Raw genomic sequence first — 57,108 nt, 5'->3', positions numbered from 1 at the left:
GAGAAGGCGCAGAAGGTCCCGGTCAAGATCATGATGCCGCTGATCCTCTTCATCCTTCCGTGCCTGTTCATCGTGGTGATGGCGCCGGCGGTGCTCAACGCCATGGATGCCTTCAGCCAGACGGGGTAACGCAGGCCATGCCGAGTAGCCAGACCTTCGCGGTGGTCGCTGCCGCCCGGCTGTTCGCGCTGCTCGCCATCGGCGGCCCGATCCTCTGGTTGCGCCAGAGTGAGGGCGTCGTGGCGTTGCTGCTCATCGCGGCCGTCTGGGTGTACCAGGGGATCACCGCGACCCGACGCGAGCTCGAACTGTCCCTCAGCCCGACGACCGAGGCCGCGACGATCGGCATCATCTGCGCGATCAGCATGAACTACGGGCCGGCGATCCTCGCTGCACTCGTCGTACCGCCGCTGTACGCGACGGCGATCGCAGGCACCCGCACGATGATGCGCACGGTCCTCGTCGAGCTGATCGCAGTCGTCGCCCTCGCCCTGATGTGGTGGGAGCGGGTCACCTCGGAGCAGGCGGTCGCGATCTTCACCTGGGTGATGACCGGCCTGGGCCTCAGCCTGATCGCCAGCGTCACCTTCTCCTCGGACCGCCAACCGGACCCCCTGGCGCCGTACCGGGACGCGCAGGAGCACCTCAAGCAGCTGCTCGCGCTGGCCGGCAGCCTGAGCTCGGGCCTCGACGTGGGTGCACTCGGTGGCGAGCTGCTCAGCGAGGTCAGCGACCGGATCCCCAACCGGGGCCTTGTCCTCTACGTGCCGCGCGGGGAGGCGCTGACGCCCGTCGCGTCCACCAGCGACCTCGACCCCGGGGACCTCGCTGCCTGCGAGACCCTGGCCGGCGACGTGCGCCACGGGGCGAAGGACCGGCGCGCGACCGTCGAGATCGGCCACGGCTTCGCCTTCCGCGTCAGCGACCAGGCCATCGTCGCCGGACTGCGCCCGGTCGACAGCGAGCCGAGCGCGGTCTCGCTCACGGAGGTCGCCAGCAGCCTGGGCGACAACGCGGTCAAGCTCGACGCCGCCCTGCTGTTCGCCCAGTTCCGCGACGCTGCCACGGCTGACGAGCGCAACCGCCTGGCCCGCGAGATGCACGACGGCGTCGCCCAGGACATCGCCTCGCTCGGCTACCTGGTCGACGCGCTCGCCGCGCGCCCCGCGGACGAGCAGCAGGCGAAGGTCCTCGGCATGCTGCGCGAACGGGTATCGGTCGTCGTCTCCGAGGTACGGCGGTCGGTGATGAACCTTCGTACGTCCATCGGCGAGGCCGAGAGCCTGGGGGCCGCGATCAGCAATGTCGCCCGGCACCTGTCGGAGTCCTCCGGGATACCGATCCGGGTGCGCCTCGACGAGCAACCGCAGCGCCTGCGCCCCGAGGTGGAGGCCGAGCTCTTCCGGATCGCGCAGGAAGCCATGAACAACGCCGTCAAGCACGCGAGGGCGACGTCGATCGACGTCCGGTGCCAGGTGTACGCCCCCGAGGCGATCATCACGGTGACCGACGACGGCGTGGGCCTGCAGAGCGCGCGCAGCGACTCGCACGGCCTGAAGATCATGCGCGAACGTGCGAGACTGGTCGGTGCGGAACTCGTGGTTCGCGACAATGCCAGCAGGGGCCTGACGGTGTCGGTGTCCCTGAAGATCCCCCGTCACTCGGTCGGGTCACATCCGGCCGTCCCGGCTCCCTAGGAGATGCCATGAGCGACAAGATCACGGTGCTGCTGATCGACGACCACGAGCTGATCCGGAACGGTCTGGGGGCCGTCCTCGACCTCGAGCCCGACCTCCAGGTCATCGCCACGGCCGGCTCGGTGGCCGAGGGCATCCAGCGCTACCACGAGGTCAAGCCGGACGTCGTCGTCACCGACCTCCAGATGCAGGACGGGACCGGCCTCGACGTCGTACGGACCCTGCGCAAGGAGAACGACAAGGTCGGCCTGATCGTGCTGACGATGCACTCCGGCGACGAGCAGATCTTCGCCGCCATGCAGGCCGGCGCCTCGGGCTTCGTCGGCAAGGACGCTCCGTCCACCGAGGTCATCAAGGCGGCGCGGCACGCAGCGGTCTCCCCCAAGGCCTTCGTGTGCGCCGGCCTGGTGGGGGCCATGATGCGCCGCCAGTCGGCGGAGTCGACCGCCCTGACCGAGCGCGAGCACGACGTCCTGCTCCTCCTCGCGGAAGGCCTGAACGCCGCGGCGATCGGGCAGAAGCTGTACCTCTCGGAGTCGACCACCAAGTCGCACATCGCCCGGATCTACCAGAAGCTGGGGGCCGCCAATCGCGCCCAGGCACTGGTCACGGCCATGCGGATCGGGCTGCTGTCCACCGTGCAGGCCGCGGCGCGCTGAGGCTCTGTCGCGGCGCTCCGTTCACAGGGGGTCCCGTAGTCAGAACTGACTACGAGCGAGAAGACGAACTCCCGATTCGACGGGCCTCGGGTTCCGGCAGAGTTCTCGTCATCGGGGAGCACTCCCCGGGGACACAGAACACCAGTGCACTAGGAGAACCCCGATGGTCAAGTACCTCCAGATCCTGCTCAACGCCCGCCTCGCCAAGATGGACGAGCGCGGCGCCACGGCCGTCGAGTACGGCCTGCTCGTCGCCCTCATCGCCATGCTGATCATCGGCGCGGTGTTCCTGCTGGGCGGCAACCTCAGCGACCTGTTCAACGGCGCGGCCGACGAGGTCGCGAACCCCGACGGCGCCTGAGCACGAGCGCAACGAACCACTGCTGGTGGCCGCGGACCGCGAGGTCCGCGGCCACCTGCACATCCAGACCATTGCGAACCGACGACGACATGGGGGCGACGACGATGACGGGTGCTGACCGCGGCGCCTCCGCCGTCGAGTACGCCTTGCTCGTGGCGATGATCGCGCTCGCGATCGTCGCCGGCCTCCTCGCCTTCGGACCCCAGGTCGCCGCGTTGTTCGACGTGGACTTCACTCCCTGACCGGGGTCGCCCGGGCCATGCCGATCCTTTGCAGGACGGTCGGGTGGGAGCCGAACCAGAACTGCGACCATGCCGGGGGTGTGGGGTCGGCGTGGGAGCGCAGCGCCAGACGGCGCTGGAGTGCGACGAAGGCCTGCGGGTCGTTCGTCTGCTCCAGCGCCGTCTCGTCTGCCCGGGCCTCGAGCTTCCGGCTGATCCCGTTCTGAATCGGCGCCGTGGCCAGCGTCGCGAGCGCGACCACGGCGAGCAGGCAGGGCACCGCACCGGCGCTGCGCAGGTCACGGCGGCCGTCGCCGACCATCACGAGGCCCAGCAGGCCCACGCCCAGCAGCGCGCCGGCAGCCCCGAGTGCGGTTCCGGTCACCACGTCGCCGTGCTTCGCGTGGGCCAGCTCGTGCGCCACCACCGAGAGCACCTCGTCGCGTGGAGTGCCGTCGACGAGGTTGTCGTAGAGCACCACGCGCCGGGTGTGGCCGAAGCCCGACACATAGGCGTTCAGGGTCGTCGTACGGCGTGACGCGTCGGCGACCAGCACGTCGTCGACTGCGACCCCCTCACGGTTCGCCAGCGCCAGCACCTCCGTGCGCAGCGGCCCGTCCGGCAGCGACTCGAAGTGGTTGAACACCGGCTCGACCAGCACCGGGTAGACGAACGAGCCCAGCACCACCAGGACCGCGGCGACGCCCCCGGCGACGGCCGGCCAGGCGCGCGGCCAGCGACGCACGCAGCCCACGAGCGCCACCACCGCCAGCGAGGTCGTCACGACGGAGACCAGCTCGCCCTTGACGACGTCGATGGTCCAGTCCGCCCAGGAGCCGGCCGCAAGCCCCTCGTCGAGGGCCAGCGTGCGCTGGGCGATCCCGAACGGCAGGGTCACCACCCGGCCCACGACGGTCAGCGCCGCCACGACGAGGACGATCCGGACCCACCACCAGCCCGGCACCCGCTCGGCCCACTCCCGACCGCGGCGGCTGAAGCCCAGCCAGCACGCGACCGCGAGCGACACCGCGAGCGACGACCAGCTCCACGTCCGCGCCCACCGGGCGTAGTGCTCGGCCCGCTCGATCTCGGAGAAGGTGAACACCGACGTGTCGCTCACCGGCTTGGGCATGCCGCCGGGAAAGGGCTCCCACGGCACCCGCGAGGCGGCGATGAGCACGAAGGCCGCGAGCCCGATGACGACGGTGCCGAGCGCGATCCTCCGGGCCGCTGGTGCCGTGTCCACTCCCCTACTCTGGCACGCCCGCAAGGGCGGCCAGCCGGGAGCGCCATGCCGCCGTGAGGTCGGCCTCGCTCCACGCGAAGTGGCGGCGCAGCGCCGCGTCGAGGGCCGTCCCGTCGAGGACGTCGCGGTAGAACGCCACCAGGGCGTCCTCACCGCCGTGCTCGGCCAGCGTCACCGCCACCTGCCACGCCGCCTCGTAGAGCGTGCCGAGGTGGCTCGCCCCCGGGTCGAAGTCGCTGTCGGCTGGCAGCGCGTCGGGCAGGCCGTCACGCCGGACCTGGCGGATGACCTGGGCCGCCGTCCGCGCCACCGGCAGCGCGACGTCCCGCAGGGCGACGTAGTCGGCGAATCCCTCGACCAGCCACAGCGGCGCGCCCCGCACGAGCGCTGCGCCCGTCACGGCGTGGACGGCCTCGTGGGTCATGACCACCTGCGCGGCGACCGGGTCGAGGCCGTCGTACACGGACCGGTTGATGAAGACGTGCACCGGGCTGCGCGGCGCCGTCGAGCCGTCGACCGGGGCCGTCACCGCGGCGATCGCGTCGTAGGCACCGCGGTCGGCACCGAGCGCCCGGCGCAGCTGCTGGCTGTCGGCCGGCACCTCGACGACGAGGCCGTCACCACGCCCGAGCAACGGCCGGGTCGCCGCGACGGCACGACGGGTGCGGCGGGCCAGGAGCTCGATGTCGGTGGCCTCGCCGGCGACCACGACGAGCGCCCCCGGGACCCGTCGTACGACGACGGGGCCGGTCAGCCACAACGGGAGCCGCTTCGCGTCGGCACCGATGGCGGCGATCGTGCGGCCGCCGTCGGCGAAGGACACCGGGACCTCGGCACGGGCGGAGGCGCGGTCGAAGCCGGCGACACGCCAGGTGACCGCGACCAGGCCGTCCCAGGCGTCGTCGCCTGCGGTCGTGCCGGTCTCGGTGACATAGGCCAGCGTGACGTCGGTCAGCCGCATCGCCGCGACATTGCGGGCGATCGCCGTGAGCAGGTCGGCGGCGGGGCCGTCAGTGCCGAGTTCGCCCGCGGCGGTCGGGTCGTCGAGGTCGTCCTGCAGGGCCGCCACGGTCGCTGCGGCGACGGCCGGATCGGCGACGTCGCTGCGCTCCACGGGAGGCGGGGCGACGTACTCGTCGCCCGAGCACCCGCCGGCGAGCAGGGCTGCGACCAGCAGCGCGCCCGCCAGGACGGGTGAGAGGACCCGGTGGGTCACCCAGGCCGGACCGCTCCGGCGTACGGCATCTCGTCGACGCTCGACACCTTCACGCCCGCGCCGGGGTTGGCCGCGTGCACGATCATGCCGTTGCCGAGGTAGAGGGCGACGTGGCTGACCGGGCTGTAGTAGAAGACCAGGTCACCGGGCTGCAGGTCGCTGCGCGACACCGGCGTGCCGGAGCCCATCTGCGCCCGCGAGGAGTGCGGCAGGCTGACGCCGGCCTGGGCCCAGGCCATCATCGTCAGGCCCGAGCAGTCGAACGCGTTGGGGCCCGCCGCACCGTAGACGTAGGCGTCGCCGACCTGGGCCAGCGCGTAGGCGATGGCGGCCTTCGCACGGCCGGACGCGGGGATCGAGCCGGCCGCGGGGGCACGGTAGCCACCGCGGGACAGGATCTCGGCGCGCTCCTCCTCCTCGAGCTTCGAGAGGAGGGACTTGGCCTCGGCGAGCTTGTCGTCGGCGCTCTTCTTCTCCTTCGCCAGGTCCTTCTTCAGGGCCTTGACGTCGGCACGGCGCTCCTCGGTCTGGTCGCGCCGGATGCTGTAGGCCTCGAGCTCGTTGTCGTAGTCCGACAGGAGCGAGTCCTGGATGCCGTCGACGGTCGAGAGGGTCGCGAGCTCGTCGAGGAAGCCGGCGGAGTCGGAGGCGAGCAGCTCGCCGGTCGCACCGAGGCCGCCGTTCTGGTAGCGCTGGATGGTCGCGTCCCGTACGTCGGCGCGGACGCCGTCGAGGACGTCGCCCTGGCGCGACTGGTCGGCCTCGAGCGAGTCGAGGTCGCGGTTGAGCTCGGCGAGCTCGAGGCGCGCGTCGTTGTAGCGCTCCGAGGCCTGCTCGGCCTGGTGGAGCAGCCGGTCGACGCGGTCGCGCACCGTCTCGATGTCGGGCTCGGCCTGCGCCGGGTTGGTCGGGGCACTCACCGACAGGGCGATCGTCCCCGTCAGGGCCAGTGCGGCAAGCGAAGCGGTGGTGCGTTTGCGGCCGTTCAGCACGTGCTGGCGGTCCCCTCTTGGTGTCGTACGCCTACCGGGTGAGCTGACGGATTCGGACACGACTCGCCCTACCCGCACTCCCTGCTCCCCCGCAGCCCGGTCGGGCTGGCGAGGTCGCCCCTCGTGCGGGATTCACCCCAGATGTGGTTGGTTCCCCGGCTCCGGTGCCGCGAACGACCCCGGACTCAGCGCGGTGCCCGCGCGGATCGGTCGACCCACTTCCACGGACACCTGAGCGAGCAGCCTAATCGTGGCCCGCACCGAGGCCAAACCCTGCCGAGCGTGTTGGGGAGGGAAGACGGGAGACACGGCTCACACCAGCCCCAACGGCCCCACCAGCACCACGAGCCACATGGGGAGTCACGCGGACTCCACCTCCGGCGCCGACACCGGCCGGACCAGCCGCAGCGGCGGCACCAGGCCGCCCTCGGCCAGGACGTCGAGCGCGCGCAGCTCGTCGTCGTCGATCATCAGCTCCGGTGGCGGCCCCAGCAGCACGGTCACCACGCAGTCATGGCACGCGAGACCCCGCACCACGCAGGTGTCGCAGTCGATCCTCGTCGTCATGGGGCGAGCGTGGCAGGAGGGGCCGACACAACCCCGGAATCGACCCGCGACCGGGATGCCTGCGCGATTGCGTCGGTGCCACCGCCTACCGTCATCGGCATGACCTCGACGGCTGCACTCCCCGCCCCGCGGTGGGAGGAGCAGCGCTCGTTCGACGAGCTCGGGCGAGCGCTGCGCGACGTCACCTTCTGCGTCGTCGACCTGGAGACGACCGGCGGATCGGTCGGCGACGGTGACCGGATCACCGAGATCGGCGCCGTCAAGGTCCGCGGCGGCGAGGTGCTCGGCGAGTTCCAGACCCTCGTCAACCCGCACACCGCGATCCCGGCGTTCATCGCCGTGCTGACGGGCATCACCAACCGCATGGTCGCCGACGCGCCGTCGATCCGCTCGGCCCTGCCGGCGTTCCTCGAGTTCGCCGCGGGCAGCGTGCTGGTCGCGCACAACGCCCGTTTCGACGTCGGCTTCCTGCGCCACTTCGCGCAGGAGCAGGACCTGGTGTGGCCGGACTTCGAGGTCCTCGACACGGTCAAGCTCGCCCGCCACGTCGTCAGCCGCGACGAGGCGCCCAACCACAAGCTGTCGTCGCTCGCGCGCGTGTTCCGTGCGTCGACGACGCCCAACCACCGAGCGCTCGAGGACGCCCGCGCCACCGTCGACGTGCTGCACGGGCTGATGGAGCGGCTCGGTGGGCTCGGGGTGCACACCCTCGAGGAGCTGCAGGGCTACAACGCGCGCGTCGCCTCGGCGTCGCGACGCAAGCGCCACCTCGCCGACACCCTCCCCCACGCCCCGGGCGTCTACCTCTTCCGGGACGAGCGCGAGCGGGTCCTCTACGTCGGCACCTCGCGCGACCTGCGCCGCCGGGTCCGCTCCTACTTCACGGCCTCGGAGAAGCGCACCCGCATCGGGCAGATGGTCCAGCTTGCGGCCTCCGTGACCGGGATCGAGTGCGCGACCCCGCTCGAGGCTGAGGTGCGCGAGCTGCGGCTGATCGCGGAGCACAAGCCGCCGTACAACCGTCGCTCGCGGCACCCGGAGAAGGTCACCTGGCTCAAGCTCACCCGCGAGCCGTGGCCCCGGCTGTCGCTCGTCAAGCGGGTGCTCGACGACGACGCCGACTACGTGGGGCCGTTCTCCTCCCGCGCGAGCGCCGAGAGCTCGCTCGCCGCGCTGCACGAGGTCTTCCCGATCCGTCAGTGCAACGAGCGGTTCGGCAGGAAGCCCTCGCGCTCCCCCTGCGCGCTCGCCGAGATGGACCGTTGCCTGGCGCCCTGCGACGGCAGCGTCGACGAGAAGTCGTACGGCGCCGTGGTCCGCCAGCTGCAGGACACCCTCCTGCGCCGCCCCGACGACGTGGTCGACCTCGTGCAGGCCCGGATGTCGGCGCTGGCCGAGCAGGAGCGCTTCGAGGAGGCGGCCCACCACCGCGACCGGCTCGCCGACTTCATCCGCGGCTCGGCCCGGACGCAGCGACTCGCCGCGCTGACCGGCTGTCCGGAGGTCGTCGCAGCGCGACGCGAGGACGACGGCCGCTGGGCGGTGCACGTCGTGCGGCACGGCCGACTGGCAGCGGCCGGCGTCATCCCGTCCGGCGCCGACGCGCTCACCTGGGTCGACTCGCTGCGGCTCACCGCCGAGACGGTGCTCCCCGCCCTCGGACCGACGCCCGCCGCCACGGCGGAGGAGACCGAGCGGATCCTGCGTTGGCTCGAGGCGCCGGGCGTGCGCCTGGTGGACGTCGTCGGCGAGTGGACCTGCCCGGTCCAGGGTGCCGCGCGCCACGTGGCGCTCACTACGCTGGCCCCATGATCACCGCCATCGTGTTCGTCCAGGCCGAGACCGCGCGGATCCCCGAGGTGGCCGCCGCCATCGCCGCGCTGGACGGCGTGAGCGAGGTCTATTCCGTCACGGGCCAGATCGACCTGATCGCGCTCGTGCGCGTCCGCAACCACGACGACATCGCCGCGGTGGTCTCCGACCGCCTCAACAAGGTCGACGGCGTCGTCGACACCGAGACCCACATCGCCTACCGGGCCTACTCGCGCCACGACCTCGAGGCGACGTTCTCGCTGGGCCTCGACTGACCCGGCGCGACGACGCCCGGCTCAGCGCACGGCGGCGCTGACGACCGACTTGGTCACCGAGCCGTAGCCGGCCTTGCTCGCGGTCACGACCAGGGTGATGCGCTTGCCTCGGGCCCGTGCGGGCAACTTCAGGTAGGACCGGGTGCCGGCCGGGGCCGCGACGTAGGCGCTGCCGATCTTCCAGCGGTACTTGAAGCTCACCGGCGACGGACCCCAGTAGGGAGTCGACGCGCGCAGGGTGTTGCCGACGCGCAGGATCCCGGACATCCGGACGGTGCCCACCGCCAGCGCGCCCTTGGCCACGGGAGCGGTCGGCGCGCTCGGCACGGTCAGCGGCTCGTAGCCCGTCCTGGTGCCGGTCACGCGCAGCGTGACGGGTAGCCCGACGGCGCTCGCCGGCGGCGTGAAGTAGCGGCTCGTCCCGCTCTGGACCTGGGTCTCACCCACGTACCACTGGTAGGTGAGGGAGGACCCGACGGGCGACCAGCCGCTCACGGCCCCGGTCAGGCGCACGCCCACCTTCGGGGTACCGGTGATGGTCGGCACGGCTCCCGCCATGGTCGCGCCCTGGGGCGTGATGGGGGCCGAGGTCTTCGGCACCTGGGCATATCCGGTGCGCACGCCCGAGACGTCGACCGTGATCGACGCACCGGCGTCGGCAGCCTTCAGCGTGTAGTTGCCGGACACGGCCCCGCTGATCGGCAGCCCGTTGCGGCGCCACTGATAGCTGTACGACGTGGGCGTGGGCTCCCAGGCGCCGGGGTCGACGGTCACGACGTCGTTGACCTGCGGGCTGCCGTCGTCCACGATCGACGGCGTCCCGGTCGCTCCCCACGTCAGGGCCTCGATGGGGCCGTACTCGGGGCTGGTCCAGGTCTTGTCGGCGAACTGGTCGCGCTTCGCGGTTGCCCTGACCGTGAGCACCTTGCCCGCCTGGGCCTCGCCGAGCGTGATGGACTGGCCGTTCGCCCCCGAGATCGAGGACCCGAGACCGGACGCGCCCGGCGCCTTGGCGTACCACTGCCAGTCGTAGGTGTCCTGTCGCGGGACGGTGTCCCCGATCTGCGCCGTCAGCGTCTCCCCGACCGCGGCCGAGCCGTCCGCAGGTCCGCTGATGACGGGCGCCTCGCCCTCGACGAAGGTGCCGAGGTCGATCTGCAGGGTCACGTACCAGGTCGCGGCGTCGTTGGTGGACGGGAAGGTCTCCGCACGACGTCCGTCGACCAGGCCGGTGACCAGCACGATGAGGACCTTGCCCTTGTCGACCGAGGTCGGCACGTAGCTCTGCCGGTCCGCGTTCGGGATCGCGGTCCACGCGCGCATGCTTCCGTTGTTGCGATAGCCCGAGGCGGTCCGGTACCAGCGGAAGCGGAGCTCGACCGGCTTGTTGGACGGCGACCTCCACCCGTTCGCCTCGACGCCCGGGGCGTCGTACATCTCGACCGCGGGGGTCGAGGGGATCGGGTCGTAGACGAGGGCGTTGCCGACGCCGCGGACACCGCGGATCACGCCGCAGCAGGCGGTGGGCGACTCCTGGTTCTCGGGCTTCGGCTCCACGCCGATCCCGTTGCCGCAGCTCGACGCCAGACGCACGTCGTCGACGAAGGCGACCGAGTCGAGGTCGCCGTTCGCCCCGGTCGGCGCGTCCGTCACCGTGACCACGACCTCCTGGTCGCTGCTGACGTCCAGTGGCACGCGCGCCGTGTCCAGGCTCGTCACGTGGTTCAGCCCGGTGACGGCAGGGAGCCGCGGGTCCTCGGCGGTCCCGGGGATCGGGTCCAGGGGGTCGCCCGGGCGGTGCCAGTAGTCGACCTGGTTGACCTCGTACGGCGGCTTGCCGGACTCCGGCCAGTCAGGCGACGCCGTGGTGTCCGGGTCGTCCTGGCTGAAGTAGCCGTCGCCCGCGTTCAACGCGTAGTTGGTGCCGTCCTTGACGATCGAGAGCGCGTCGTCCGGGGTCGATGCCGTGTAGCCGGTCGGCTCCTCGGTGCCGAGGGCGAAGTCGACGAAGAGGCATCCCGCGCCGGGCGTGCCAGCGGCGACCTTGATCGTGATGCTCGACGCATCAGGCGCGCCGTCATCACCGAAGTCGGTGCTCAGCTGGGACGTCGGAACGCCCTCGAACACCTTCGAGGCGTCACCGGTCGACAACATCAGGTAGCTCGAGCCGCGCGACGGGAAGTCGTTGAAGTCGACGGTCTGGTCGACACCGGTGTCCGCGATCGCACGGCTGGCGGGAGCGCCGGCCAGCGAGGTCACGGTCACGCCGGCGGGCAGGTCGAGCGCGAGGGCAGCCGCCGAGGTGTCGACGTCGGCACGGGCCGGGGCGGCCGGCGGCAGCGCCACCAGTGCGGATGCTCCCACCGCCGAGATGAGCGCAGACAGGCAGGCACGACGCATCGACACGATCCCCTCCAAGGTCCCGGAACGCCGACCACGCGCCCGTCAGTCGGACGTCCTCCCGGGGCCGGCACTCGCACGCTAGCCGAGCGCGGGCGAGCGCGGGACCGGAATTGGTCGCTTCCCTCTGGTCACTTGGGACTAGGCGGCTGCCGCGGACCGGAGGCCTGGATCAGGCCGAGGCGGCGGCGATCCAGCGCTCGAGCGTCGCCTGAGCGGCTCCCGAGTCGATCGCCTCGGCCGCGCGGTGGATGCCCGCGGCCAGCGCCTCGTCGACGGCGCCGCCCGGGGCGTCGTACACGGCCAGCGCGGCGCCGGCGTTGAGCAGGACCGCCTCGCGCACCGGGCCCGGCGCCCCCTCCAGCAACCGTCGTACGACGCCGGCGTTGTGCTGTGCGTCGCCGCCCCTCAGGTCCTCGGCGGTCGCCGGGGCGAGGCCGTAGGCCGCGGGGTCGACCTTCGCGGTGGTCACGGTGCCCTCGTGGACGACCCACAGCGAGGACGTCGTGGTGGTCGTCAGCTCGTCGAGGCCGTCGTCGCCGCGGAAGACCCAGGCGTCGACGCCGCGGGCGGCGAAGACACCGGCCATGACGGGGGCGAGCCTCGGGTCGGCGCAGCCGATGGCCTGTGCGGCCGGCTTCGTCGGGTTGGCCAGGGGGCCCAGCACGTTGAAGGCGGTGCCGATGCCGAGCTCGCGGCGCGGGACGGCGGCGTGCCGCATGGCCGGGTGGAAGGCCGCCGCGAAGCAGAAGGTGATGCCGGCCTCGGTCGCGACCTCGGCCACCCGGTCGGCCGGCAGGTCGAGCCGGACACCGAGCGCCTCGAGCACGTCGGCGGTGCCGGCCTGCGAGGACGCGGACCGGTTGCCGTGCTTGACCACGCGGGCGCCGGCGCCCGCCGCGACGATCGCGGACATCGTCGAGATGTTGACGGAGAAGGACCGGTCACCGCCCGTGCCGACGACGTCGAGGAGCCGGCCCGGCACCGAGATCGGCGTCATCACGCCGTACATCGCGTCGACGAGACCGGTGAGCTCGTCGATCGTCTCGCCCTTGGCCCGCAGCGCGACGACGAAGCCGGCGATCTGCGCGGGGGTGGCCTCGCCGGCGAGGATCTCCCCCATCGCCCAGGTCGCCTGGGCAGGCGTCAGGTCCTCCCCGGCGACGAGTGTGCCGAGGACGTCGGGCCACGTCATCGCGGCGCTCAGGCAGGCACGCGGGCGCGCAGCAGCGACACGACCGCCTCGGCCAGCTGGATCGGGTCGATCGGGTGCGGCACCGCGGCGTCGGCGCGCGACCAGGTCGCCAGCCACGCGTCCTGCGGCCGGCCGGTGAGCACCAGCAGCGGCGGGCAGTCGTAGATCTCGTCCTTGAGCTGCTTGGCGATCCCCATGCCACCCGCGGGGACGGCCTCGCCGTCGAGGATCGCCAGGGCGAGGTACCCGGCGTCCATGTGCTGGATCACCACCGGCTCGGTCGCCACCTCGACGTACTCCAGCTCCGGCAGGTCCGGGTGCGGGCGACGGCCCAGCGCCAGGATGACCTGCTCGCGGGTGTGCACGTCGTCGCTGTAGACGAGCACCTTCAGAGACTTCGGAGAGCTCACCCGCGCGATGCTACTCGGCCTCGGCGCTGCCCGGTGGCCGGGTCTGCGCCGCGGCGAGCCGTTCCTGGCGTTCGAGCCGGTCCAGGCGCCGGTCCTCGCGCTCGGCCTCCTTCATCGAGGCGCGCACCCACTGCGCGAACAGCACGAAGAAGAAGGACAGGCCGACCAGGTCGCCGGCCGCCCACAGGATGCCGCCGGCGAGGTGCTGGTCCTCGAGGGGGTCCGGGAGCCAGGCGGCCATCGGCCCGTCGTGCAGGGAGGGGTACCAGTCGCCGCCGAGCAGCGTCTTCTGGCCCATGATCGTGATTCCGAGGAACGCGTGGAACGGCAGCGTCATCACGGTGAGGAGCAGCCGGAACAGGTGCGGCACCCGGCCGGGCAGCGGGTCCGCCCCGACGATCGGCCAGAAGAAGAGCGCGCCGACCACCACGAGGTGCACGTGCATCATCTCGTGCACGTAGGTCGAGCGCAGCGACGCCTCGTACCAGCCGGAGAAGTAGAGCGCCCAGGGCGAGATCACGTAGAGGCCGAAGGCCAGCGGCGGGAAGCCCAGCACCTTGGCCAGCCGCGAGTGGAGTACGGCGAGCAGCCAGCCGCGCGGCCGACGGGGCAGCGTGCGCAGGGCCAGCGTCACCGGCGCGCCGAGCGCGAGCGAGAGCGGCACGACCATCGACAGCACCATGTGCTGGACCATGTGGACGCTGATCAGGACCGTGTCGTAGGCCGCGAGGCCCGACGAGGTCGCGACGTAGAACGCCAGCATGCCGATGCCCCAGGCGATGGACCGCCCGACCGGCCACGAGTCGCCGCGGCGGTGCAGCGTGACCACCCCGAGGACGTAGAGACCGGTCGCCCAGACCGTCACCACGAGCGGCAGCGGCGCGAGCCCCCACTGGGACACGAGCGCCCCCGCGTCGAACCGCGGCAGGTCCTCGGCGGCCGCGGCGACGGTCATCACCAGTCCCACCAGCCACCTCCTCGACCTGCCACACCCGGCTCCGGGCGCGTTTTGCAACCCGATCGAGCGTAGGCGGGCGGTGGTGACCGCCCATAACGGGGGGTCGGGATGCCGTCACCGACGGTTACCGCCATAATGGCGCCCGTGGCGATCTCAGCTTCGGCATCTCTTCCTGCCTCGCGCCTGCACGGCCAGCACGACCGACCCAGCATGGTGGCGGTCGGAACCATCATCTGGCTGTCCAGCGAGCTCATGTTCTTCGCGGCGCTCTTCGCGTCGTACTTCACGATCCGGTCGGTCTCGCCGGAGATGTGGGCGGAGAACACCGACCTGCTCAACGTGCCGTTCGCGAGCATCAACACCACGATCCTCGTGCTGTCGTCCTTCACCTGCCAGTTCGGCGTCTTCGCGGCCGAGCGCGGGCAGGTCGGACGGACCGGCACGCTGCTGCAGGTCGGCAAGTGGGGCCTGCGCGAGTGGTTCATCCTGACCTACGTCATGGGCGCCATCTTCGTCGGCGGCCAGGCGCTGGAGTACGCCGAGCTGATCCACGAGGGCGTCACGATCCCGCACGACGGCTACGGCACGATGTTCTACCTCACGACCGGCTTCCACGGGATCCACGTGACCGGCGGTCTGATCGCCTTCCTCTTCGTGCTCGGCCGCACCTACGTCGCCCGCCGGTTCACCCACGAGCAGGCGGTCAGCGCGATCGTCGTCTCGTACTACTGGCACTTCGTCGACGTGGTCTGGATCGGCCTGTTCGCGACGATCTACCTGATCAAGTGAGGTTCGCGACCGCGATGACCCATCCGATCCACCCCGCCGCTCCGAACCACGCATGCCTGGACCTCAAGGACTGATTGTGCGACTCCTGAACCGATCCGCCGGACGTCTGTCACGACACCGCCGCGGCCCGCTCGCCGGCCTGGTGGTGCTGGTGCTCGGCCTGCTGCTGACCGGTGGCCTGTACGCCGCCTTCGCGCCGGCCCAGGCCGACTCGAACGCCGACCAGGAGGAGCTGGTCAAGGAGGGCCGCGAGCTCTTCCTCGTCGGCTGCGCCTTCTGCCACGGCCAGAACGGTGAGGGCGTCCTGACCCAGGGCGGCTCCCAGTACGGTCCGGCCCTGACCGACGTCGGTGCCGCCGCCGTCGACTTCCAGGTCGGCACCGGACGCATGCCGATGGCCCAGCCGGGCGCCCAGGCGCCCCGCAAGGAGGTCGTCTACAACGACGAGGAGATCGCCGCGCTGGCGGCGTACGTCGCCTCGCTCGGCACCGGTCCGGCCATCCCGGACGGTGACCTCTACGACACCGAGAACCCCGGCGACCTCAACGGCGACGGCAAGCAGGACGACGCCGACCGCGAGCTCCTCGTGGTCCGCGGCGGCCAGATCTTCCTGGCCAACTGCACCGCGTGCCACAACTTCGAGGGCTCCGGCGGCGCCATGCCGCGCGGCGGCTTCGCCCCCAAGATCCGCGGCGTCGACTCGAAGCACATCTACGAGGCGATGCTGACCGGCCCGCAGTCGATGGACACCTTCTCCGACGGCAACATCCCGCCCGAGGACAAGAAGGCCGTCATCGCCTACCTCGAGACCCTCGACGACGCCCCGAGCTACAGCGGCTTCACCCTCGGCGGCCTCGGCCCCGTGAGCGAGGGCATCATCGCGTGGCTCGGCGGCATCGGCGTCCTCGTCGGCTTCGCGGTCTGGATCGCGGCCCACACCACCCGCTCGAGCAAGAAGAAGGACGAGGCGGCAGCGTGAGCGACGCACACAACAACGACGAGCACGGCGGAGAGCTGGCGACCGTCGGCCCGATCGCCGACCCGGGCCTGCCCGAGCACCAGTGGCGACCGACCGACGTCGACCCGGCCAAGGAGAAGCGCGCCGAGCGCCAGGTCGCGGCGCTGTTCGGCCTCTCGGCCGTCTGCGTCATCCTGTTCCTTGTCTCGTACTTCACCCTCGACATCGGTGACAACTGGCACGTCGTCGCCGGTTTCGGCGCCTCGACGATGGCGCTGGGCGCGACCCTCGGCCTGGCCCTCCTGCTGATCGGCGTCGGGGTCATCCACTGGGCACGCAAGCTCATGGGCGACCACGAGATCTCCGAGCTGCGCCACCCGGCCCGCTCGAGCGACGAGGACCGCGAGGCCACCGTCAACGCGCTGACCGTCGGCATCGAGGAGTCGGGCATCGCGCGCCGGCCCCTGATCCGCAACTCGCTGCTCGGCGCGGTCGGCCTCCTCGGCCTCCCGGCCGTCGTCCTGCTGCGCGACCTCGGTCCGCTGCCGGGCAAGAAGCTGTACCACACGATCTGGGGCGAGGGCACCGCGGACAAGCCGATGCGCATCGTGCGCGACGGCATCTGGACGCCGATCCTCGCCTCCGACCTGGAGATCGGCGACCTGGTCAACTGCCAGCCCGACGCCCTCCACAACCCAGAGCGCTACGACATCGACCCGATCGAGGTCGAGGGCGTCAACCTCCAGGTCCACAAGTCCAAGGCGTCGCTGGTCCTCCTCCGGATGGATCCCAACGACATCAAGCCGGGCAAGGACGCCAAGGGCAACAGCCGCGAGAACTGGGACGTCCAGGGCATCGTGGCCTACTCCAAGATCTGCACCCACGTGGGTTGCCCGATCTCGCTGAACGAGCGGACGACGCACCACCTGCTCTGCCCCTGCCACCAGTCCACCTTCGACCTCGCCGACTCCGGCAAGGTGGTGTTCGGCCCCGCCGGCCGGCCGCTGCCGCAGCTGCCGATCGCGATCGACGACGAGGGCTACCTGGTCGCACAGAGTGACTTCGACGAGCCGGTCGGCCCGAGCTTCTGGGAGCGTGACTACTATGACCGTTGGTGACATGAGCAAGGTCGCCACGACCAACGGCACCACGCCGGCCCCCGCCGGCAAGGGCCCGAAGGCCGCGGGAGCGATCGCCACCTGGGCGGACGAGCGCCTCGGCCTCGGCACCGCGATGAAGAAGAACCTGCGCAAGGTCTTCCCGGACCACTGGTCCTTCATGCTCGGCGAGATCGCGCTGTGGAGCTTCGTCGTCCTGCTGCTGACCGGCGTCTTCCTGACGCTCTGGTTCGACCCGAGCATGACCGAGGTCCAGTACGACGGCGCCTACGACCCGCTGCGCGGCGTGCACATGTCGTCGGCGATGAACTCCGCGCTGCACATCTCGTTCGACGTCCGCGGCGGTCTGCTCATGCGGCAGATGCACCACTGGGCGGCGATGATCTTCATCGCCTCGATGATGATCCACATGCTCCGCGTCTACTTCACGGGCGCGTTCCGCAAGCCGCGCGAGCTCAACTGGGTGATCGGCTGCCTGCTGCTGCTCCTCGGCACGATCGAGGGCTTCACCGGCTACTCGCTCCCCGACGACCTGCTCTCGGGCACCGGCGTCCGGGCGGCGGACGGCTTCATGAAGGCCTCCCCCGTCGTCGGCAGCTACATGTCGTTCTTCCTCTTCGGAGGCGAGTTCCCGGGTGACTCGATCATCCCGCGGTTCTACGTCATGCACATCCTGCTGATCCCGGGCATCCTGCTCGGCCTGGTCGCCGCCCACATGCTGCTGCTCGTCTACCACAAGCACACGCAGTGGCCTGGTCCCGGCCGCACCGAGGAGAACGTCGTCGGCTACCCGATGCTCCCCGTGTACGCCGCCAAGGCCGGCGGCTTCTTCTTCATCGTGTTCGGCGTGATCACCCTGCTGGGTGGCCTGTTCTCGCTGAACCCGGTCTGGAAGTTCGGCCCCTACGACCCGTCGAAGGTGACCGCGGGCTCGCAGCCCGACTGGTACATGGGCTGGCCCGACGGCCTGCTGCGCATCATCCCCGCGTGGGAGACGCACATCTTCGGCGTGACGATCTCGTGGAACGTCATGCTGCCGATCCTCGTGATGCCGCCGCTGATGCTGATGGTCCTGATCGCGCTGCCGTTCCTGGAGTCGTGGATCACCGGCGACAAGCGGGAGCACCACCTGCTGCAGCGCCCGCGCAACGCCCCGACGCGGACCGCGATCATGGTCGCGCTGATGACCTTCTACGGCCTGTCCTGGGCCGCGGGCGGCAACGACATCATCGCGATCAAGATGCACCTGAGCATCAACCAGATCACGTACTTCATGCGCGGAGCGGTCTTCATCGGCCCGGTCATCGCCTTCATCATCACCAAGCGCTGGTGCATCTCGCTGCAGCGCCACGATGAGGAGAAGCTGCTCCACGGCTACGAGTCGGGCGTGCTGGTCCGCTCCCCCGAGGGTGCGTACGCCGAGAAGCACCTGCCGCTCCCCGCGGCCAAGGCGTACACGCTCACGGCCCGGGACGACGACCCGACGCCGGAGACGGTCGAGGAGATCGAGGCGTCGGGCCTGGCGGGCCGCCAGGTGCGCCTCCGCAAGCTGCGGGCCAGGCTGCAGGCGGCGTTCTTCGCCGACAACGTGCAGAAGCCCACGGCCGAGGAGCTGCACGACGCCCAACACCACGCCGAGCACGAGCTGCACGAGCTGGAGTCGCAGATCGCCGCCGGCCCGAACCGGCACGGTCCCACCGAGGGCCACTGATTCACCGCCAAAGGGCGCCGCTCCCCCACCGGGAGCGGCGCCCTTCGGGCATTTCCGGCACCTGTTCGGCCGCTGACGGGCCCGGGAGGGCCTCGATGCGTTCCCGTGCCGGGGAAGGGCGGAGAGGCTTGCAGAGGGCCGCTCGGCGACCCCGGAGAGCACTCAGCGCCGCTGACGTGACGTCAGCGGCGCTGTGGGGCCCTCCTGCGGCCTGAGCGGCAGGGGGATCAGCCAAGCGCGGAGTCCGCCTGGTAGCTGGCCCAGGAGATGTTCCAGTCGCCGTAGCCGTTGTCGGGCTCCATCGGGCGGTCCGTGCCGACGTACTCGACGACGTCGCCGCGGCGCGAGATGGAGTAGAGCCAGCCGGCGTTCTCGGTGCTCATGCCGGTGCACCCGTGGGAGACGTTGGCGTAGCCCTGGGACCCGACCGACCACGGGGCGGCGTGGATGAACTCGCCGGAGTTGGTCAGGCGCATCGCCCAGCGCACGTCGTCGATGTCGTAGGCCTCGGACGATCCGGCGGGGATGCCCACCGTCTCGGAGTTCATCCGGCGGGTCTCGAACTTCTCCATGATCACCTTCACGCCCGAGCGGGTGGTGAAGCCGGGCTTGCCGGTGGTGATCGGCAGCGTGCGCAGCAGCTTGCCGTTCTCGAAGACCTTCATCTGGTGGGTCCTGGCGTTGACCTTGTAGATGTGGGCGTCGCCGACCTCGAAGTCGACGTCGCGGTCCTCCTGGCCGTAGATGCCTCCGCCGGCGGAGACACCGTTGATGTCGACGTCGACGCTGACCTTGGAGCCCGCCTTCCAGTACGTCCTGGGGCGCCAGTGCGCCTCCGTCGAGCTCACCCACCGCCAGGAGCCGGCCTGCTTCGGCGTCGCCGTGACGGTCATGTGCTTCTCGAAGGCCGCCTTGTCGGTGACGGGCAGGTCGAAGGTGACGATGACCGGCATGCCGACGCCCACGGTCTCGCCCTGCAGGGGCGCGACGGACGGGTAGGTCTGCTGGTCGAGGCCGAGGGCCTGGGTCGCGAAGGGGGTGATGCTCTCGACCGTCGAGCCGTCGCTGTTCTCCGCCACCGCGCGGATGCGGTAGCGGGCGCCCGGCTCGAGCCGCTCACTGGCCACCCAGCGGGTGCCGTCGACGATCCTGCCGGTGATCTTGCCCGCCTTGGACGAGACGGTGACCGAGCTCAGCGTGCCGTCGACCGCGGAGACCCGCAGGACGGTGCTGACCGGGACGGCAGTGGCGCCGGGCTTGACGTTGGTCGTGAGCTTGGCCTCGACGACGGCCGCAGCGGTGGTCTCGGGGCTGTCGTCTCCCCCGCCCCCGGGCGTGAAGCCGGAGCCGTCGCAGCCGGACGCCGCCACCGCCAGGACCGAGAGCACAGCGAGGCCGCGCACGGGGCGGGAGCGGCGAAGGGTCGTGAACACCGCCAAATCGTAACTGGCGCTCCCTCGGAAACCGGTTTCAAAAGCACGTTGGCGGTGTCACACCTGATGTGTGACACCGCCAACAGTGCAAGGTCGGGGCCGGGCCCCGGTCGATCAGTGGGCGTAGTCGCCGCGGTAGTACTCGAAGATCCAGCCGCTGACGGCGAGGGCGCCGAGCACGAAGCCGATGATCATCAGCCACCAGGCGAGCACCGCCGTCGCGAAGACGATGATGCCCAGGGTGGCGGCGCACCACAGCGGCCACCAGGAGTACGGCGGGAAGAAGCCGAGCTCGCCGGCACCCTCCGCGATCTCGCCGTCCTTGCGGTCCTCCGGACGGGCGTCCATCCGGCCGGCGTGGAAGCCGAGGTAGAGCGTGACCATCGCGCACAGCAGCGTGGTCATGACCAGCGCCGAGGTGCCGGTCCAGTCGGCGCCGGAGTCGCCGGCGTCGGTGATGAACCAGTAGGCGGGGCTGACCAGGACCAGGAAGACCGTGGTCACGCCGAAGATCCATGCCTCGATCTTCATCAGGCGTCAGCTCCCTTCTTGTCCAGCGCGACGGCCGGCTCGTCGTCGTACATCTCGATCGCGGCGATCTCCGGGTGGTGGAGGTCGAACGCCGGGGACTCCGAGCGGATCCGCGGGATCGAGTGGAAGTTGTGGCGCGGCGGCGGGCAGCTCGTCGCCCACTCCAGCGACCGACCCCAGCCCCACGGGTCGTCGGTGTTGACCAGCGGGCCCTTGCGGGAGACGTAGACGTTGTAGAAGAACGGCAGGAGCGACGAGGCCAGCACGAAGGCGCCGATCGTCGAGACCTGGTTCATGAACTCCCAGTTGTCACCCGGCAGGTAGTCGGCGTAGCGACGCGGCATGCCCTCGATGCCCAGCCAGTGCTGGATGAGGAAGGTGGTGTGGAAGCCGATGAACAGCAGCCAGAAGTGGATCTTGCCGAGGCGCTCGTCGAGCATCCGTCCGGTGAGCTTGGGCCACCAGAAGTAGAAGCCGGCGAACATCGCGAACACGACCGTGCCGAACACCGTGTAGTGGAAGTGCGCCACCACGAAGTAGGAGTCGGAGACGTGGAAGTCGAGCGGCGGGCTGGCCAGGATGATGCCGGTCAGGCCACCGAAGAGGAAGGTGGTGAGGAAGCCGATCGACCAGAGCATGGGGGTGTCCATGCGTACTGACCCGCCCCACATCGTCCCGATCCAGTTGAAGAACTTCACGCCGGTCGGGACGGCGATGAGGAAGGTCATGCCGGAGAAGAACGCGAGGTTGACCGCTCCGGTGACGAACATGTGGTGGGCCCACACGGCGACCGACAGGATCGCGATGCCGAGGGTCGCGCCGACCAGGCCGATGTAGCCGAAGATCGGCTTGCGGCTGAAGACCGGCAGGATCTCGGAGATGATGCCGAAGAACGGCAGCGCGATGATGTAGACCTCGGGGTGCCCGAAGAACCAGAACAGGTGCTGCCACAGGATCGCGCCACCGTGCGAGGTGTCGAACACGTGGGCGCCGAGCTGGCGGTCCGCCTCGAGCGAGAGCAGCGCGCCGGCCAGGATCGGGAACGCGATCAGCACGAGGATCGCGGTGATCAGCACGGTCCAGACGAAGATCGGCATCCGGAACATGGTCATGCCGGGCGCACGCATGCAGATGATCGTGGTGATGAAGTTGACCGCGCCGAGGATGGTGCCGAGACCACCCATCCACAAGCCCATGATCCACAGGTCGCCACCCACGCCGGGGCTGTTGACCGAGTCGGACAGCGGCGTGTAGGCGAACCAGCCGAACGAGGCCGCACCCTGCGGGGTGAGGAAGCCGGCGCCGGCGATGAGCCCACCGAACAGGTACAGCCAGTAGCTGAACATGTTCAGGCGCGGGAACGCGACGTCGGGCGCACCGATCTGCAGCGGCATGATCGCGTTGCCGAAGCCGAAGAACAGCGGCGTCGCGAACAGCAGCAGCATGATCGTGCCGTGCATGGTGAAGAGCTGGTTGTACAGCTCCTCGTTGACGATCTGGCTGCCCGGGTAGGCCAGCTCGGACCGGATGAGCAGCGCCATGATGCCGCCGGCGATGAACCAGGCCATGGCGGTGCCGAAGTAGAGGTTGCCGATCAGCTTGTGATCGGTCGTCGTCATGATCCGCACGAGCTGCTTGCCGAGCGGCTTGCGCTCGGTCAGGTCAGCGTTGCGGGCGAGCGTGGCCGTCACTCGTGGCCCTCCTCGTCGTGGTTGATGAGGTTCTCGGAGTAGACGCCACCCTTGACCGGCTCGTCGGAGACGTGGTCGGGGTCGGCGGCGAGCTTCTCGAGGTACGCCTCGTACTCGGCCTCGGTCACGACCTTGACCGTGAACAGCATCCGCGAGTGGTAGGCGCCACAGAGCTCGTAGCACTTGCCGTCGAAGACGCCGGTCTCGGTCGGGGTGACCTGGTACGCGTTGTCGTTGCCCGGGACCACGTCCATGCGCATCGCGAAGGCCGGGATGCCGAAGTTGTGGATCACGTCGGGGCTGTAGAGGTCGAACTCGATCGTCTTGTCGACCGGGATCACCAGCTGCGGGATGTCCTCACCGGTGCCGGAGACGAAGACGTTCTTGCCGCCGGCGGCCTCGGTGTCGGGGTAGTTGAACGTCCACGACCACTTCTGGCCGACGACCTCCACCACGACGTCGGGGTCGTCCACCATCTCCAACGCGACGTTCTGGACCCGCACCGTGTGCGAGAAGAACGCGATCACCATGATGACCGGGAAGATCGTGTAGAAGATCTCGATCGGCAGGTTGTAGCGCGTCTGGACCGGCACCTCGTCGTCGCTGCGACGACGGAACCAGATCGGGACACCGATGATCAGCGCCCACGTGATCACACCGGTGACCAGGGCCGCGATCCACGCGCCCTGCCACAGCTGCAGGATGTGCTCACCCTGCACGGTGACGATCTCGGGCATGCCGACCCGCTCCCACTGGGAGTCGGTGGAGCAACCAGACAACGCGGTCGCGAGTACGACGAATCCGGCGATCGGGATCGCACGACGGAATCGTCGCTGCGCCCGTGAACGCTCGGGGTGCCACCAGCCCACGAACGAGCCTTCCTCTCGAGGGTCAGAACAATTGCGAACACTAGCGGAGTGCGACCCCGATCGCCGCGCCGGGTGGGTGGTTTCGGACCATCGCGGCCTCGTCCCGCGCTTGCCCGGGCGTGGTTCTATGGTCGGGTTGTGAGCAGCACACCCGAGGTCTACCTCGACAGCGCGTCCTCGACCCGGCTGCACCCCGCCGCGCGCGACACCCTGCTCGCCGCCCTCGATCGCGGGTACGCCGACCCGCGCCGCCTCCATGGGGCCGGACGCGACGCACGGCTGCTCCTCGACAACGCCCGGGCGGTCGTCGCCGAGTGCCTCGGCGTGCGCCCGGACGAGGTCGGCTTCACCGCCTCCGGGACCGACGCCGTCCACCGCGGCCTGCTGGGCCTGACGGCGGCCACGGGTCGGGACGGGATCGTCCACAGTGCGGTCGAGCACTCCGCCGTGCTGCATGCCGCCCAGTGGCGCGACTCCCCCGTCCACGCGTCGGTCCCGGTCGACGCGTACGGCGTCGTGGACCTGGCCGCCCTCGCCGCCGCCGCGGGGGCCCACGGGGTCGGCGCCGTGGCGCTGCAGGCCGCCAACCAGGAGGTCGGGACACTGCAGCCCGTCGACGAGGTCGACCTGCCGGGCGTCGTACCCCTGCTGGTGGACGCGGCGGCCGCCCTCGGGCACGTCGACCTGCCCACCCGGTGGGACGCACTGACGGCGTCCGCGCACAAGTGGGGCGGTCCGGCGGGCGTCGGGGTCCTGGCCGTGCGCAGGGGCACCCGCTGGACGAACCCCTTCCCCGGCGACGACGGGCTCGACGACATGGGCGGCTTCCCCGACGTCCCGGCCGCGCTGGCGGCCGCGGCCGCGCTCCAGGCCGTGCTGGCCGAGCGCGCGGAGGTGGCTGCGCGGCAGTTCGCCCAGGTCGAGCGGATCCGGTCCGCGGCGGCTGCCCTGCCGGACGTGGAGGTCGTCGGCCACCCGACGGCCCGGCTCCCCCACCTGGTGACCTTCTCGGTGCTCTACGCCGGCGGCGACGAGATCGTGGGCGAGCTGGCCCGTCGCGGCTACGGCGTCGCCAGCGGGTCGGCGTGCACGGCGTCCACGCTGGAGCCCAGCCACGTCCTCGCCGCGATGGGCGCGCTCACCCACGGCAACGTGCGGGTCTCGCTGGCACGCGACACGACCGACGAGCAGGTCGACGGCTTCTGCTCCGCGCTGGCGGACGCGGTGGCCACGATCCGCGAGAGGGCCGGACTGTGAGCGCCGACGTCGAGATCGACTGCCGCGACCTGCCCTGCCCGCGGCCGATCATCGAGCTGGCGAAGGCCCTGCCGGACGTGCCGGTGGGCGGCCTGCTCGCGGTCGTCGCCCGCGACCCGGCCGCCCGCCACGACGTGCCGGCGTGGTGTCGCCTGCGCGGGCAGGAGTACGTCGGCGAGGAGCTCACCGACGACGGTGCGCCGCGCTACGTGGTCAGGCGCCTGGGCTGAGCGAGCCGCTCAGACCAGGTTCTTCTGGACCTCGGCGGCGGCCTCGTCGCCGTACGACACCCGCACGCGCTCGACGAACTGCTCGACCGTGAAGTCGTACTCCTGGGTGCCCACCGTCTCGACGACGTACGCCGCCAGGACGCAGCCGACCTGCGCGGCCCGCTCGAGCGAGGTGCCCCAGGAGAGCGCGGCGAGGAAGCCGGCCCGGAAGGCGTCGCCGACGCCGGTCGGCTCGACGGCCTCGACGCCCTGCGCGGCCGGGATCTCGAACGAGGTGCCGTCCTGGGAGGTGACCCGGACGCCGTCCTTGCCGAGGGTGGTGACCTGGATCCCGACCTTGGCGAGGACCTCCTCGGCGCTCCAGCCGGTCTTCTTCTCGATGACGTGCGACTCGTACTCGTTGGAGAACAGGATCGCGGCGCCGTCGATGAGGTCGCGGATCAGGTCGCCCTCGGCGAAGGCGAGCTGCTGGGAGCAGTCGGCGATGAACGGGTAGCCGCGCTGGCGGCACTCCTCGGTGTGCCGCTTCATCGCGGCCGGGTCGTCCGCGCCGATCAGGACGTAGGTCGGCGCACCGACGCGCTCCACGATCGGGGCGAGCTCGATCAGGCTCGCCTCGCTCATCGCGCCGGGGTAGAAGGACGCGAACTGCGCCATCGTGGTGTCGGTGGTGCAGACGAAGCGGGCGGTGTGCTTGCTCTCGGAGATGTGGACCGAGTCGCAGTCGACGCCGTGGCGCTCGAGCCAGGAGCGGTAGTCGGTGAAGTCCTCGCCCGCGGCACCCACGAGCACCGGCCGGAGGCCGAGCCGGGCCAGGCCGAAGCACATGTTCGGGGCCACGCCTCCCCTGCGGATCTCGAGGTCGTTCACCAGGAAGGAGACCGAGAGCTTGTCGAGCTGGTCGACGACGAGGGAGTCGGCGAACTTGCCACCGAAGGTCATCAGGTGGTCGGTCGCGATCGAGCCGGCGATGAGGAGGGAGCCCGTGGGTGCAGTCACGACACGGAACATTAACCGAGCCGTTGCAGTCGTACTGGCCGGTACCACTGGGTCTACCCCTCGGTAACGCCTAGCGTCGAGACATGACGCCCTACGAGGAGATCGCCGCACCCCGCGACCTGCACGCCGACTGCGAGGCGGTCAGCCGTCGCCTCGAGCACGCCGCGGTGAAGGCCACCCGCCCCGCCCCCAGCCTCCACTTCGACGAGCAGCCCCGCGAGACCGGCAAGCGGGAGATCCAGATCTCCGAGGCCGCGCAGCGCCTGGCCAACGCGCTGCACCTGCACCTCGACTAGTACGCCAACAAGTACGCCAACGCGAAAGCCCCCGCCCCCGGACGAACCGGGGCGGGGGCTTTCGCGTTGGCGTGGCTCAGTGGAACGAGTCGCCGCAGGCGCACGAACCCGTGGCGTTCGGGTTGTCGATCGTGAAGCCCTGCTTCTCGATGGTGTCGACGAAGTCGATCACGGCCCCGTTGAGGTAGGGGACGCTCATCCGGTCGACGACGACGCCCACGCCGTCGAAGTCGGTGACGACGTCACCGTCGAGGGTGCGCTCGTCGAAGAAGAGCTGGTAGCGCAGACCCGAGCAGCCGCCGGGCTGCACCGAGATCCGCAGCGAGAGGTCGTCGCGACCCTCCTGCTCGAGCAGGCTCTTGACCTTGGTGGCCGCCACCGGGCTCAGGTTGATCTGGTCCTCACGGCGCTCGAAGTCGACCGGCGCCGCGACCGTCGTGGTCGCGCCGGGGGCCTCGTGGCTGTGGCCGCCTCCGCAGCAGCTGTCACTCATGCTCACTCCAGGGTGTGTCAGTTCTGGGGTCGATTGGGTGTTCGACTACCCAATGGTCGCACAGACGTGGTTATTCCCCCCAGACGAGAACGGGCTTGACCACGCTGCCGGACCTCGAGTCGGCGACGGCGTCGGCGATCTTCTCGAAGGGGTACGTCGTGACGAGGTGGTCGACGTCGAACCTGCCGGCCTCGCGCAGCCCGATCAGCTGCGGGATCGTCACCAGCGGGTCCGCCTCCCCCTCGATGGACGAGCGGACCACCTTGCCCGACTGCAGCAGGTCGATCGCGTCGATGGTGTACTCCGGCGCCCCGAGGCCCAGGGCGACGAGCAGGCCGCGCGAGCGCAGGGCCCGCTGCGCCTGCAGGACGACCGAGGCGATGGCCGTCGTGTCGATCGCGTACGCCGCACCTCCGCCGGTCAGCGCCTTGACCCGCTCCTCCACCGGGGCGGCGTCCGCCTCGGTCGGGTCGAGGGCCGTGGCGCCGTACTCCTCGGCGACGGCACGCCGGGAGGCGACCGGGTCGACGACGACGACCGTCTCCACGCCCAGCCCCCGGGCCACCGCGACGGCGGCGAGCCCGACCGCCCCGGCGCCGAAGACCACGATCGGCTCGTCCGGCTTCGGGTCGAGCACGTTGAGGACGGTGCCGGCGCCGGTCTGGAAGCCGCAGGCGAACGGGGCCAGCCGGGTCAGGTCGAGCCGCTTGTCGACGACGACGCAGTTGTCGGCGTACGCGATCGCGTGGCGGGCGAAGCTGGACTGGCCGAAGAAGTTGCCGAAGACGGTCTGGCCGTCGCCGTCGGCCGACGCGCGCCTCATGGTCGTGGAGCCGTCGGCCCGCATGCCCATGTAGTTGAGCAGCAGCGACTGCTCACAGTAGCCGACGTCGCCGGCGGTGCACGGGCCGCACGCCCGGCAGGACCGGAAGCTCATCACGACGTGGTCCCCGACCTCGATGCCGCTCACCGCGGCGCCGACCTTCTCGACGACACCGGTGCCCTCGTGGCCGACGACCGTCGGCAGCATCTCCTGGGGAAGCATGGTCGGCACGGTGAGGTCGGTGTGGCACAGGCCGGTCGCGACGACCCGCACCAGGACCTCGTCGTCACGGGGCTCCTCGAGCTCGACCTCGGCGAGCACGAAGTCGCCGCCGGGCTCCTCGACGAGATAGGCAGTGGTCCTCACGAGTCACGCTCCAGCCAGAAGTAGTAGAGGTCCTTCACGCCGAAGGCCGCCTCGAGCTTGCCGTTCATGATCCCCATCAGGGTGTCGTCGTCGACCTTCTTGAAGTGGTCGAGGACGGGCAGCCGGTCGTAGACCATGGTCGCGGTGACCTCGCCCCGGAAGCCGACCGGCCACAGCGAGGCCTCACCACCACCGCCGGCCTCCTTGTTGGAGTACAGCCGGCCGTCGTCGGCGCGGCACACGAGCGGCACGGCCGCCAGCGGGCTGTCGAACCGCTTCCCGTGCCAGCGCACCTTCTCGAGGACGGCGCTCGCGACGTGGCCGGTGGCGAAGTCGCCACCCCGCCACGGCCCGAGGATCTCCTCGACCTCCGCGGTCGCCAGGTCGGCCCAGAGGGCGTCGAGCTCGGCGGGATCGGCGGGGTCGGCCTGCCGCAGCGCGTCGAAGCGCTGCCTGATGTCGCTCACGCCGCCAATCTAGAACATGTTCCAGTCTCGGGACACGGGTCCGGGCAGAAGTGAGGCGGAAGTGAGCTCAGCCGGACCAGGTCCGGGCGACCCGCGCCGCGAGCTCGGTCAGCGCCCCCTCGGGGTCACGGAAGGCCCGCTCCTCCCCCACCGCATCGACCAGCGAGTACGCCGCATCCATGCCCAGGGCTCGCATCTCCCGCGACCCGACGAGGACCTGTCCGGCGAGCGCGACACAGGGCCGCAGCGCCTCCGCGGCGACCGCGGCGACCCCGGCCGGCACCTTGCCGGCCCGGCTGCTGAAGTCGAACGCCCCCTCGCCGGTGATCACCAGGTCCGCCTCGCGGGCCCGCGCGGCGAGACCGACGGCGTCCGCAACGAGCCCGATCCCGGAGACCCGGTGCCCGCCGAGGAGCAGCAGCGCGAAGCCGACGCCACCGGCAGCCCCCGCGCCCGGCTCGAGGGCGAGGCGCCGGTCGGTCGCCGCGGCCCACTGCTCGAGGAAGCCGTCCATCAGGACCTGCATCTCCTCGTCGAGGCCCTTCTGCGCGCCGAAGGTCTTGCTGGCACCGAACAGGCCGGTGAGCGGGTTGTCGACGTCGGTCGCGGCGATGATCTCGATCCCGTCGACCATGCCGCGCGCGATGCTCAGGTCGGCCGTGGTGACGCCGTCGAGGAAGATGCCGCCGACGTCGAGGGACACGTCGGCGTCGGCGCCGAGCGCCGCGAGCAGGCCGGCTCCCCCGTCGTTGGTGCCGGAGCCGCCGAGGCCGACGACCACCCGGGTCGCGCCGGCGTTGACGGCCTCCAGCAGCAGCCGGCCCACGCCGACCGTCGTACCGAACTCGCCCAGCTTGCCGCCGGTCAGGTGGACGCCGCAGGCCTGGGCGCTCTCGACGTACGCCGTGTCGCCGACCATGAGGATGGTCGCGGGCACCTCGTGGCCCTGCGGCGCCTCGGCGACCACGGCCAGCAGCTCGCCGCCCAGGCTCGCGTGGAGGACGTCGACGAAGCCCGGTCCACCGTCGGACATCGGCGCGAGCACGACCTCGTCGTCCGGCGCCTGACGGCGCCAGCCCGCGGCGATCGCCTCCGCGGCCTCGACCGCGGTGAGGGTGCCCGCGAACTTGTCGGGGGCCACGAGCACGCGCATGGCGCCATCATGTCGGAGAACCCGGCCCGGGTGCCGGGACCGCCACGCGGGCGCCGGCTCCGGGCCGGCCGAGCCCCGGCTCAGCCGAGCCCCGGCTCAGCCGAGCTGCGGGTCGCTGGTGCTCGGACGTCCCGACTCGAGGTGGCCGGCGAGGGTGCGCACGAAGGACGTCCCGGGGATGGTGACCGTGACGTCGTACCAGCCGCCCGAGTCGCGGGTGTCGATCTCGGCGCGGCCGCCGCGGAGCCTGAGCTCGCCGGCGTAGGCGTCCGTGGCGACCACGTCGGCATCGCCCTCGACGACCAGGCGCACCTTGCCCGGACCGACGCCCGCCCCGCGCGCCAGCGGCTCGAGGGCGACCAGCACGCGCTCGGCGGCGGTGTCACCGGCGTAGCGGCGGAAGAAGCCGTTGGGGCCGTGCAGGTGGACGTCGTAGCCGCCCGTGACCGGCAGGTCGACGTCGAGCCGCTTGCCCGCCTCCACCGTGTAGCTGTGCGGCACACCGGTGGGCTGGAGCAGCCGGGCCTGCAGGTGGACGCCGAGCGCCCCGTCGTTGACGACCTGCAGCCGCAGCGGCGCGGACCCCTTCTCGACGACGTCGAGCGAGTAGCCGATCGGCCGGGCGGGCCGGGTCCCCGGCTCCTGCGTCGGCATCGTGCCGGTCGCCGGGGTGGCCGGGAAGTAGGTCGCGTGACGCCTGCGGTCCGTCGGTGCCATCGCGGCCGTCGACGGCAGCGACGGCACGGCCGTCTGCCGGCGGGAGAAGTCGAAGGCGGACGTCAGGTCGCCGGCCACGGTACGACGCCAGGGCGTGATCTGCGGCTCGCGGACGCCGAAGCGCTCCTCGAGGAAGCGCAGCACGGACGTGTGGTCGAAGGTCTCCGAGCACACCCAGCCCCCGGTGCTCCACGGGGAGACGACGAACATCGGGACGCGGGGACCCATGCCGTAGGGGCCGGGGTTCGCCCGCGGGTCGCCGCCGGCGTAGTGCTCGTTCTCCGTCGAGACCGTCGACGCGCCGGGGACGGACGGTCCGCTCGCCAGCGGCGGGACCAGGTGGTCGAAGAAGCCGTCGTTCTCGTCGTACGTGATGAACAGGGCGGTCCTCGCCCACACCTCGGGGTTGGAGGTGAGGGTGTCGAGGACCCTCGAGATGTACCAGGCGCCGAAGTTGGTCGGCCAGTTCGAGTGCTCCGAGAACGCCTCGGGCGCCGAGATCCACGACACCTGCGGCAGCCGGTCGGCGGCGACGTCGGCGGCGAGGCGGGCGAAGTAGTCCTCGCCGTCACGGTTGCGGGTGCCGACCCGGGCCTTCTCGTGGAGGGCGTCGCCGGGCCGGGCGTTGCGGAAGCTGTTGAAGTACAGCAGCGAGGTGTCGCCGTAGTTGCCGATGAACGGGTCCGAGGTCCAGCCCCAGGAGCCGGCGGCGTCGAGGCCGGTGCCCTCGTCCTGGTAGACCTTCCACGACACCCCCGCCTCCTCGAGGCGCTCGGGGTAGGTCGTCCAGTCGTAGCCGACCTCGTCGTTGTAGAGGACCGGGCCGCCACCCCTGCCGTCGTTGCCGGTCCAGCCGGTCCACAGGTAGTAGCGGTTCGGGTCGGTGTTGCCGATGAACGAGCAGTGGTAGGCGTCGCAGACCGTGAACGCGTCGGCCAGGGCGTAGTGGAAGAGCGCGTCCTGGCGCTCGAGGTAGGCCATCGTCGCCGCGCCCTTGGCCGGCACCCACTGGTCGTAGTGCCCGGAGTTGACCGCCCGCTGGCCGTCGGGCCACGAGTGCGGCAGACCCTGCAGGTAGGCGCCGCCGAGGTCGTCGACGTCCGGGTGGAAGGGCAGCAGGTCGCCCGCGCCGCCGCCCTTCGGCTGGTGCCACACGGACTTGCCGGACGGCAGCTGGACGGGGTGCGGGTCGCCGAACCCGCGCACCCCGCGCAGGGCACCGAGGTAGTGGTCGAACGAGCGGTTCTCCTGCATGAGCACGACGACGTGCTCGATGTCGCGGATCGTGCCGGTACGACGCGCGGGCGCCACGGCCGCGGCCCGCTCGACGCTGCCCAGCAGGCTCGCAGTGAGGCCGGCGAGCGAGGACGCTCCGGTGATCTGGAGGAAGCGACGGCGGTCGAACTCTGCCATGACGGCACCTTTCCGAGGAGGGTCCGCTCCCGGGACCGGGGCGTCGGCCCACGCTGGCAGCGCCGACGGAACCCCGGAGGAGGACGAGGCGTCCGGCGCATGAATCACTAGGGTCGGGAACGTGCTGGTCCGACCGATGACGCCCGCCGACGTGCCCGCTGCCGAGGAGATCAGCGCCGACGCCTTCCACGCACTCGACGTGCGGCTGCGCGCGGCCGCCGAGCCCGAGCCGGTTCGCCGCCCGCCGAGTCGCTCGGAGGCCTGGATCGCCCGCACCGAGCGCCTCGTGGCCACGGACGGTCGCGGCTGCTGGGTCGCCGAGGACGCCGGGACGGTGGTCGGCATCGTCACCAGCATCAGGCGCGAGCGGGTCTGGTGCCTGGTGACCTTCGCCGTGCGACCCGGCCTGCAGGGCGGAGGCATCGGGGCGCGCCTGCTCGATGCCGCCCAGCGGCACGCCGACGGCTGCCCGCGGGCGATGCTGTCCGCGTCGGCCGACCCGCTGGCTGCGCGTCGCTACCACGCGGCCGGCTTCGCGCTGCACCCCCAGCTGCGCCTCACCGGGACCGTCGACCGGCGCGCCCTGCCCGTCGTCACCGGGCTGCGCGAGGGCAGCGGGGACGACCTCGGCTGGATGGACGACCTGGACCGCACGCTGCGCGGCGGACCGCACGGCCCCGACCACACCGCACTCGCCGCGGACGGCACGCTGCTGGTCGCCGACGACCACAGCGGCTACGCGTACGCCAGCGAGAGCCGCCTGGCGGTGCTGGCCGCGCGTGACGAGCAGACCGCGCGCCGGCTCCTGTGGGAGTGCCTGGCCCGCTCCGGGGAGTCGTTCCAGGCCGCCCACGTCACGGCGGCCAACGCCTGGGCGGTCGACGTGGGCCTCGCCGCCCGGCTCGAGCTCGGCACCCGCGGCTACCTCGGTGTGCGCGGCATGGCGCCCCCGGCGCCGTACCTGCACGACGGGGCGCTGCTGTAGCCGCTCGCGCGGCCGACCGCGAACGGACGGCGATCACGGGGACTCCCCCGCCCCAAACTAGGATGGGGCCATGACCACCGTTGACCTCCCGCTGCTGCCGCTCGGCCGTGGCTCCGACCCGCTCTCGGAGCGGGGTGTCGAGTGCCCCGGCGACCTGCCGCCGGCCTCCGACCCGGACCTGGTCGCCCGAGCCTGGGCCGCCAGGGAGAAGCTCGGCGACCGGCTGTTCGTGCTCGGTCACCACTACCAGCGCGACGAGGTCATCCAGTTCGCCGACGTCACCGGCGACTCCTTCAAGCTGGCCCGCGACGCCGCGGCCCGCCCGGACGCGGAGTTCATCGTGTTCTGCGGCGTGCACTTCATGGCCGAGTCCGCGGACATCCTGACCGGGCCCGACCAGAAGGTCGTCCTGCCCGACCTGGCCGCCGGCTGCTCGATGGCCGACATGGCCCGCATCGCGCAGGTCGAGAAGGCGTGGGAGGCGCTCGCGGCCGCCGGGGTCCAGGACGTCGTCGTACCCGTGACGTACATGAACTCCAGCGCCGCGATCAAGGCGTTCTGTGGCCGCAACGGCGGCGTCGTGTGCACGTCGTCCAACGCCGAGGTGGCCCTCGACTGGGCGTTCCAGCAGAAGGGCGAGGACACCAAGGTCCTGTTCCTGCCCGACCAGCACCTCGGCCGCAACACCGCCGTGCTCAAGCTCGGCTACTCCCTCGACGAGTGCGTCGTGTGGAATCCCCACAAGCCCGACGGCGGGGTCAGCCCCGAGGAGCTCGCCAAGGCCCGGATCATCCTGTGGAAGGGCCACTGCTCGGTGCACGGCCGCTTCTCCGCGGACGTCATCGACGAGCTGCGCGCGAAGGTGTCGGACCTCAACGTCCTCGTCCACCCCGAGTGCCAGCACGAGGTCGTGCTGAAGGCAGACCTGGTCGGCTCGACCGAGTTCATCATCAAGACGGTCGAGGAGGCGCCGGCCGGCTCCAGCTGGGCCATCGGCACCGAGCTCAACCTCGTGCAGCGCCTCAAGAACGCCCACCCGGATAAGAACATCATGTTCCTGGACCGCAACGTCTGCTACTGCTCGACGATGAACCGGATCGACCTGCCGCACCTCGTGTGGGCCCTGGAGAACCTCGCCGAGGGCAACCTGGTCAACCAGATCGAGGTCGACCCGCAGACCGAGGCCGAGGCCCTCGTCGCCCTGCAGCGCATGCTCGACCTGCCCGGGAAGACCCACCGTGACTGACACCCTTCCCGCCTGCCCGGAGTGCTCCAGCGAGTACACCTACGAGATGGGCGACCTGATGGTCTGCCCCGAGTGCGCCCACGAGTGGTCGCCCGCCGAGGCCGCGGCTGCGGCTGACGCCGAGGCCGCCGCCGGCGTCGTCCGCGACGCCAACGGCAACCCCCTGGCCGACGGCGACGACGTCATCGTCGTCAAGGACCTGCCAGTGAAGGGCGCGCCGAAGCCGATCAAGTCCGGCACGAAGGTCCGCAGCATCCGCCTCGTCAGCGGCGTGGGCGACCACGACATCGACTGCAAGGTCGACGGCTTCGGGCCGATGCAACTCAAGTCCAGCGTGGTCAGGAAGGCCTGAGCGTGTTCAAGCGCACCAAGTCCCCCGCCGTCGAGGAGACGGCCACCCCCGCCAAGCCGGGCGGCAAGGGCCGGCCCACGCCGACCCGCAAGGAGGCCGAGGCCGCCGCGAAGGCGCGCGCCCGCGCCCCGCGCGACAAGCGGGAGGCCTCGCGCAAGCAGCGCGAGTTCCGCGCCGAGGAGAGCCGCAAGATCCGCCAGGGCATGAAGAGCGGCGACGAGAGGTACTTCCTCCCGCGCGACAAGGGCCGGGTCCGCCGGTTCATCCGCGACTACGTCGACCGCCGCTTCTCGATCGTCGAGATGGTCATCCCGCTGATGATCGTCGGCCTGCTGCTCGGCTACACCGGCAACTCCGCGCTGATGCAGGCCAGCAGCCTGGTCCTGCTCGCCACCGTGCTCTTCGTGGTGACCGACATGTTCGTGCTGCGCTTCCGGATCCGCCGTGAGCTCCGGACGCGGTTCCCCGACGAGTCGCTCAAGGGCACCACCTACTACGCCCTGACCCGGTCGATGCAGATGAAGTTCATGCGGCTGCCCAAGGCCCGGGTCAAGATCGGGCAGGCCCTGCCCGAGGACTACGACCGGAACTAGCCAGAACCAGCCAGAACTAGAACGCGTTCTGGGTAGGTTGGGCGGCGTGAAGCTGATCGCCGCCCTCCACGATCCCGCCGCCGCTCCCCGCCTGCTGGACGCCCCGTTCCGGGACGCGCTCGCTGCCGCGGGCGCGACGCGGCTCCAGGTCAACGTCGACGACGAGGCGGTCGCCCCGGCGATGCGGTTCGGGCCGGGGACGCCGATCACCGCGGTCGTCGCCGTGTGGACCTCCGCGTCCGTGGGGGACGCGCTGGGCGTCGTACACGACCTGGACGGGACGGCCGACGCCTGGCTGGTGGAGGAGCGCGAGCCGCTCGTGCCGCCCGCGGTCGCCGACGGCGAGCGCGCCGACGCCCTGGCCAACTACGCGTTCCTGCGCCGGCCCGAGGCGATGGACCACGCGGCGTGGCGCAGCGACTGGCTCGACCGGCACACCCGGGTGGCCATCGACACCCAGGGCACCTTCGGCTACGTCCAGAACCCGGTGCTCGAGGTCCTGACGCCGGGCGGGCACGACGTCGCGGGGATCGTCGAGGAGCTCTTCCCGATGGCCGCCCTGGGCGACCAGCACGCGTTCTACGGCAGCGGCGGCGACGATGCCGAGCTGCAGCGACGGTTCACCGAGCTGATGGACAGCTGCGCGCGCTTCGGTGCCGCCGACGGGCTCGACCTGGTCCCGACCAGCCGCTACTGCTTCCTGCTCGGGACCTGATCAGCCCAGCACCTCGGAGCGCCGCGGCGACCGGGTGAGGGACGGGTCCGTCGTCACCACGCCGTCGAGGACCCGGTCGATCGCGGTCAACGTCTGGATGTCGAGCGTCACCCCGGCGGCCTTGACGTTCTCGGTGACCTGCTCGGGCCGGCTCGCGCCGATGATGGCCGCCGACACGTTGTCGTTCTGCAGCACCCAGGCGACGGCGAGCTGGGCCAGCGTGAGCCCGGCGGCGTCCGCGATCGGGCGCAGCTGCTGGACCCGCTCGAGCACGTCGTCCCTGAGCCACCGGCCGACGTTGTCGGCGCCGCCGTTGAGGTCGGTCGCACGGGAGCCGGCCGGCGGCGGCTGCCCGGGGAGGTACTTGCCCGTCAGCACGCCCTGGGCGATCGGGGACCAGACGATCTGGCCGATGCCGAGCTCACGGGACGCCGGGACCACCTCGGCCTCGATCGTCCGCCAGAGCATGGAGTACTGCGGCTGGTTGGACACGAGCGGCACCCGCAGCTCGCGGGCGAGCTCGGCGGCGGCCCGGATCTCCTCGGCCCGCCACTCCGAGACCCCGATGTACAGGGCCTTGCCGGCGCGCACGACGTCGGCGAAGGCGAGCATCGTCTCCTCGAGCGGCGTCTCGTGGTCGTAGCGGTGCGCCTGGTAGAGGTCGACGTAGTCGGTGCCGAGCCGGCGCAGCGAGCCGTTGATGGACTCGAGGATGTGCTTGCGCGAGAGCCCGTGGTCGTTGTGCCCGCCCGGACCGGTGGGCCAGAAGACCTTGGTGAAGATCTCCAGCCCCTCCCGCCGCTCGCCCGCCAGTGCCTTGCCGAGGACCGTCTCCGCGGCGGTGTTGGCGTAGACGTCGGCTGTGTCGAAGGTGGTGATCCCCTCGTCGAGGGCCTGCCGGACGCACGCCAGGGCGGCGTCCTCCTCGACCTGCGACCCGTGGGTGAGCCAGTTGCCGTAGGCGATGGCCGAGATCCTCAGGCCGCTCGCGCCGAGGTTGCGAATCTCCATGCTCCCGACCCTAGGCGGTGGGTCCACACCTGCGCACTGACAGACTGGCCGCGTGGTTGCTGCTGATGTCTCCGTCCGGGTCGGGTGGCCGGCCGACGCCCCCGGGATCGCCGGCGTCCAGCTCCGCTCCTGGCAGCAGCGGTACGACGGCAGGCTGGCCGCGCGGCTCGCGGCGCAGGGCATCGGGGTGGACGACCTGGCCGAGGCCTGGCGCGGCACGCTCGCGCGACCGCCGCAGGCCCGGCAGCGGGCGCTGGTCGCGCTCGTCCACGACCGCGTCGTCGGCTTCGCCCTCACCGGCCCGAACGCCGACCCCGACGCGGACCCGTCCGCGGACGGCGAGATCGGCGAGTTCACCGTCGACCCGGACGGGACCCGAGCCGGTCACGGCTCCCGGCTGCTGCAGGCCTGCGTCGACACGCTGGTCGCCGACCGGTTCACGCGCGCGGTGTGCTGGGTCGACGCGGCCGACGACGTCGTACGCGCCTTCCTGACGAGCGCCGGGTGGGAGCCCGACGGGGCGAGCCGGGAGCTGGCCGACGAGGACGGGACCGCGGTCAAGCAGGTCCGCCTGCACACCGCGCTGGCCTGACGACCGGCGCCTCTGACCCGCGAAGTGTGAGACCTTCTCCGCCGAAGTGGGCCACTTTCTCCATCGAGGCGTGACAGCTTCTCCGTCCTGTGACGACAGTTCCGCCACCTCGCCGGAGTAGGTCACACACCTCGAGGGAGAAACATGCACACCTCGGCGGAGAAACCCTCACACTTCGGCGGAGAGACCGTCACACTTCGCGGGCGGGACGGGTCAGCCCAGGTCGAGGAAGTGCTCCAGGCCGACGGTGAGGCCGGGGAACGCGCCGATCTTGCGTACGCCGGTCAGCACCCCGGGGGTGAAGGACACCCGGTCGAGCGAGTCGTGGCGGATGGTGAGGGTCTCCCCCAGCCCACCCAGGATGACCTCCTGGTGGGCCACGAGGCCGCGGACCCGCACGCTGTGGACGCGGACGCCGTCGACGTCGGCACCACGGGCGCCCTCGAGGCCGGTGCTGGTGGCGTCCGGGATGGGCGCGCTGCCGGCCTCGCGGCGGGCCGCGGCGATCAGCTCGGCCGTGCGGCCGGCGGTGCCGCTGGGCGCGTCCGCCTTCGTCGGGTGGTGCAGCTCGACGACCTCGACCGACTCGAAGAAGGGGGCGGCGATCGCGGAGAAGCGCATCATCAGGATCGCGCCGATGGAGAAGTTCGGGGCGATCAGGACGCCCGTGCCCGGGCTGTCGGCGAGCCAGCTACGCAGGGTCTCGAGCCGGTCCTCGTCGAAGCCGGTCGTGCCGACGACGGCGTGGATGCCGTTCTCGATGCAGAAGCGGAGGTTGTCCATGACCACGTCGGGGTGGGTGAAGTCCACGACCACCTGCGTGCCGCTGTCGACCAGCGCAGCCACGGCGTCGCCCTGGTCGACGCCCGCGCTGAAGTCCATGTCGTCGGCATTCTCGACGGCCCGGACGACCTCGGCGCCGACCTTCCCGCGTGCTCCGAGCACTCCGACACGGAGCCTCCCGGTGCTTTCAGGTCCAGCGTTCTCCGCGACACGAGTGCTCACGGGACCAAGGTAGTGCGTCACCCGGCGCGCCGTTCTGGCAGGCTGGCCCCCATGGTGAACAAGATCCCGGCCCGGATCCGGTGGGCGGTGGACTTCATGGACGTCCAGCCCAACGACCACGTGCTGGAGATCGGCTGCGGAAGTGGCGCGGCCGCCGACCTCATCTGCCGGCGCCTCGAGGGCAAGGGCAAGATGTTCGCCATCGACCGGTCGGAGGCGGGCGTCGACCGCACGAAGCAGCGCTGTGCGGCGCACATCGAGGCCGGCCGGCTGACCGTGCGCCAGATCGACCTGGCCACCCTGCGGGTGCCGGTCAAGCGGCTCACCAAGGTGTTCGCGTTCGACGTCAACCTGTTCTGGGTCCGCGACGCAACCGAGGAGATCGCCCTCCTCCACGAGCGCCTGATGCCCGGCGGCTCGGTCAACCTGTTCTTCGACACCAGCCGGCCCGAGCAGGTGCCCGACATCCTTGCGAAGACCTCCGCGCAGTTGCGCGACGGCGGCTTCCGGGTCTACATCGTCGACTCCAAGATGCCTCCCGTCATCGGCATCATCGGCCGCCGCTGACCCTTCCGCGGCCGCTCACCCGCGGTCCACCGATTCGACACGACAGGGTGAGCTCTTGTTAACGTGCTGGGGCAGCATGCCCGTCTCGGGGCTGGCCTGACTTCACCTCTCGGTCCTCTCTCACCGCCTCGGCGCGCGTGCTCGTCCTGACCGGCGACACCCTGGAGAGACGTGACCCAGACCCCGAGCAAGATCCCGCAGACCACTGCCTCCGAGCTGGCCGGCGCGCTCAGCACCCCGGCCGCGGACGTCGTACCGCACCCGGCACTGGACCACGCCGTCGACACCGAGGAGCCCTCGCGACGCGGGCTCGACCCCGTCGTGTTCGGCTGCGCGGCAGCCGTGGGCATCGCGTTCGTCGTGTGGGGGCTCGTCAGCACCTCGTCGCTCGCGACGGCCTCCGGGCGCGCGCTGGACTGGGTGATGACCAACACCGGGTGGCTGTTCGTGCTGACGTCCAGCGGGTTCGTGGTGTTCGTGGTCTGGCTGGCGATGAGCAAGTACGGCGCCATCCCGCTCGGCCGCGACGACGAGGAGCCGGAGTTCCGCACCTCGTCGTGGATCGCGATGATGTTCAGCGCGGGCATGGGCATCGGCCTGATGTTCTACGGCGTCAGCGAGCCGCTGTCGCACTTCGTCACTCCCCCGCCCGGCACGGGCGGTGAGGACACCGCTGCGCAGACCGCCATGGCGACGACCATGTTCCACTGGACCCTGCACCCGTGGGCGATCTACGCCGTCGTCGGCCTCGCCATCGCGTACGGCGTCTACCGCAAGGGGCGCGTCCAGCTGATCTCGGCCGCCTTCGCCCCGCTGCTCGGCGAGCGCGCGTCCGGCGGCGCCGGCAAGGTCATCGACATGTTCGCGATCTTCGCGACGCTGTTCGGCTCCGCGACTTCGCTCGGCCTGGGCGCGCTGCAGATCAGCAGCGGGCTCGAGATCGTCGGCGACGTCGGCCCGCTGGGCAACGGCGCGCTCGTCGTCATCATCACCGTGCTCACCGTCGCCTTCGTCCTCTCCGCCGTCTCCGGCGTCGCGAAGGGCATCCAGTGGCTCTCGAACATCAACATGGTGCTCGCGGTCGTGCTCGCGGCCTTCCTGTTCGTGGTCGGCCCGACCGTGTTCATCCTCAACCTGGTGCCGACCTCGCTCGGCAGCTACGCGCAGGACCTCGCGATGATGGCCGCCCGCACCGGCGCCGAGGGGCCCGCGACCGAGGAGTGGCTCGGCAGCTGGACCGTCTTCTACTGGGCGTGGTGGCTGTCCTGGACGCCGTTCGTGGGCATGTTCATCGCCCGCATCTCGCGCGGGCGGACGATCCGCCAGTTCGTCACCGGCGTACTGCTCGTGCCCAGCGTCGTCAGCGTCCTCTGGTTCTGCATCCTCGGTGGCACCGCCATCGACCTCCAGCGCGACGGCACCGACATCGCGAACGCCGGCGGCCTCGAGGCGCAGCTCTTCGGCACGCTCGACGCCCTGCCCCTGGCCACGGTCGCCACCGTGGTGGTCATGCTGCTCGTCGCCATCTTCTTCGTGTCCGGCGCCGACGCCGCCTCGATCGTGATGGGCAGCCTGTCGGAGCGCGGCACCACCGAGCCGCGACGGTCCGTCGTGGTCTTCTGGGGCGTGGCGACCGGCGCCGTGGCGGCGGTCATGCTGCTGGCCGGCGGCGAGGACGCCCTGACCGGCCTGCAGACCATCACGATCGTGGCCGCCCTGCCGTTCGTCGTGATCATGATCGGACTCGCCGCCGCGCTCGTCCGCGACCTGCGCCAGGACCCGCTCGTGGTCCGGCGCAGGTACGGCGAGGAGGCGGTCGAGCAGGCCGTCATCGCCGGCGTCACCGAGCACGGCGACGACTTCGTGCTGTCGATCGAGCCAACCGAGCCCGAGTCCGAGAGCTGAGGTCGCGGTTCAACTACCGAATTTGTCGCCCGATCGGCCTGATCACGACAAATTCGGTAGTTGAACCGTCCAGTCAGGCCGGGCCGACCACGGCGAGCAGCTCGGGTCGCCCGAAGACGTCGGCCGCGACGGCGCGGACGTCGTCGAGGGTGACCGCCTCGATCCGCTCGATCACCTCGTCGATGCCGAGCACCTCGCCGTGGACCAGCTCGTTCTTGCCGAGCCGCATCATCCGCGAGCCGGAGTCCTCGAGACCGAGGATCATGCCGCCGACGAGCTGGCCCTTGCCCCGGGCGAGCTCGTCGGCCGTGATGCCCTCGGCCGCGATGGTGTCGAGCTGCTCGCGTACGACGGCCAGCACCTCGTCGGTGCGGTCGGGCAGGCACCCCACGGCGACCCCGACGATGCCGGAGTCGGCGTACTGGCTGGCGAAGGAGTAGATCGAGTAGGCCAGGCCGCGGTGCTCGCGGACCTCCTGGAAGAGCCGGCTCGACGTGCCGCCGCCGAGGGCGGTGTTGAGGACGCCGAGCGCGTAGCGACGGTCGTCGTCACGGGTGACGCCCTCGCGGCCGATGACCAGGTTGACCTGCTCGAACGGGCGGCTGACCTCCGCCTCGCCGGCGCCGGCCCGCGGGCGGCGCTTCGTGGCCGCGACCCGGGACGCGGCCGGTGCGGCGTCGCCGTCGAGCCACCCGTGGCGCGAGAACGCCTTGCGGACGGCCTTCACGGCGGCGCCGTGGTCGACGGCGCCCGCGATCGAGATCACCGTGTTGGCCGGCACGTAGTGCTTCTTGTAGAAGCGTCGGATCTGTGCCGGCGTCATCGCCTCGATCGACGCGTCCGTGCCCGCGATCGGGCGTCCGAGCGGGGTGCCGGCGCCCCACGCCAGCTCCGCGAGGAGGTTCTGGACCACGTCGTCGGGGTCGTCGTCGTGCATCGCGATCTCGTCGAGGATGACGGTCCGCTCCGCCTCGACGTCGTGGTCGGTGAACGTGGAGCCGGTGACCATGTCGCCGAGCACGTCGACGGCGAGCGGGAGGTCGTCGGAGAGCACCCGCGCGTGGAAGCAGGTGTACTCCTTCGAGGTGAAGGCGTTGAACTCACCGCCGACCGCGTCGAGGGCGATCGAGATGTCCAGCGCCGAGCGCTCGTCGGTGCCCTTGAACAGCAGGTGCTCGAGGAAGTGCGACGCACCGTGGGTCGTGACGGTCTCGTCACGCGAGCCGACACCGACCCAGACGCCGATCGACGACGAGCGGGCGCCGGCCATCTGCTCGGTCACGATCCGCAGGCCCGAGGCGAGCTGCGTACGTCGTACGACGGAGGTCACCTGGCCGGCCTCGTCACGGACCGTCTCGAGCGTCTTGGTGGAGGTACGGGAAACGGCCGACGGCCGGTCAGCGTGCTGCTGACCGGCCGTCGACTTGAGAGCGTTGCTCACGCGTCCTCGGACTCCTCCGAGCCGGACTCGGCGTCGGCGCCCTCGGCGTCCTCGACGACCGGGATCAGCGACAGCTTGCCGCGGTCGTCGATCTCGGCGATCTCGACCTGGAGCTTCTGGCCGACCGAGACGACGTCCTCGACGTTCTCGACGCGCTTGCCACCGGCGAGGCCGCGCAGCTTGCTGATGTGCAGCAGGCCGTCCTTGCCCGGCATCAGCGCGATGAACGCACCGAAGTTGGTCGTCTTGACGACCGTGCCGAGGTAGCGCTCGCCGACCTCCGGCATGGTCGGGTTCGCGATCGCGTTGATCGCGGCCCGGGCGGCCTCGGCCGCCTCGCCGTTGGTCGCACCGATGTAGACCGTGCCGTCGTCCTCGATGGACACGCTCGCGCCGGTGTCGTCCTGGATCTGGTTGATCACCTTGCCCTTGGGCCCGATGACCTCACCGATCTTGTCCACGGGCACCTTGACGGTGATGATCCGCGGCGCGTGGATCGACATCTCCTCGGGAGCGTCGATGGCCTCGGCCATGACCTCGAGGATCGCCAGGCGGGCGTCGCGGGCCTGGGTCAGGGCCGCAGCCAGGACCTCGGCCGGGATGCCGTCGAGCTTGGTGTCGAGCTGGAGCGCGGTGACGAACTCCTTGGTGCCGGCGACCTTGAAGTCCATGTCGCCGAAGGCGTCCTCGGCGCCGAGGATGTCGGTCAGCGCGACGTACTCGGTCTTGCCGTCGATCTCGCCGGACACCAGGCCCATGGCGATACCGGCCACCGGGGCCTTCAGCGGCACACCGGCCTGCAGCAGCGACAGGGTCGAGGCGCAGACCGAGCCCATCGAGGTGGAGCCGTTGGAGCCCATGGCCTCGGAGAGCTGGCGGATGGCGTACGGGAACTCCTCGCGGTTCGGGAGCACCGGCAGGAGCGCGCGGCGGGCGAGCGCACCGTGACCGACCTCGCGGCGCTTCGGCGAGCCGACGCGACCGGTCTCACCGGTGGAGAACGGCGGGAAGATGTACTTGTGCATGTAGCGCCGGTGGGTCTCCGGCGACAGCGTGTCGAGCTGCTGCTCCATCTTGAGCATGTCGAGGGTGGTGACGCCCAGGATCTGGGTCTCACCGCGCTCGAACAGCGCCGAGCCGTGGACCCGCGGGATCACGTCGACCTCGGCGTGCAGCGGACGGATGTCGGCGAGGCCGCGGCCGTCGATGCGGACCTTGTCGCGCAGGATGCGCTCGCGCACGACCTGCTTGTTGACCGAGCGGAAGGCCGCGCCGATCTCCTTCTCGCGACCCTCGAAGTCGCCGGCGAGCTTGTCGAGCACCTCGGCCTTGAGCTCGTCGGTGCGCGCCTCGCGCTCCTGCTTGTCGCCGATGCTCATCGCGGAGGTGAGGTCGGCCTTCACGGCAGCCTCGACGGCGGCGTAGACGTCGTCCTCGTAGTCGAGGAAGATCGGGAACTCCTGGACCGGCTTGGCGGCCACGTTGGCGAGCTCGACCTGGGCCTCGACCAGCTGCTTGATGAACGGCTTGGCGGCCTCGAGACCGCCGGCGACGACCTCCTCGGTCGGCGCCTGGGCGCCGCCGCGGACCAGCTCGATGGTCTCCTCGGTGGCCTCGGCCTCGACCATCATGATGGCGACGTCACCGGTCTCGGTGACCCGGCCGGCGACGACCATGTCGAAGACGGCCTTCTCCAGCTGGCTGTGGGTCGGGAACGCGACCCACTGGCCCTCGATGAGGGCGACGCGGGTGGCGCCGACCGGGCCGCTGAACGGCAGGCCGGAGAGCTGGGTCGAGAGCGACGCGGCGTTGATCGCGAGCACGTCGTAGGGGGTGTCCGGGTTGAGCGCCATCACGGTGATGACGACCTGGACCTCGTTGCGCAGGCCCTTCTTGAAGGTCGGGCGCAGCGGACGGTCGATGAGGCGGCAGGCGAGGATCGCGTCCTCGCCCGGGCGGCCCTCGGAGCGGAAGAACGAGCCGGGGATGCGACCCGCGGCGTACATCCGCTCCTCGACGTCGATGGTCAGCGGGAAGAAGTCGAAGTGGTCCTTCGGGTGCTTGCCGGCGGTCGTGGCCGACAGCAGCATGGTGTCGCCGTCGAGGTAGGCGCTCACCGAACCGGCGGCCTGGCGGGCGAGGACGCCCGTCTCGAACTTGATGGTCCGGGTGCCGAACTTGCCGTTGTCGAGAACGGTCTCGACCTCGGAGATGACGGGTTCAGTCAATGTTTTCTCTTGTTCGTACGGTGCGGGACGCGCTGCCCCGCGGGAATGGATTGATTGCCACCGGCCACCTTATCGACCGGCGGTGGAAAAGCAGAACGGGCGAGCCCCGGAGGGCTCGCCCGTTCGATGTTCATTTCCGTCGCCCGGCGTGTGCGGCTCCAAGGCGCGGGCCCGAAGGCGGCCTTCAAGCGGAGCGGGCCGTCGAGGGCCCGCAACGCCGGAGACGCTCCGCCGGGCGGCGGAAATCAGCGACGCAGGCCGAGGCGCTCGACAATGGAGCGGTAGCGCTCGATCTCGGTCTTCTTCAGGTAGTTGAGGAGACGACGGCGCTGGCCGACGAGGAGCAGCAGGCCACGACGGCTGTGGTGGTCGTGCTTGTGCTGCTTCAGGTGCTCGGTCAGGTGGCTGATGCGGTGGCTCAGCAGCGCGATCTGCACCTCCGGCGAACCGGTGTCGCCCTCGGTCGTGGCGTACTCCGCGATGATCTTCTTCTTGGTCTCAGCGTCGGTACCGACTGCCATGGGTAATCTCCTGGTTCGCTCGTTGCGCGGCGCCCCAGCCTGAGTTCCTGGAGCTCTCTTTGTCCGCGGCCGTCCTGACGGCAACCGCAGAAGACTATCAACGGGCCGGGTCGGGAGCCGAATCCTTGACCGCCGGGGTCATGGCGTCGCCTGGGCAGACGTGTGACGATGCGGGCGTGGCTGAGCAACACATCGGCGTGTGCAACCTGTGCGAGGCGACCTGCGGTCTCCTCCTGACCATCGAGAGCGGCCGGGTGACCGGCGTCCGGGGCAACCCCGACGACCCGCTCTCGCGCGGGCACATCTGCCCCAAGGGCGTGGCGATCGGCGACATCCACGCCGACCCCGACCGGCTGCGCCGCCCGGTGCGGCGGATCGGTCGCGGCGCCGACGCGCGCTGGGAGGAGATCGGGTGGGGCGAGGCGCTCGACCTGGTGGCCGACGGGATCGCGCGGACCATCAACGAGCACGGCGACGACGCCTTCGCCCTCTACCTCGGCAACCCCAACGCGCACAGCCTCGGGGCACTGACGCACGGCATCGCCGTCGCCCAGTCGTTCCGCACCCGCAACAAGTACAGCGCCACGTCGGTCGACCAGCTCCCCCACCAGCTGATCGGCAACCTGCTCTACGGCCACCAGCTGCTGCTGCCGGTGCCGGACATCGACCGGACCAGCTACTTCCTCGTCTTCGGCGCCAACCCGATGGCGTCCAACGGCTCCCTGATGACCGTCCCCGACTTCCCGGGCCGCCTGCGCGAGCTGCAGGCGCGCGGGGGCCGGATGGTCGTCTTCGACCCGCGCCGCACCGAGACCGCCCGGGTCGCCGACGAGCACCACTTCGTCCGGCCCGGCACCGACGCCTGGGTGCTGCTGGCGATGCTGAACACGCTCTTCGCCGAGGGCCTGACCAGCCCGGCGTCGTACGTCGACGGGCTGGACGCCGTCGCCGAGGCGGTCGCCGACTTCACCCCTGAGGCGGCCGAGCGCGCGAGCGGCGTGCCCGCGGAGGTCATCGTGCGGATCGCGCGGGAGCTCGCGGCCGCCGACGGGGCGGCGGCGTACGGCCGGATGGGGGTCTCGACCCAGGAGTTCGGCCTGGTCTGCCAGTGGGCCGTGCAGCTGCTCAACCTGGTCACGGGCAACACCGACCGGGTCGGCGGCGCGATGCTGACGTCGCCGGCGATCGACGCCGTCGGGCGCGGCCTGCTCGGACGGGGGCACTACGACCGGTTCCGGTCGCGGGTGCGCCAGGCGCCGGAGTTCGGCGGCGAGCTGCCGGTGTCCGTGCTGCGCGAGGAGATCGAGACCCCCGGCGAGGGCCAGGTGCGGGCGCTGCTGACCATCGCCGGCAACCCGGTGCTGTCGACGCCGGACGGCGCGGCGCTCGACAAGGCGCTCGAGGGCCTCGACTTCTGCGCCGCGATCGACATCTACCTCAACGAGACGACCCGGCACGCCGACGTGATCCTGCCGCCGACGACGCTGCTGGAGCGCGACCACTACGACCTGCCGTTCCACGTGCTGGCCGTGCGCGACACCGCGCGGTTCACGCCGGCGGTGTTCCCGAAGGGACGCGACCAGCGCCACGACTGGGAGATCTTCCGCGACCTGTACACCCGCGTCGCGCGCCGGCTGGAGCGCAAGGCACCGCTCAAGCGTCGCCTGATGACGGAGGCACGCCTGCGGCTCAGCCCGACCCTGATGATCGGCATGCTGCTGCGCACCGGGAGGTCCGGGGTGACGATCAGCCAGCTCCGCAAGCACCCCGAGGGCGTCGACATCGGCCCGCTCCGCGGCGGCCAGCTGCCGGGGCGGCTGTTCACGAAGGACAAGCGGATCAAGGCGCTGCCGGACCTGGTCGCCGGTGACCTCACGCGCCTGCGGGCGCAGGAGCTGCCGACCGGCGAGGAGCTGCTGCTGATCGGGCGCCGCCACCAGCGCGACTGCAACTCGTGGATGCACAACACCGACCGGCTGACCAAGGGCAGGCCGCGCCACCACCTGCTGATGCACCCGGCCGACCTCGACGCCCGCGGCCTGGCCGACGGCGCGGTGGTGACCGTGACGTCGCGGGTCGGCAAGGTCGAGGTCGAGGTGAAGGCGACCGAGGACATGATGCCCGGCGTGGTGTCCCTCCCCCACGGCTACGGCCACCAGCGCGACGGCGTCCGGCTGGGGATCGCGACGGGGGTCGCCGGCGTGTCCATCAACGACCTGACCGACCCGGAGCGGATGGACGTCTCGGGCAACGCCGCCCTGTCCGGCGTACCGGTCACGGTCTCCTAGGGCGGTCGTGGACCTGATCGTCCCGCCCGGCCCCGGGCTGCCCGACGGCCTCGTCATCCCGGACAGCGAGCTGGTGGAGCGCTTCTCCCGCTCCCCCGGCCCCGGCGGGCAGTCGGTCAACACCACCGACTCGCGCGTCGAGCTGGCGTGGGACCCGACCGGGTCCGCCGCTCTCGACGAGCGCCAGCGGGCACGGATCCTCGGGCGCACCGACGTGCCGCTCGTCGTCGTCGCGCACGAGCACCGCTCACAGCACCGCAACCGCAGCGCGGCCCGTGAGCGGCTCGCCGGCCGGGTCCGCGAGCTGCTGGCTCCCCCACCCCCGCCGCGGCGGGCGACGAAGCCGACCCGTGGGTCGAAGGAGCGCCGGCTCGAGGCCAAGCGCCAGCGTGGCCAGACCAAGCAGCTGCGTGGGCGCGTCGACGAGTGAGGGTCAGGCGACCGTGACGGGGTGGCGGACCACCGCGTCGAAGAAGTAGCCGTTGGGGTTGAACGTCGCGACGTCGGGCTGGGTGCGGCCGTGCAGGTCCGTGGCGCGCGCCAGCAGCTCGTGCCGCCCGGGCTCGGGGGCGTGCCAGGTGTGCGCCCAGCGGGTCCAGCCGTGCCCCTCGGTCCGCGGTCCCGGGGCCGGCCGCAGCCGGGCCGGCTGCCAGGTCGCGCCACCGTCGGTGCTCACGTCGACGCGGGCGATCGGGGCGGCGCCCGACCACGAGCGGCCGGTCAGGACGGTCGTGCGGCCGGCCGGCACCTGCGCGTCGCGCGGGAGCTCCCAGGCCGAGCGCACCGGGTTGACGCCCAGCGGACCGCCGATGTTGTACCAGCGGGTGTTCCAGGGCGAGGTCAGCTCCGACGTCGAGACCTGCAGCTCGCCGAGCCACTTGATGCTGGCGATGCCCACCCAGCCGGGCAGGACCAGGCGCAGCGGGTAGCCGTGGTCGGGCAGCAGCGGCTCGCCGTTGGCGCCCCACGCCAGCAGCGCGTCGTCGAGCGCCTTGGCGATCGGGAACGGGCGTCGTACCCGACCGAGGTTCTCGCCCTTGTCGACGTACTCGTCGTCGAGCCCGGAGCCCTGGACCGAGACCGCGTCGCTGCGCAGGCCCGCCCACCGCAGCACGTCGCGCAGCCGGACGCCCTGCCAGGTGACCGTGCCGACCGCGCCGAGCGTCCACTGCGTGCCGGACGCCTTCGTGCCCTGCTGGACGTCGAAGAAGCTGCGACCGTTGCCGGTGCACTCGTGCACGGAGGTGACCTCGACCGTGCGGAACCGCCGCTGGAGCTGGGCGAGGCCGAGGGTGACCCCGGCCGGGTCGGTCAGGCCGTCGCCGAACACCCGCAGCCGGTACGACGCCGCGTCGATCTGCGGGGTGCGCGTGTGGTTGCGCACGAACAGCCGCGACTGGGGCGTGGCGTAGCGGTGCGGGCCCACGGAGTCCCAGCGGGTCTCGGCGTTGGTCCCGTAGTCGATGAACCACTCCGGCGGGAGCGGCTTCTGGATGGCCGGGGCACCTGCGTACGCCCGCGGGGCCGCGCCGAGCACCTGGGTCGTGCCGGCGACCGCGAGGCCGGCGAGCGGGAGTCCGAGGACCGAGCGACGTCGCAGCGAGGTGTCCACCATGCCAGCAGATTAACACCATCGACTTACTACATTTAAGTCACTCGTGCTGAAGGACCGAAGGTGTCGCAGAGCAGGGCGACGTACCTGTCGTGGTCCGCGCGGACCGCCACGGAGAGCCGACCTCGGCGCTCGTCCGGCTCGGCGCTGAACCGCGTGGCGCCGTACCGCTCGGGATCGGTGCGCTCGACCTCCACCGAGGCGCGCACCGTGGTGAGGATCTCCGGTGCGACCAGGGCCGCGACCGCGAGCGGGTCGTGGAGCGGCGCCGCCGGCAGCGCAGCCATCGCCCGGTCCCTCCGGTACCAGTCGATCCGCGTCTCGACGAGGTCCGCGGCGGCCCGGGCGGCGGGGGTGCCGACGGACCGGAGGCGGCCGGCGTCGGCACCCGTGAGCGGAGCCGAGAAGGTCGCGTCCATCGTCACCATCAGCACGTCGCGGAACGGCGCCGCCAGGACGTCGGCGGCGGCCTCCGGGTCGCACCAGACGTTGCGGTCGGCGTAGGGCGTCACGCCGGGCTGCCGGTGCGTCCCGCCGAGCACGACCAGCCGGCCGATCGCTCCGGTGATCGACCGGTCGGCGGCCAGAGCCGCGGCGACGTTCGTCAACGGGCCGGTCGCGACCAGCGCGACCGGGTCGGCGGCGCCACGCAGCGTCGTGACCAGCCACTCGACGGCCTCGCCACCCGCGGCCGACACGGGCGCGGGCAGGTCGAGGCTCGAGGGCAGGTCCGACCGCCCACTGGGCAGGTCCTCGATCCGCGGCCGGACCGGCTCGTTGCGCCCCGGGTGGACGCCGACCGCACCCCGGCCGACCAGGTCCAGCACCCGCAGGGTGTTGTCGGTCGTGTGCCGCACGTCGTGGTTGCCCCACACCGTGGTCACCCCGAGCAGGTCCAGGCCCGGGTGCAGCGCCGCGAGCAGGATCGCGACGGCGTCGTCGCTCCCGGTGTCGCAGTCGAGCACCACCGGGAGCCGGGTCATGCCGCGTCCGGGTCCCGCTGCGCGTCGCGCATGTAGCGGTAGGCGACCCGGGCGCTCACGGCGCGCTCGAGCTCGCGGATCACCACGGAGAAGAACTGCTTGCGGTAGAGCTCGTCGGTGACGGCGTACACGGTGAAGTAGAGGCCACTGAAGGCGGCGAGGAAGGTGGAGACCCGCAACAGCTCCAGGCTCAGGGTCTGCCCGAAGGCGTCACCGAGCGGGCCTCGCAGCGGGTGCACCGGATGCGTGAGCCAGAGCTCGAGCACGTCCGGCTTCATCGCCACGACGCCGAACACGATGAAGAACACGAAGACGGCGAGGGCGAGGAGCAGCACCTGCACGGCCTGCGCGACGAGCAGGACCAGCACCAGGTTGGCCTTCTGCAGCCCACCCACTTCGGCATCGACCGCACCGACGCGCTCGACGCGGGCCGCGATCTCCCGCGCCGCAGGCTCCAGCGGAGTCCCGGCGCAGGCCTCGATCAGCTGCTGCGCCTCGACCTCGTCGTCGACGCTGTCGAGCTCCTCGGGCAGGCGGGTCAGCAGGAAGCCGACCGCGATCGCGGCGAAGAGGAGCACGGTCACCCACAGCACTCCCCCGTCGAGGCTGGCCGCCACCTGCCACACCTCGGTGTTGATGAACAGGAAGGTGATGAAGAGCAGCAGCAACGGCAGCGCCCGGGTCACCAGCGGCAGCACGAGGCCGAAGGAGCGCAGCGTGCGCCGCACCGCCCAGCCCACGACGATCCAGGCACGCAGCGTGGCGACGGCGTAGGCCGCGAGGACCACGCCGGCGACGGTCATGCCGGCACCGATGCCGGCCGCGGCCCCCGCACCGGCCACGGCACCGACCGCGACTCCCCCTGCGGCGCCGACGAGGACCGCCAGCGCGAACACCGGCACGAGCCGGGCCCGGCCGAGGCCGCGGGCGACCGCCGCGCGCTGGTCGTCGACGAAGTAGGGCAGCCCGTGGTCGGCGAACCAGCGCTCGGCCGCCGCGACCTCGTCCTGCAGGTCCGCCATGTCCGCCGGCCCTGTCAGCCCGCGAGGATCGTGCGGGCCCGCGCCACGTCGTCGGCCATCGCCTTCAGCAGGTCGTCAACCGAGTCGAAACGCACCATGCCGCGCAGCCGCTCGACGAACTCCACCTCGACCTCGCGCCCGTAGAGGGCCAGGTCGGTGCGGTCGAGCACGTAGGACTCGACGCGGCGCTCGCGCTCCCCGGCGAAGGTCGGGTTGGTGCCCACACTGATCGCGGCCGGGTACGACGAACCGGCGTCCGGCCCGTCGAGCACGGTCAGCCGGCCGGCGTACACGCCGTCGGCGGGCGCGGCCGCGCCGGGGCGGACCGGCACGTTGGCGGTCGGGTAGCCGAGCTCGCGGCCCCGCTTGTCGCCCTCGACGACGACGCCGCGGGTCGTGAACGGGCGGCCGAGGGCCTCCGCCGCACCGGTGACGTCACCGGCGGCGAGACAGGTGCGGACGTAGGTGGACGACCAGACCTGGGGGCCGCCGTCGAGGCTGACCTCCTCGAGCACGAAGTCGTGGGCGGCGCCGGCCTCGCGGAGCAGGTTGCAGTCACCCGCGGCGCGGTTGCCGAAGCGGAAGTTGGCGCCGACGACGACGGCGCGCACGTGCAGGGTGTCGAGCAGGATCCGCTGGATGAACTCCGCGGGCGTCCACGCGGCGATGTCGCGGGAGAAGGGGATGACGAGGACGTCGTCCACCCCCGCCTCACCGAGCAGCCGCAGCCGCTCCTCGATCGTCGTGAGCGTCGGCGGGGCGTGCTCGGGCCGCAGCACCGCGATCGGGTGCGGGTCGAAGGTCACGGCCACCACGTGGTCGACGCCGACCTCGGCGGCCACCTCGCGCGCACGTCGTACGACGTGCTGGTGCCCCAGGTGCATGCCGTCGAAGTTGCCGATCGTCACCACCGTGCGGCCGAGATCGCTCGGCACCTCGGAGAAGTCGCGCCACACTCGCACGGCGGCAACTCTCCCACACCCGCCCTCGCCGGCCGCCACTACCCGACGAAGACGGCAGCAGGCCTCGCCTTGCCGCCGTTCGGCTGGTACAGCGCGAGGAACTCGCCGCCGGGCGCGAAGACCCCCGTCAGGCCGTCGATCGGGAGCGCTAGCGGACGGCCGTAGCGGACCGCCTGCGCCTGCTCGTCGTCGAGGTCGAGCGCGGGGAAGGACGCCCGCGCGGCGACCGCCAGGGGGGTGACGGCGAGGTCGTCGAGGTCGGTGTTGGCGCCGTCGAGGGTGAACGGTCCGACCGCCGTACGGCGCAGCGCGGTCAGGTGCCCGCCGACGCCGAGCGCGGCGCCCAGGTCGCGCGCGATCGCACGGATGTAGGTCCCGCTCGAGCAGCGGACCCGGATGTCCAGGTCGAGGAAGCCGTCCTCGCCCCGGAACCCGTCGGCCTCGATCTCGTGGATCGTCACCCGCCGCGCCTTCAGCTCGACCTCCTCGCCGGCGCGGGCCAGCGCGTAGGCGCGCTTGCCGTCGACCTTGATCGCCGAGACCGTCGACGGGACCTGGTCGATCTCACCGGCGAACGCGCCCAGCGCGTCGCGGACCTGGGCCTCCGTCAGGTGGGAGGCGTCGGTCGTCGCAGTGACCTCGCCCTCGGCGTCGTCGGTCGTCGTGGACGCGCCGAGCCGGACCGTCGCCGTGTAGGCCTTCTCGGTCAGCATCAGGTGGCCGAGCAGGCGGGTGGCGCGCTCGACGCCGAGGACCAGCACGCCGGTCGCCATCGGGTCGAGGGTGCCGGCGTGCCCGACCTTCCGCGTGCCGAGGGTACGACGGACGCGAGCCACGACCGCGTGGGACGTCATGCCACCGGGCTTGTCGACCACGACCAGCCCGGACGGGACCTCTGCCAACTCATCTCCTCCATGCGCGGTGGGTCCACGAGACCCGCCAGTACCTGATGTCCCACTTGTTGCCGCTGGTCGTCCGGGCCTGCACGAGGGCGAAGTAGTTGGTCCCCTCGTTGCCGGGAGGCGCGGCCACCCGGGCAGCAGTGTGCCAGCCGAGCCCGCCCGACAGCGTCCCGACGTTCTTCCACACCGGTCCGCGGCCGCCGCTGGCGTCGTACACGATGCCTCCGCGCATCCCGCGCCGCACCGGCGCGCCGTACGCGGCGACCTGGTAACTGATCAGCCGCTGCTGGTCCGGCGCCTTGCGGTGCTCCAGCAGGAACGACCGGAACGCCCAGTCGTAGCGCCCAGCGGTGTTGCGGCACCTGCTCAGCGAGAGCACGCCGACCGAGCCGGCCCAACCGTGCGGCCCCGGCTTCGGTGAGGACGAGCATCGTCCGATGATGCTGTCGGCCCAGGTCGTGCTCGCCGGGGTGTAGCGCTTCGTCGTCGTCACGGTCTCGAGGTGGTCGATGTACAGCGAGCCGACGTCGGCGACCTCGACCGTGCGCCCCCAGGCGTCCACCACGGTCATCACGGCGTGGTACTCCCCCGCCCGCAACCTGGCCCCGGCGGTCGTCGTACCGGGCCAGGAGAAGTCGTACCAGGCGGGCTCGTTCGGGTCCGGCGCCATCTGGCACGAGTCCCCGCGGCAGTCGGGGCCGGTCCTGGCGGTCCACACCTCGTTGCCGGCCGCATCAGTGACATGCAGGGTGCCGAGGTAGCGGGGATCGTTCGTCCCACCGACGGAGACCGACGCCGGACGGTCGCCCCGCACGTCGCGAGCGATGCCGGAGAGCCAGTAGGAGGGCAGGTCCACCGGCGGCGGGTCGGTGGTCAGCGCCAGCGGGACCGTCGCGGTCTCCGTCCGGACCAGGTCGCCCTTCGTGATCGTGGCCGTCACCTCGAGCGTGTGGTCGCCGCCGGCCAGCGCCACTCCGGGCGCGTTGGGGTCGAAGACGGCCACGTCGCCCGTCCCGGGCCAGGCCACCGGGCCGAGGACGGTCCGGTCGGCGGAGTCGAGCAGCTCGTAGGACAGCTCGGCGGCGAGGCCGTCGACGACGCGGGCACGGATGTCGACCGAGGTCCCGTCCTGCGCGTCGATGATCGCTCCGGCGCTGCTGGTACTCACCGAGAGCCCGAGGTTGCCGACGACGGTGACGGTGCGGCCGATCGGGAACACCTCGCAGGACGTGCCGAGGCGGACCAGGCCGGGCGTCACGCCCTCGGGGCAGCGGGCGACCGACTCGATGTCGATCGGACCCGTGCCGGCGAGTGGGAGCGGCGCGCTGCCGCCGGCCGGGACGAGGTCGGAGAGCTCCCGTCCGCCGTACTCGGTCCTGGTCACCAGGAAGTGCCGGCCACCGGGACTGGTGAGGGTGATGCGGGCGTCGTCCGCCTCCTCGGGCAGGAAGACCGGCTCGCCCGGCAGGTCGAAGGCGGCCGCCACGGCGTCAGCCGGGTCCTGCTCGAACGTGCGGGTGTAGAGGACGCTCGGGCTGCACTGCTGGTCCACGGGGACCGAGCAGCCGGTGGCGGCGACGTTCCACCGCCCGTGGAAGCCCCACGTCGGCACCTGCACCTCGACCGGCTCGCCCGGAACGGCGTTGGCCGCCCGGATCACGGGGTGCGGGGCGCCGCCGATCTGCACGGCGAACGACTGGACCGTCGGGTCGGCGCTGGTGAAGGTCACCGTCTCGACGCCCGACCACGTGCCGGTCGGGATGTCGACGTCCACTCCTGCCGCTTCGGCGCGCGGCGCCGGCAGCAGCAGGAAGGTCGCGCACAGCGCGACGACGAGCCCCTGGATCGATGTCCTCATGACGGTGTCCCTCCCGCTGCGCCGCCACCCCGGTGTGACGGGCACCGTCGAGCCTACGTCAGCGAAGGGTCACCAAACGGCACGACCGTGCGATCAGTCGTCGCTGTCGACTTCCTCTTCCGGAGCGGCCTCGCGGGGCTTCTTGTACGGGTCCGCCTCGCCCGCGGGCTGGGCACCCTCGCGGGCGGCCGCGACCGCGGCGTCGGCCGCACGGGCGCGGGCGAGCACCTCGTCGAGGTGCCGGGCGCTCTCGGGGACGCCGTCGAACTCGAAGGCGAGCGAAGGGACGTGCCGCATGCCGAGCTGCTTGCCGACCTCGGAGCGGAGCAGGCCCTTGGCCGACTCCAGCGCCTGGGCGGTCGCCTGCTGGTCGGCGTCCTCGCCGAGCACGGTGTAGTAGATGGTGGCGTTCTGGGCGTCGCCGGTGAGCCGAACCTCGGTCACCGTCACGAACCCGAGCCGCGGGTCCTTGATCCGGCGCTCGAGCATCTCCGCGACGATCACCTGGATCCGGTCGGCGATCTTGCGTACGCGGGGGCTTGCCATGGGGTCTTCCTATCACTGGAACGGCCGCGCCGCCCGCCCCGGTGTCGGGACGGGCGGCACAGCTCGGATGGTGCGGTGGAGCAGGTCAGCTCCGCGGGATCTCCCGCATCTCGAAGGCCTCGACGATGTCGCCTTCCTTGATGTCCTGGAAGTTCCGGAGCACGAGACCGCACTCGAAGCCCTCCCGGACCTCCGCCGCGTCGTCCTTCTCCCGCTTGAGCGAGGCGAGGTCGAGGTTGTCCGCGACGACGGCGCCGTCGCGGAGCAGGCGGACCTTGGCGTTGCGCCGGATGACACCGCTGGTGACCATGCAGCCGGCGATGTTGCCGATCTTCGACGAGCGGAAGATCGCACGGATCTCGGCCTGGCCGAGGGTGTTCTCCTCGTACTCCGGCTTGAGCATGCCCTTGAGGGCCGCCTCGATCTCCTCGATCGCCTGGTAGATGACCGAGTAGTAGCGGATCTCGACGCCTTCCTTCTCCGCCATCTGGCCCGCCTTGCCCTGGGGCCGGACGTTGAAGCCGATGATGATGGCGTCGGAGGCGGCGGCCAGGTCGACGTTGGTCTCGGTGATCGCACCGACACCACGGTCGATGACCCGGAGGCTGACCTCCTCGCCCACGTCGATCTGCGCGAGGGCGTCCTCGAGGGCCTCGACCGAACCGGACACGTCGCCCTTGAGGATGAGGTTGAGCTCCTGGCTCTCGCCCTTCTCCATGGAGGCCATGAAGTCCTCGAGGGTACGACGCACACGGCGCTTCGCCTGCAGGGCGGCACGCTCGCGCGCCTCCCGCTTCTCGGCGATCTGGCGCGCCATCCGGTCGTCCTCGACCACGATGAAGTTCTGGCCGGCGCCCGGGACGGACGAGAGGCCGAGGACCATCGCGGGCCGGGCCGGGTCGGCCTCGGTCAGCTCGTTGCCGTGCTCGTCGAGCATCGCGCGGACGCGGCCGTGGGCCGGACCGGCGACGATCGAGTCACCGACGCGCAGCGTGCCGCGCTGGACCAGCACCGTGGCGACCGGACCGCGACCGCGGTCGAGGTGCGCCTCGATGACGAGGCCCTGCGCGTCCTGGACCGGGTTGGCCCGCAGGTCCAGGGACGCGTCGGCGGTGAGCACGATCGCCTCGAGCAGCTTGTCGAGGTTGAGCCCGGCCTTGGCCGAGACGTCGACGAACATCGCGTCGCCGCCGTACTCCTCGGGCACGAGGCCGTACTCGGAGAGCTGGCCGCGGACCTTGGTCGGGTCGGCCGTCTCCTTGTCGATCTTGTTGACCGCCACCACGATCGGGACGTTGGCCGCCCGGGCGTGGTTGAGCGCCTCGACCGTCTGCGGCATGACGCCGTCGTCGGCCGCGACCACCAGGACGGCGATGTCGGTCGCCTGCGCACCACGGGCACGCATCGAGGTGAACGCCTCGTGACCCGGGGTGTCGATGAAGGTGATGCGACGGTCATTGCCGTCGACCTCGGTGTGGACCTGGTAGGCACCGATGTGCTGGGTGATGCCACCGGCCTCGCCGGCCACGACGTTGGCGTCGCGGAGCGCGTCGAGGAGCTTGGTCTTTCCGTGGTCGACGTGACCCATGACGGTCACGACCGGCGGGCGGATGACCAGGTCGTCCTCGCTGCCCTCGTCGGCACCGAACTCGATGTCGAACGACTCCAGCAGCTCGCGGTCCTCGTCCTCCGGGGAGACGACCTCGACGACGTAGTTGAGCTCCTCACCGAGCAGCTCGAGGGTCTCGTCGCCCACCGACTGGGTGGCCGTGACCATCTCGCCGAGGTGGAAGAGCATCTGCACGAGCGAAGCGGCGTCGACGCCGATCTTCTCGGCGAAGTCGGTCAGCGAGGAGCCACGCGCCAGGCGAACGGTCTCGCCGTTGCCCTTGCGGACCCGCATGCCGCCGATCGTCGGGGCCTCCATGGCCTCGAACTCCTGGCGACGCGCCCGCTTCGACTTGCGACCGCGGCGCGCCGGACCGCCCGGGCGACCGAAGGCGCCCTGGGTCTGGCCACGCTGGCCGGGACGGCCACCGCCACCGGGACGTCCGCCACCTCCGGGGCCGCCGAAGCCGCCACCGCCGGGACCACGACCGCCGGGAGCGCCCGCACCCGCGCCACCGCGGCCGGGAGCACCGGCACGACCGGGGGCACCGGGGCGACCCGGACCACCGGGACGACCGGGACCACCCGGGCCACGACCGCCGGGGCCCGAGCCGAAGGCGGCCGGGGACTTCGGCATCATCGCCGGGTTGGGGCGCGGCATGCCCGGACGCGGACCACCGGCACCGGCCGGCGGACGCGGGCCGGCCGGACCGGCCTCGCCCTCACGCGGCGGCGGGGCGGGGCGACGGCCCATGCCCTGGCTGGGCGCGAACGGGTTGTTGCCCGGACGCGGGGTGCCGCCGGGCTTGCCGACCGGGCGCGGAGCCGGGGCCGGGGCCTTGG

At 71.5% G+C, this 57,108-nt stretch carries 55 protein-coding genes and 1 riboswitch (1 of these 56 only partly in view); of the genes, 24 read left to right on the top strand and 31 right to left on the bottom strand.

Features of this window, described 5'->3' with window-relative positions:
• From AC2YHB_RS04295 to AC2YHB_RS04275, 5 genes are all read left to right on the top strand, one after another.
• Window positions 1-129, top strand: partial view of a type II secretion system F family protein gene (locus AC2YHB_RS04295; protein WP_179650787.1) — the end only. Its footprint begins 768 nt before the window's first position; only the last 129 of its 897 coding nucleotides appear in the window; its start codon lies off the left edge, out of view; its stop codon occupies window positions 127-129.
• Between the two features lie 8 nt (window positions 130-137).
• Window positions 138-1,697: a sensor histidine kinase gene (locus tag AC2YHB_RS04290; protein ID WP_179650785.1), complete on the top strand. Its 1,560-nt coding sequence runs from the start codon at window positions 138-140 to the stop codon at window positions 1,695-1,697.
• Between the two features lie 8 nt (window positions 1,698-1,705).
• Window positions 1,706-2,356 (top strand): response regulator, encoded by a 651-nt coding sequence (locus AC2YHB_RS04285; RefSeq protein ID WP_036542258.1) that lies wholly within the window; start codon window positions 1,706-1,708, stop codon window positions 2,354-2,356.
• A gap of 163 nt (window positions 2,357-2,519) precedes the next feature.
• A complete protein-coding gene (locus AC2YHB_RS04280; protein ID WP_051931752.1) occupies window positions 2,520-2,717 on the top strand; it encodes a Flp family type IVb pilin in 198 nt (65 codons plus the stop codon).
• Window positions 2,718-2,821: 104 nt separating this feature from the next.
• Window positions 2,822-2,959 carry a Flp family type IVb pilin gene (locus AC2YHB_RS04275; RefSeq protein ID WP_242530610.1) on the top strand — a complete coding sequence of 46 codons (138 nt, stop codon included), beginning with the start codon at window positions 2,822-2,824 and terminating at the stop codon, window positions 2,957-2,959.
• Here AC2YHB_RS04275 and AC2YHB_RS04270 read toward each other — a convergent pair.
• The 4 genes from AC2YHB_RS04270 to AC2YHB_RS04255 form a co-directional block, all read right to left on the bottom strand.
• Window positions 2,949-4,184 (bottom strand): M48 family metallopeptidase, encoded by a 1,236-nt coding sequence (locus AC2YHB_RS04270; RefSeq protein WP_179650781.1) that lies wholly within the window; start codon window positions 4,182-4,184, stop codon window positions 2,949-2,951. The two genes, AC2YHB_RS04275 and AC2YHB_RS04270, sit on opposite strands and share 11 nt — an antisense overlap.
• 4 nt (window positions 4,185-4,188) lie before the next feature.
• Window positions 4,189-5,400, bottom strand: coding sequence for a hypothetical protein (locus tag AC2YHB_RS04265; RefSeq protein WP_179650779.1), 1,212 nt, complete (start codon window positions 5,398-5,400; stop codon window positions 4,189-4,191).
• Window positions 5,397-6,320, bottom strand: coding sequence for a C40 family peptidase (locus AC2YHB_RS04260; protein WP_036543117.1), 924 nt, complete (start codon window positions 6,318-6,320; stop codon window positions 5,397-5,399). The genes AC2YHB_RS04265 and AC2YHB_RS04260 overlap by 4 nt, the downstream gene beginning before the upstream one ends.
• A 98-nt stretch (window positions 6,321-6,418) precedes the next feature.
• Window positions 6,419-6,583, bottom strand: a riboswitch (cyclic di-AMP (ydaO/yuaA leader).
• A 169-nt stretch (window positions 6,584-6,752) separates the two neighbouring features.
• Window positions 6,753-6,959 carry a hypothetical protein gene (locus tag AC2YHB_RS04255; protein ID WP_036542250.1) on the bottom strand — a complete coding sequence of 69 codons (207 nt, stop codon included), beginning with the start codon at window positions 6,957-6,959 and terminating at the stop codon, window positions 6,753-6,755.
• A 99-nt stretch (window positions 6,960-7,058) separates the two neighbouring features.
• On the opposite strand from AC2YHB_RS04255, the gene AC2YHB_RS04250 reads away from it, so the two are divergent.
• Entirely contained in the window at window positions 7,059-8,771 is a 1,713-nt protein-coding gene (locus AC2YHB_RS04250; RefSeq protein ID WP_179650777.1) for a DEDD exonuclease domain-containing protein, read from the top strand.
• The gene (locus AC2YHB_RS04245; RefSeq protein ID WP_036542247.1) at window positions 8,768-9,046 is read left to right on the top strand and encodes an Lrp/AsnC family transcriptional regulator; all 279 of its coding nucleotides are present in this window, start codon (window positions 8,768-8,770) and stop codon (window positions 9,044-9,046) included. Before AC2YHB_RS04250 ends, AC2YHB_RS04245 begins: the two co-directional genes overlap by 4 nt.
• 21 nt (window positions 9,047-9,067) lie before the next feature.
• Here the strand turns inward: AC2YHB_RS04245 and AC2YHB_RS04240 are convergent, their stop codons facing one another.
• The 4 genes from AC2YHB_RS04240 to AC2YHB_RS04225 form a co-directional block, all read right to left on the bottom strand.
• On the bottom strand, window positions 9,068-11,452 hold the full coding sequence (locus AC2YHB_RS04240) for a hypothetical protein (RefSeq protein WP_179650775.1): 2,385 nt from the start codon (window positions 11,450-11,452) through the stop codon (window positions 9,068-9,070).
• Between the two features lie 166 nt (window positions 11,453-11,618).
• Window positions 11,619-12,641 (bottom strand): anthranilate phosphoribosyltransferase, encoded by a 1,023-nt coding sequence (trpD, locus tag AC2YHB_RS04235; RefSeq protein WP_036542241.1) that lies wholly within the window; start codon window positions 12,639-12,641, stop codon window positions 11,619-11,621.
• Between the two features lie 8 nt (window positions 12,642-12,649).
• Window positions 12,650-13,051 carry an Rv3143 family two-component system response regulator gene (locus tag AC2YHB_RS04230; protein ID WP_051931745.1) on the bottom strand — a complete coding sequence of 134 codons (402 nt, stop codon included), beginning with the start codon at window positions 13,049-13,051 and terminating at the stop codon, window positions 12,650-12,652.
• 10 nt (window positions 13,052-13,061) lie between these two features.
• Window positions 13,062-14,018: a cytochrome c oxidase assembly protein gene (locus tag AC2YHB_RS04225; protein WP_242530606.1), complete on the bottom strand. Its 957-nt coding sequence runs from the start codon at window positions 14,016-14,018 to the stop codon at window positions 13,062-13,064.
• A gap of 126 nt (window positions 14,019-14,144) precedes the next feature.
• Here AC2YHB_RS04225 and ctaE point away from each other — a divergent pair, with 126 nt between their 5' ends.
• The 4 genes from ctaE to qcrB all read left to right on the top strand — a co-directional run bounded on the left by ctaE (window position 14,145) and on the right by qcrB (window position 18,585).
• Window positions 14,145-14,798, top strand: a complete 654-nt coding sequence (gene ctaE / locus AC2YHB_RS04220; protein WP_179650773.1) for an aa3-type cytochrome oxidase subunit III — start codon at window positions 14,145-14,147, stop codon at window positions 14,796-14,798.
• A 76-nt stretch (window positions 14,799-14,874) separates the two neighbouring features.
• Window positions 14,875-15,777 carry a cytochrome bc1 complex diheme cytochrome c subunit gene (gene qcrC, locus AC2YHB_RS04215; protein ID WP_242530605.1) on the top strand — a complete coding sequence of 301 codons (903 nt, stop codon included), beginning with the start codon at window positions 14,875-14,877 and terminating at the stop codon, window positions 15,775-15,777.
• Window positions 15,774-16,874: a cytochrome bc1 complex Rieske iron-sulfur subunit gene (gene qcrA / locus AC2YHB_RS04210; protein WP_036542235.1), complete on the top strand. Its 1,101-nt coding sequence runs from the start codon at window positions 15,774-15,776 to the stop codon at window positions 16,872-16,874. The genes qcrC and qcrA overlap by 4 nt, the downstream gene beginning before the upstream one ends.
• Before the next feature lies 1 nt (window position 16,875).
• Window positions 16,876-18,585, top strand: a complete 1,710-nt coding sequence (gene qcrB, locus AC2YHB_RS04205; protein ID WP_242530604.1) for a cytochrome bc1 complex cytochrome b subunit — start codon at window positions 16,876-16,878, stop codon at window positions 18,583-18,585.
• Between the two features lie 227 nt (window positions 18,586-18,812).
• Here the strand turns inward: qcrB and AC2YHB_RS04200 are convergent, their stop codons facing one another.
• The 4 genes from AC2YHB_RS04200 to ctaC all read right to left on the bottom strand — a co-directional run bounded on the left by AC2YHB_RS04200 (window position 18,813) and on the right by ctaC (window position 23,109).
• Complete coding sequence (locus tag AC2YHB_RS04200; protein ID WP_308645644.1) at window positions 18,813-20,018, bottom strand: L,D-transpeptidase; 1,206 nt, start codon at window positions 20,016-20,018, stop codon at window positions 18,813-18,815.
• A 114-nt stretch (window positions 20,019-20,132) separates the two neighbouring features.
• Complete coding sequence (locus AC2YHB_RS04195; protein WP_036542229.1) at window positions 20,133-20,549, bottom strand: cytochrome c oxidase subunit 4; 417 nt, start codon at window positions 20,547-20,549, stop codon at window positions 20,133-20,135.
• The gene (gene ctaD / locus AC2YHB_RS04190; protein WP_036542226.1) at window positions 20,549-22,240 is read right to left on the bottom strand and encodes an aa3-type cytochrome oxidase subunit I; all 1,692 of its coding nucleotides are present in this window, start codon (window positions 22,238-22,240) and stop codon (window positions 20,549-20,551) included. The genes AC2YHB_RS04195 and ctaD overlap by 1 nt, the downstream gene beginning before the upstream one ends.
• Window positions 22,237-23,109, bottom strand: a complete 873-nt coding sequence (gene ctaC, locus AC2YHB_RS04185; protein WP_051931736.1) for an aa3-type cytochrome oxidase subunit II — start codon at window positions 23,107-23,109, stop codon at window positions 22,237-22,239. Before ctaC ends, ctaD begins: the two co-directional genes overlap by 4 nt.
• A 138-nt stretch (window positions 23,110-23,247) precedes the next feature.
• Between ctaC and AC2YHB_RS04180 the strand changes: the two genes are divergently transcribed.
• Window positions 23,248-24,366, top strand: coding sequence for a cysteine desulfurase family protein (locus AC2YHB_RS04180; RefSeq protein ID WP_179650769.1), 1,119 nt, complete (start codon window positions 23,248-23,250; stop codon window positions 24,364-24,366).
• On the top strand, window positions 24,363-24,596 hold the full coding sequence (locus tag AC2YHB_RS04175; RefSeq protein ID WP_179650767.1) for a sulfurtransferase TusA family protein: 234 nt from the start codon (window positions 24,363-24,365) through the stop codon (window positions 24,594-24,596). The genes AC2YHB_RS04180 and AC2YHB_RS04175 overlap by 4 nt, the downstream gene beginning before the upstream one ends.
• A gap of 9 nt (window positions 24,597-24,605) precedes the next feature.
• Here the strand turns inward: AC2YHB_RS04175 and AC2YHB_RS04170 are convergent, their stop codons facing one another.
• Window positions 24,606-25,595, bottom strand: coding sequence for a carbohydrate kinase family protein (locus AC2YHB_RS04170; protein ID WP_373366956.1), 990 nt, complete (start codon window positions 25,593-25,595; stop codon window positions 24,606-24,608).
• A gap of 83 nt (window positions 25,596-25,678) precedes the next feature.
• Here AC2YHB_RS04170 and AC2YHB_RS04165 point away from each other — a divergent pair, with 83 nt between their 5' ends.
• Window positions 25,679-25,891 (top strand): hypothetical protein, encoded by a 213-nt coding sequence (locus tag AC2YHB_RS04165; RefSeq protein ID WP_036542221.1) that lies wholly within the window; start codon window positions 25,679-25,681, stop codon window positions 25,889-25,891.
• Between the two features lie 76 nt (window positions 25,892-25,967).
• Here the strand turns inward: AC2YHB_RS04165 and erpA are convergent, their stop codons facing one another.
• From erpA to AC2YHB_RS04140, 5 genes are all read right to left on the bottom strand, one after another.
• Window positions 25,968-26,384, bottom strand: coding sequence for an iron-sulfur cluster insertion protein ErpA (gene erpA / locus AC2YHB_RS04160; RefSeq protein ID WP_242530602.1), 417 nt, complete (start codon window positions 26,382-26,384; stop codon window positions 25,968-25,970).
• Window positions 26,385-26,454: 70 nt separating this feature from the next.
• Window positions 26,455-27,573, bottom strand: coding sequence for an NAD(P)-dependent alcohol dehydrogenase (locus tag AC2YHB_RS04155; RefSeq protein ID WP_179650763.1), 1,119 nt, complete (start codon window positions 27,571-27,573; stop codon window positions 26,455-26,457).
• Window positions 27,570-28,040 carry a DUF4334 domain-containing protein gene (locus AC2YHB_RS04150; protein ID WP_218864759.1) on the bottom strand — a complete coding sequence of 157 codons (471 nt, stop codon included), beginning with the start codon at window positions 28,038-28,040 and terminating at the stop codon, window positions 27,570-27,572. The genes AC2YHB_RS04155 and AC2YHB_RS04150 overlap by 4 nt, the downstream gene beginning before the upstream one ends.
• Before the next feature lie 67 nt (window positions 28,041-28,107).
• Window positions 28,108-29,193: a glycerate kinase family protein gene (locus AC2YHB_RS04145; RefSeq protein ID WP_179650761.1), complete on the bottom strand. Its 1,086-nt coding sequence runs from the start codon at window positions 29,191-29,193 to the stop codon at window positions 28,108-28,110.
• A 96-nt stretch (window positions 29,194-29,289) separates the two neighbouring features.
• A complete protein-coding gene (locus AC2YHB_RS04140; protein WP_179650759.1) occupies window positions 29,290-31,323 on the bottom strand; it encodes a phosphocholine-specific phospholipase C in 2,034 nt (677 codons plus the stop codon).
• A 121-nt stretch (window positions 31,324-31,444) separates the two neighbouring features.
• On the opposite strand from AC2YHB_RS04140, the gene AC2YHB_RS04135 reads away from it, so the two are divergent.
• From AC2YHB_RS04135 to AC2YHB_RS04115, 5 genes are all read left to right on the top strand, one after another.
• A complete protein-coding gene (locus AC2YHB_RS04135) occupies window positions 31,445-32,308 on the top strand; it encodes a GNAT family N-acetyltransferase (protein WP_308645643.1) in 864 nt (287 codons plus the stop codon).
• Between the two features lie 70 nt (window positions 32,309-32,378).
• Entirely contained in the window at window positions 32,379-33,554 is a 1,176-nt protein-coding gene (gene nadA / locus AC2YHB_RS04130) for a quinolinate synthase NadA (RefSeq protein WP_179650757.1), read from the top strand.
• Complete coding sequence (locus tag AC2YHB_RS04125; protein WP_179650755.1) at window positions 33,547-33,906, top strand: zinc ribbon domain-containing protein YjdM; 360 nt, start codon at window positions 33,547-33,549, stop codon at window positions 33,904-33,906. Before nadA ends, AC2YHB_RS04125 begins: the two co-directional genes overlap by 8 nt.
• A 2-nt stretch (window positions 33,907-33,908) precedes the next feature.
• Window positions 33,909-34,499 carry a DUF3043 domain-containing protein gene (locus AC2YHB_RS04120; protein WP_036542208.1) on the top strand — a complete coding sequence of 197 codons (591 nt, stop codon included), beginning with the start codon at window positions 33,909-33,911 and terminating at the stop codon, window positions 34,497-34,499.
• A gap of 46 nt (window positions 34,500-34,545) precedes the next feature.
• Entirely contained in the window at window positions 34,546-35,214 is a 669-nt protein-coding gene (locus tag AC2YHB_RS04115) for a hypothetical protein (RefSeq protein WP_308645642.1), read from the top strand.
• Here AC2YHB_RS04115 and AC2YHB_RS04110 read toward each other — a convergent pair whose 3' ends face one another.
• Window positions 35,215-36,225, bottom strand: a complete 1,011-nt coding sequence (locus AC2YHB_RS04110; RefSeq protein WP_036542206.1) for an aldo/keto reductase family protein — start codon at window positions 36,223-36,225, stop codon at window positions 35,215-35,217. It abuts the gene before it with no gap.
• A 52-nt stretch (window positions 36,226-36,277) separates the two neighbouring features.
• Here AC2YHB_RS04110 and AC2YHB_RS04105 point away from each other — a divergent pair, with 52 nt between their 5' ends.
• A complete protein-coding gene (locus AC2YHB_RS04105) occupies window positions 36,278-36,817 on the top strand; it encodes a GNAT family N-acetyltransferase (protein ID WP_179650753.1) in 540 nt (179 codons plus the stop codon).
• Between the two features lie 213 nt (window positions 36,818-37,030).
• Here AC2YHB_RS04105 and dapB read toward each other — a convergent pair whose 3' ends face one another.
• The gene (gene dapB, locus AC2YHB_RS04100; RefSeq protein ID WP_308645641.1) at window positions 37,031-37,762 is read right to left on the bottom strand and encodes a 4-hydroxy-tetrahydrodipicolinate reductase; all 732 of its coding nucleotides are present in this window, start codon (window positions 37,760-37,762) and stop codon (window positions 37,031-37,033) included.
• A 111-nt stretch (window positions 37,763-37,873) separates the two neighbouring features.
• On the opposite strand from dapB, the gene AC2YHB_RS04095 reads away from it, so the two are divergent.
• Entirely contained in the window at window positions 37,874-38,389 is a 516-nt protein-coding gene (locus AC2YHB_RS04095; RefSeq protein ID WP_036542201.1) for a class I SAM-dependent methyltransferase, read from the top strand.
• Between the two features lie 171 nt (window positions 38,390-38,560).
• Entirely contained in the window at window positions 38,561-40,294 is a 1,734-nt protein-coding gene (locus AC2YHB_RS04090; protein WP_487353553.1) for a BCCT family transporter, read from the top strand.
• A 73-nt stretch (window positions 40,295-40,367) separates the two neighbouring features.
• On the opposite strand, the gene AC2YHB_RS04085 is transcribed toward AC2YHB_RS04090, so the two are convergent.
• The 3 genes from AC2YHB_RS04085 to rpsO form a co-directional block, all read right to left on the bottom strand.
• Complete coding sequence (locus AC2YHB_RS04085; RefSeq protein ID WP_179650749.1) at window positions 40,368-41,735, bottom strand: M16 family metallopeptidase; 1,368 nt, start codon at window positions 41,733-41,735, stop codon at window positions 40,368-40,370.
• Complete coding sequence (locus AC2YHB_RS04080; protein WP_036542199.1) at window positions 41,732-43,963, bottom strand: polyribonucleotide nucleotidyltransferase; 2,232 nt, start codon at window positions 43,961-43,963, stop codon at window positions 41,732-41,734. The genes AC2YHB_RS04085 and AC2YHB_RS04080 overlap by 4 nt, the downstream gene beginning before the upstream one ends.
• Window positions 43,964-44,208: 245 nt before the next feature.
• Window positions 44,209-44,484: a 30S ribosomal protein S15 gene (gene rpsO / locus AC2YHB_RS04075; protein ID WP_036542197.1), complete on the bottom strand. Its 276-nt coding sequence runs from the start codon at window positions 44,482-44,484 to the stop codon at window positions 44,209-44,211.
• A gap of 176 nt (window positions 44,485-44,660) precedes the next feature.
• Between rpsO and AC2YHB_RS04070 the strand changes: the two genes are divergently transcribed.
• Together AC2YHB_RS04070 and arfB are read left to right on the top strand one after the other, a co-directional pair.
• A complete protein-coding gene (locus AC2YHB_RS04070; RefSeq protein ID WP_308645639.1) occupies window positions 44,661-46,772 on the top strand; it encodes a molybdopterin-dependent oxidoreductase in 2,112 nt (703 codons plus the stop codon).
• 16 nt (window positions 46,773-46,788) lie between these two features.
• On the top strand, window positions 46,789-47,202 hold the full coding sequence (gene arfB / locus AC2YHB_RS04065) for an alternative ribosome rescue aminoacyl-tRNA hydrolase ArfB (RefSeq protein WP_207011122.1): 414 nt from the start codon (window positions 46,789-46,791) through the stop codon (window positions 47,200-47,202).
• A 3-nt stretch (window positions 47,203-47,205) separates the two neighbouring features.
• On the opposite strand, the gene AC2YHB_RS04060 is transcribed toward arfB, so the two are convergent.
• The 8 genes from AC2YHB_RS04060 to infB all read right to left on the bottom strand — a co-directional run.
• Window positions 47,206-48,387, bottom strand: a complete 1,182-nt coding sequence (locus AC2YHB_RS04060) for a molybdopterin-dependent oxidoreductase (RefSeq protein WP_179650745.1) — start codon at window positions 48,385-48,387, stop codon at window positions 47,206-47,208.
• 32 nt (window positions 48,388-48,419) lie between these two features.
• Window positions 48,420-49,367, bottom strand: a complete 948-nt coding sequence (locus AC2YHB_RS04055) for a nucleoside hydrolase (protein ID WP_179650743.1) — start codon at window positions 49,365-49,367, stop codon at window positions 48,420-48,422.
• Window positions 49,364-50,389 (bottom strand): hypothetical protein, encoded by a 1,026-nt coding sequence (locus tag AC2YHB_RS04050; RefSeq protein ID WP_179650741.1) that lies wholly within the window; start codon window positions 50,387-50,389, stop codon window positions 49,364-49,366. The genes AC2YHB_RS04055 and AC2YHB_RS04050 overlap by 4 nt, the downstream gene beginning before the upstream one ends.
• A gap of 14 nt (window positions 50,390-50,403) precedes the next feature.
• Entirely contained in the window at window positions 50,404-51,351 is a 948-nt protein-coding gene (locus AC2YHB_RS04045) for a bifunctional riboflavin kinase/FAD synthetase (protein ID WP_036542183.1), read from the bottom strand.
• Between the two features lie 38 nt (window positions 51,352-51,389).
• Window positions 51,390-52,253, bottom strand: coding sequence for a tRNA pseudouridine(55) synthase TruB (truB, locus tag AC2YHB_RS04040; RefSeq protein WP_257026933.1), 864 nt, complete (start codon window positions 52,251-52,253; stop codon window positions 51,390-51,392).
• Between the two features lies 1 nt (window position 52,254).
• The gene (locus AC2YHB_RS04035; RefSeq protein WP_179650739.1) at window positions 52,255-54,111 is read right to left on the bottom strand and encodes a T9SS type B sorting domain-containing protein; all 1,857 of its coding nucleotides are present in this window, start codon (window positions 54,109-54,111) and stop codon (window positions 52,255-52,257) included.
• A 93-nt stretch (window positions 54,112-54,204) separates the two neighbouring features.
• On the bottom strand, window positions 54,205-54,657 hold the full coding sequence (gene rbfA / locus AC2YHB_RS04030; protein ID WP_036542177.1) for a 30S ribosome-binding factor RbfA: 453 nt from the start codon (window positions 54,655-54,657) through the stop codon (window positions 54,205-54,207).
• Window positions 54,658-54,742: 85 nt separating this feature from the next.
• Window positions 54,743-57,108, bottom strand: a 2,366-nt coding sequence (infB, locus tag AC2YHB_RS04025; RefSeq protein ID WP_487353552.1) for a translation initiation factor IF-2, incomplete at its 5' end; no start/stop codon positions are given.

It is taken from the genome of Nocardioides sp. SRI_004 (assembly GCF_057586415.1).
Note: the sequence above shows the minus strand (reverse complement) of the source record. Positions and strands in the feature narration are given on the sequence as shown.

What these genes read in the sequence shown, in the direction of transcription:
- AC2YHB_RS04290 (WP_179650785.1), top strand. Translation starts at nt 138, where the DNA reads ATGCCGAGTAGCCAGACCTTCGCGGTGGTCGCTGCCGCCCGGCTGTTC.
- AC2YHB_RS04285 (WP_036542258.1), top strand. Translation starts at nt 1,706, where the DNA reads ATGAGCGACAAGATCACGGTGCTGCTGATCGACGACCACGAGCTGATC.
- AC2YHB_RS04280 (WP_051931752.1), top strand. Translation starts at nt 2,520, where the DNA reads ATGGTCAAGTACCTCCAGATCCTGCTCAACGCCCGCCTCGCCAAGATG.
- AC2YHB_RS04275 (WP_242530610.1), top strand. Translation starts at nt 2,822, where the DNA reads ATGACGGGTGCTGACCGCGGCGCCTCCGCCGTCGAGTACGCCTTGCTC.
- AC2YHB_RS04255 (WP_036542250.1), bottom strand. Translation starts at nt 6,959, where the DNA reads ATGACGACGAGGATCGACTGCGACACCTGCGTGGTGCGGGGTCTCGCG.
- AC2YHB_RS04250 (WP_179650777.1), top strand. Translation starts at nt 7,059, where the DNA reads ATGACCTCGACGGCTGCACTCCCCGCCCCGCGGTGGGAGGAGCAGCGC.
- AC2YHB_RS04245 (WP_036542247.1), top strand. Translation starts at nt 8,768, where the DNA reads ATGATCACCGCCATCGTGTTCGTCCAGGCCGAGACCGCGCGGATCCCC.
- trpD (WP_036542241.1), bottom strand. Translation starts at nt 12,641, where the DNA reads ATGACGTGGCCCGACGTCCTCGGCACACTCGTCGCCGGGGAGGACCTG.
- ctaE (WP_179650773.1), top strand. Translation starts at nt 14,145, where the DNA reads ATGGCGCCCGTGGCGATCTCAGCTTCGGCATCTCTTCCTGCCTCGCGC.
- qcrB (WP_242530604.1), top strand. Translation starts at nt 16,876, where the DNA reads ATGAGCAAGGTCGCCACGACCAACGGCACCACGCCGGCCCCCGCCGGC.
- AC2YHB_RS04195 (WP_036542229.1), bottom strand. Translation starts at nt 20,549, where the DNA reads ATGAAGATCGAGGCATGGATCTTCGGCGTGACCACGGTCTTCCTGGTC.
- AC2YHB_RS04165 (WP_036542221.1), top strand. Translation starts at nt 25,679, where the DNA reads ATGACGCCCTACGAGGAGATCGCCGCACCCCGCGACCTGCACGCCGAC.
- erpA (WP_242530602.1), bottom strand. Translation starts at nt 26,384, where the DNA reads ATGAGTGACAGCTGCTGCGGAGGCGGCCACAGCCACGAGGCCCCCGGC.
- AC2YHB_RS04145 (WP_179650761.1), bottom strand. Translation starts at nt 29,193, where the DNA reads ATGCGCGTGCTCGTGGCCCCCGACAAGTTCGCGGGCACCCTCACCGCG.
- AC2YHB_RS04140 (WP_179650759.1), bottom strand. Translation starts at nt 31,323, where the DNA reads ATGGCAGAGTTCGACCGCCGTCGCTTCCTCCAGATCACCGGAGCGTCC.
- nadA (WP_179650757.1), top strand. Translation starts at nt 32,379, where the DNA reads ATGACCACCGTTGACCTCCCGCTGCTGCCGCTCGGCCGTGGCTCCGAC.
- AC2YHB_RS04110 (WP_036542206.1), bottom strand. Translation starts at nt 36,225, where the DNA reads ATGGAGATTCGCAACCTCGGCGCGAGCGGCCTGAGGATCTCGGCCATC.
- AC2YHB_RS04095 (WP_036542201.1), top strand. Translation starts at nt 37,874, where the DNA reads ATGGTGAACAAGATCCCGGCCCGGATCCGGTGGGCGGTGGACTTCATG.
- rpsO (WP_036542197.1), bottom strand. Translation starts at nt 44,484, where the DNA reads ATGGCAGTCGGTACCGACGCTGAGACCAAGAAGAAGATCATCGCGGAG.
- AC2YHB_RS04060 (WP_179650745.1), bottom strand. Translation starts at nt 48,387, where the DNA reads ATGGTGGACACCTCGCTGCGACGTCGCTCGGTCCTCGGACTCCCGCTC.
- AC2YHB_RS04055 (WP_179650743.1), bottom strand. Translation starts at nt 49,367, where the DNA reads ATGACCCGGCTCCCGGTGGTGCTCGACTGCGACACCGGGAGCGACGAC.
- AC2YHB_RS04050 (WP_179650741.1), bottom strand. Translation starts at nt 50,389, where the DNA reads ATGGCGGACCTGCAGGACGAGGTCGCGGCGGCCGAGCGCTGGTTCGCC.
- AC2YHB_RS04035 (WP_179650739.1), bottom strand. Translation starts at nt 54,111, where the DNA reads ATGAGGACATCGATCCAGGGGCTCGTCGTCGCGCTGTGCGCGACCTTC.
- rbfA (WP_036542177.1), bottom strand. Translation starts at nt 54,657, where the DNA reads ATGGCAAGCCCCCGCGTACGCAAGATCGCCGACCGGATCCAGGTGATC.